The sequence below is a fragment of the Leptospira selangorensis genome (assembly GCF_004769405.1).
Classification (GTDB): Bacteria; Spirochaetota; Leptospiria; order Leptospirales; family Leptospiraceae; genus Leptospira_B; species Leptospira_B selangorensis.
Map to the genome: position 1 here is coordinate 229,801 of NZ_RQES01000010.1, position 57,671 is coordinate 287,471.

Annotated in this window: 52 protein-coding genes (2 of these 52 only partly in view); 31 read left to right on the plus strand and 21 right to left on the minus strand. The window is 39.1% G+C overall.

Annotated features, from left to right (window positions below):
* Together polA and EHO58_RS06720 are read right to left on the minus strand one after the other, a co-directional pair.
* A protein-coding gene (gene polA / locus EHO58_RS06715; RefSeq protein WP_135679426.1) for a DNA polymerase I crosses the window boundary here: on the minus strand, positions 1 to 1,723 show its 5' portion. Its footprint begins 1,040 nt before the window's first position; only the first 1,723 of its 2,763 coding nucleotides appear in the window; the start codon lies at positions 1,721 to 1,723; the stop codon falls past the left edge of the window.
* Positions 1,720 to 2,847, minus strand: coding sequence for a glycosyltransferase (locus tag EHO58_RS06720; RefSeq protein ID WP_135628490.1), 1,128 nt, complete (start codon positions 2,845 to 2,847; stop codon positions 1,720 to 1,722). The genes polA and EHO58_RS06720 overlap by 4 nt, the downstream gene beginning before the upstream one ends.
* 126 nt (positions 2,848 to 2,973) lie before the next feature.
* Here EHO58_RS06720 and EHO58_RS06725 point away from each other — a divergent pair, with 126 nt between their 5' ends.
* Both EHO58_RS06725 and EHO58_RS06730 read left to right on the plus strand, forming a co-directional pair.
* Positions 2,974 to 3,762, plus strand: coding sequence for a class II glutamine amidotransferase (locus EHO58_RS06725; RefSeq protein WP_135628256.1), 789 nt, complete (start codon positions 2,974 to 2,976; stop codon positions 3,760 to 3,762).
* Positions 3,763 to 3,767: 5 nt separating this feature from the next.
* Positions 3,768 to 4,139 carry a cereblon family protein gene (locus EHO58_RS06730; protein ID WP_135628255.1) on the plus strand — a complete coding sequence of 124 codons (372 nt, stop codon included), beginning with the start codon at positions 3,768 to 3,770 and terminating at the stop codon, positions 4,137 to 4,139.
* Between the two features lie 54 nt (positions 4,140 to 4,193).
* Here the strand turns inward: EHO58_RS06730 and EHO58_RS06735 are convergent, their stop codons facing one another.
* The gene (locus EHO58_RS06735) at positions 4,194 to 4,772 is read right to left on the minus strand and encodes a hypothetical protein (RefSeq protein WP_135679427.1); all 579 of its coding nucleotides are present in this window, start codon (positions 4,770 to 4,772) and stop codon (positions 4,194 to 4,196) included.
* A gap of 64 nt (positions 4,773 to 4,836) precedes the next feature.
* Between EHO58_RS06735 and EHO58_RS06740 the strand changes: the two genes are divergently transcribed.
* The 3 genes from EHO58_RS06740 (at position 4,837) to EHO58_RS06750 (ending at position 7,681) form a co-directional block, all read left to right on the plus strand.
* Entirely contained in the window at positions 4,837 to 5,223 is a 387-nt protein-coding gene (locus tag EHO58_RS06740; protein WP_135679428.1) for a YfeK family protein, read from the plus strand.
* A 75-nt stretch (positions 5,224 to 5,298) separates the two neighbouring features.
* Positions 5,299 to 6,360 carry a hypothetical protein gene (locus EHO58_RS06745; RefSeq protein WP_135679429.1) on the plus strand — a complete coding sequence of 354 codons (1,062 nt, stop codon included), beginning with the start codon at positions 5,299 to 5,301 and terminating at the stop codon, positions 6,358 to 6,360.
* Positions 6,361 to 6,445: 85 nt separating this feature from the next.
* Positions 6,446 to 7,681 (plus strand): glycosyltransferase family 4 protein, encoded by a 1,236-nt coding sequence (locus EHO58_RS06750; protein WP_135679430.1) that lies wholly within the window; start codon positions 6,446 to 6,448, stop codon positions 7,679 to 7,681.
* 59 nt (positions 7,682 to 7,740) lie between these two features.
* On the opposite strand, the gene EHO58_RS06755 is transcribed toward EHO58_RS06750, so the two are convergent.
* Positions 7,741 to 8,148 carry a winged helix-turn-helix transcriptional regulator gene (locus tag EHO58_RS06755; protein WP_135628251.1) on the minus strand — a complete coding sequence of 136 codons (408 nt, stop codon included), beginning with the start codon at positions 8,146 to 8,148 and terminating at the stop codon, positions 7,741 to 7,743.
* A 134-nt stretch (positions 8,149 to 8,282) separates the two neighbouring features.
* Between EHO58_RS06755 and EHO58_RS06760 the strand changes: the two genes are divergently transcribed.
* The gene (locus EHO58_RS06760) at positions 8,283 to 9,083 is read left to right on the plus strand and encodes an SDR family NAD(P)-dependent oxidoreductase (protein ID WP_135679431.1); all 801 of its coding nucleotides are present in this window, start codon (positions 8,283 to 8,285) and stop codon (positions 9,081 to 9,083) included.
* Between the two features lie 10 nt (positions 9,084 to 9,093).
* Here EHO58_RS06760 and EHO58_RS06765 read toward each other — a convergent pair whose 3' ends face one another.
* Positions 9,094 to 11,415, minus strand: a complete 2,322-nt coding sequence (locus tag EHO58_RS06765) for an FAD-binding oxidoreductase (RefSeq protein ID WP_135679432.1) — start codon at positions 11,413 to 11,415, stop codon at positions 9,094 to 9,096.
* Positions 11,412 to 12,368 carry a methyltransferase domain-containing protein gene (locus tag EHO58_RS06770; RefSeq protein WP_135679433.1) on the minus strand — a complete coding sequence of 319 codons (957 nt, stop codon included), beginning with the start codon at positions 12,366 to 12,368 and terminating at the stop codon, positions 11,412 to 11,414. The genes EHO58_RS06765 and EHO58_RS06770 overlap by 4 nt, the downstream gene beginning before the upstream one ends.
* A 414-nt stretch (positions 12,369 to 12,782) precedes the next feature.
* On the opposite strand from EHO58_RS06770, the gene EHO58_RS06775 reads away from it, so the two are divergent.
* The 5 genes from EHO58_RS06775 to EHO58_RS06795 all read left to right on the plus strand — a co-directional run bounded on the left by EHO58_RS06775 (position 12,783) and on the right by EHO58_RS06795 (position 17,353).
* Complete coding sequence (locus EHO58_RS06775) at positions 12,783 to 13,148, plus strand: DoxX family protein (RefSeq protein WP_135628247.1); 366 nt, start codon at positions 12,783 to 12,785, stop codon at positions 13,146 to 13,148.
* Positions 13,149 to 13,244: 96 nt separating this feature from the next.
* Complete coding sequence (locus EHO58_RS06780) at positions 13,245 to 13,754, plus strand: TIGR04452 family lipoprotein (RefSeq protein ID WP_135679434.1); 510 nt, start codon at positions 13,245 to 13,247, stop codon at positions 13,752 to 13,754.
* A gap of 23 nt (positions 13,755 to 13,777) precedes the next feature.
* Positions 13,778 to 14,095, plus strand: a complete 318-nt coding sequence (locus EHO58_RS06785) for a hypothetical protein (RefSeq protein WP_135628245.1) — start codon at positions 13,778 to 13,780, stop codon at positions 14,093 to 14,095.
* Positions 14,096 to 14,164: 69 nt separating this feature from the next.
* Positions 14,165 to 16,009 carry an OmpA family protein gene (locus tag EHO58_RS06790; protein WP_135628244.1) on the plus strand — a complete coding sequence of 615 codons (1,845 nt, stop codon included), beginning with the start codon at positions 14,165 to 14,167 and terminating at the stop codon, positions 16,007 to 16,009.
* Positions 16,010 to 16,096: 87 nt separating this feature from the next.
* Positions 16,097 to 17,353 carry an NAD(P)-binding protein gene (locus EHO58_RS06795; RefSeq protein WP_135679435.1) on the plus strand — a complete coding sequence of 419 codons (1,257 nt, stop codon included), beginning with the start codon at positions 16,097 to 16,099 and terminating at the stop codon, positions 17,351 to 17,353.
* 3 nt (positions 17,354 to 17,356) lie between these two features.
* Here EHO58_RS06795 and EHO58_RS06800 read toward each other — a convergent pair whose 3' ends face one another.
* Positions 17,357 to 18,304, minus strand: coding sequence for a class I SAM-dependent methyltransferase (locus EHO58_RS06800; RefSeq protein ID WP_244241089.1), 948 nt, complete (start codon positions 18,302 to 18,304; stop codon positions 17,357 to 17,359).
* Positions 18,305 to 18,466: 162 nt separating this feature from the next.
* Here EHO58_RS06800 and EHO58_RS06805 point away from each other — a divergent pair, with 162 nt between their 5' ends.
* Positions 18,467 to 20,860 carry a transglycosylase domain-containing protein gene (locus EHO58_RS06805; protein ID WP_135679436.1) on the plus strand — a complete coding sequence of 798 codons (2,394 nt, stop codon included), beginning with the start codon at positions 18,467 to 18,469 and terminating at the stop codon, positions 20,858 to 20,860.
* On the opposite strand, the gene EHO58_RS06810 is transcribed toward EHO58_RS06805, so the two are convergent.
* Positions 20,835 to 22,331 carry an ABC transporter substrate-binding protein gene (locus EHO58_RS06810; RefSeq protein ID WP_135679437.1) on the minus strand — a complete coding sequence of 499 codons (1,497 nt, stop codon included), beginning with the start codon at positions 22,329 to 22,331 and terminating at the stop codon, positions 20,835 to 20,837. The genes EHO58_RS06805 and EHO58_RS06810 overlap by 26 nt on opposite strands.
* A 9-nt stretch (positions 22,332 to 22,340) precedes the next feature.
* Between EHO58_RS06810 and EHO58_RS06815 the strand changes: the two genes are divergently transcribed.
* From EHO58_RS06815 to EHO58_RS06835, 5 genes are all read left to right on the plus strand, one after another.
* Positions 22,341 to 24,224, plus strand: coding sequence for an ABC transporter ATP-binding protein (locus EHO58_RS06815; RefSeq protein ID WP_167483197.1), 1,884 nt, complete (start codon positions 22,341 to 22,343; stop codon positions 24,222 to 24,224).
* A gap of 9 nt (positions 24,225 to 24,233) precedes the next feature.
* Positions 24,234 to 25,277, plus strand: coding sequence for a tetraacyldisaccharide 4'-kinase (gene lpxK, locus EHO58_RS06820; RefSeq protein WP_135679438.1), 1,044 nt, complete (start codon positions 24,234 to 24,236; stop codon positions 25,275 to 25,277).
* Between the two features lie 131 nt (positions 25,278 to 25,408).
* Positions 25,409 to 26,683: an LA_0442/LA_0875 N-terminal domain-containing protein gene (locus EHO58_RS06825; RefSeq protein WP_135679439.1), complete on the plus strand. Its 1,275-nt coding sequence runs from the start codon at positions 25,409 to 25,411 to the stop codon at positions 26,681 to 26,683.
* A 143-nt stretch (positions 26,684 to 26,826) separates the two neighbouring features.
* Positions 26,827 to 28,158, plus strand: a complete 1,332-nt coding sequence (locus EHO58_RS06830) for an LA_0442/LA_0875 N-terminal domain-containing protein (protein ID WP_135679440.1) — start codon at positions 26,827 to 26,829, stop codon at positions 28,156 to 28,158.
* A gap of 20 nt (positions 28,159 to 28,178) precedes the next feature.
* Positions 28,179 to 29,501 (plus strand): LA_0442/LA_0875 N-terminal domain-containing protein, encoded by a 1,323-nt coding sequence (locus tag EHO58_RS06835; protein ID WP_425269433.1) that lies wholly within the window; start codon positions 28,179 to 28,181, stop codon positions 29,499 to 29,501.
* On the opposite strand, the gene EHO58_RS06840 is transcribed toward EHO58_RS06835, so the two are convergent.
* Both EHO58_RS06840 and EHO58_RS06845 read right to left on the minus strand, forming a co-directional pair.
* Positions 29,495 to 30,256 carry a HesA/MoeB/ThiF family protein gene (locus EHO58_RS06840; protein ID WP_135679442.1) on the minus strand — a complete coding sequence of 254 codons (762 nt, stop codon included), beginning with the start codon at positions 30,254 to 30,256 and terminating at the stop codon, positions 29,495 to 29,497. The genes EHO58_RS06835 and EHO58_RS06840 overlap by 7 nt on opposite strands.
* A 9-nt stretch (positions 30,257 to 30,265) precedes the next feature.
* Entirely contained in the window at positions 30,266 to 30,739 is a 474-nt protein-coding gene (locus EHO58_RS06845) for a HEAT repeat domain-containing protein (protein WP_135628235.1), read from the minus strand.
* A gap of 102 nt (positions 30,740 to 30,841) precedes the next feature.
* On the opposite strand from EHO58_RS06845, the gene EHO58_RS06850 reads away from it, so the two are divergent.
* Positions 30,842 to 32,002 carry an LptF/LptG family permease gene (locus EHO58_RS06850; RefSeq protein WP_135628234.1) on the plus strand — a complete coding sequence of 387 codons (1,161 nt, stop codon included), beginning with the start codon at positions 30,842 to 30,844 and terminating at the stop codon, positions 32,000 to 32,002.
* Between the two features lie 77 nt (positions 32,003 to 32,079).
* Here the strand turns inward: EHO58_RS06850 and EHO58_RS06855 are convergent, their stop codons facing one another.
* Entirely contained in the window at positions 32,080 to 32,604 is a 525-nt protein-coding gene (locus EHO58_RS06855) for a hypothetical protein (protein ID WP_135614949.1), read from the minus strand.
* Positions 32,605 to 32,969: 365 nt separating this feature from the next.
* Here EHO58_RS06855 and EHO58_RS06860 point away from each other — a divergent pair, with 365 nt between their 5' ends.
* The gene (locus tag EHO58_RS06860) at positions 32,970 to 33,497 is read left to right on the plus strand and encodes an LIC10415 family protein (RefSeq protein ID WP_100722034.1); all 528 of its coding nucleotides are present in this window, start codon (positions 32,970 to 32,972) and stop codon (positions 33,495 to 33,497) included.
* Between the two features lie 35 nt (positions 33,498 to 33,532).
* Entirely contained in the window at positions 33,533 to 34,618 is a 1,086-nt protein-coding gene (locus EHO58_RS06865) for an SH3 domain-containing protein (protein WP_135679443.1), read from the plus strand.
* Positions 34,619 to 34,667: 49 nt separating this feature from the next.
* On the opposite strand, the gene EHO58_RS06870 is transcribed toward EHO58_RS06865, so the two are convergent.
* The 4 genes from EHO58_RS06870 to EHO58_RS06885 form a co-directional block, all read right to left on the minus strand.
* Entirely contained in the window at positions 34,668 to 35,771 is a 1,104-nt protein-coding gene (locus EHO58_RS06870) for an alkene reductase (protein ID WP_135679444.1), read from the minus strand.
* A gap of 132 nt (positions 35,772 to 35,903) precedes the next feature.
* Positions 35,904 to 37,010, minus strand: coding sequence for a CapA family protein (locus EHO58_RS06875; protein ID WP_135679445.1), 1,107 nt, complete (start codon positions 37,008 to 37,010; stop codon positions 35,904 to 35,906).
* The gene (locus EHO58_RS06880; RefSeq protein ID WP_135628230.1) at positions 37,007 to 38,092 is read right to left on the minus strand and encodes an LIC_10091 family lipoprotein; all 1,086 of its coding nucleotides are present in this window, start codon (positions 38,090 to 38,092) and stop codon (positions 37,007 to 37,009) included. The genes EHO58_RS06875 and EHO58_RS06880 overlap by 4 nt, the downstream gene beginning before the upstream one ends.
* Before the next feature lie 143 nt (positions 38,093 to 38,235).
* On the minus strand, positions 38,236 to 39,423 hold the full coding sequence (locus tag EHO58_RS06885; RefSeq protein ID WP_135628229.1) for an acyl-CoA dehydrogenase family protein: 1,188 nt from the start codon (positions 39,421 to 39,423) through the stop codon (positions 38,236 to 38,238).
* Positions 39,424 to 39,577: 154 nt separating this feature from the next.
* Here EHO58_RS06885 and EHO58_RS06890 point away from each other — a divergent pair, with 154 nt between their 5' ends.
* From EHO58_RS06890 to rsmA, 9 genes are all read left to right on the plus strand, one after another.
* Positions 39,578 to 42,016, plus strand: coding sequence for a glycosyltransferase family 39 protein (locus EHO58_RS06890; protein WP_135679446.1), 2,439 nt, complete (start codon positions 39,578 to 39,580; stop codon positions 42,014 to 42,016).
* A gap of 12 nt (positions 42,017 to 42,028) precedes the next feature.
* Complete coding sequence (locus EHO58_RS06895) at positions 42,029 to 42,325, plus strand: LIC10362 family protein (RefSeq protein WP_135628227.1); 297 nt, start codon at positions 42,029 to 42,031, stop codon at positions 42,323 to 42,325.
* Between the two features lie 96 nt (positions 42,326 to 42,421).
* Positions 42,422 to 43,183 carry an electron transfer flavoprotein subunit beta/FixA family protein gene (locus tag EHO58_RS06900; protein ID WP_020769329.1) on the plus strand — a complete coding sequence of 254 codons (762 nt, stop codon included), beginning with the start codon at positions 42,422 to 42,424 and terminating at the stop codon, positions 43,181 to 43,183.
* Positions 43,184 to 43,194: 11 nt separating this feature from the next.
* Entirely contained in the window at positions 43,195 to 44,154 is a 960-nt protein-coding gene (locus EHO58_RS06905) for an electron transfer flavoprotein subunit alpha/FixB family protein (RefSeq protein WP_135628226.1), read from the plus strand.
* A 32-nt stretch (positions 44,155 to 44,186) separates the two neighbouring features.
* Positions 44,187 to 44,777, plus strand: a complete 591-nt coding sequence (locus EHO58_RS06910) for a LolA family protein (RefSeq protein ID WP_100722044.1) — start codon at positions 44,187 to 44,189, stop codon at positions 44,775 to 44,777.
* Positions 44,778 to 44,779: 2 nt separating this feature from the next.
* Positions 44,780 to 46,612, plus strand: a complete 1,833-nt coding sequence (locus EHO58_RS06915) for a hypothetical protein (RefSeq protein ID WP_135679447.1) — start codon at positions 44,780 to 44,782, stop codon at positions 46,610 to 46,612.
* The gene (gene trpS, locus EHO58_RS06920) at positions 46,609 to 47,589 is read left to right on the plus strand and encodes a tryptophan--tRNA ligase (RefSeq protein ID WP_135679448.1); all 981 of its coding nucleotides are present in this window, start codon (positions 46,609 to 46,611) and stop codon (positions 47,587 to 47,589) included. The genes EHO58_RS06915 and trpS overlap by 4 nt, the downstream gene beginning before the upstream one ends.
* Positions 47,590 to 47,654: 65 nt before the next feature.
* A complete protein-coding gene (locus tag EHO58_RS06925) occupies positions 47,655 to 49,544 on the plus strand; it encodes a ComEC/Rec2 family competence protein (protein WP_135679449.1) in 1,890 nt (629 codons plus the stop codon).
* Positions 49,516 to 50,394, plus strand: coding sequence for a 16S rRNA (adenine(1518)-N(6)/adenine(1519)-N(6))-dimethyltransferase RsmA (rsmA, locus tag EHO58_RS06930; RefSeq protein WP_167483198.1), 879 nt, complete (start codon positions 49,516 to 49,518; stop codon positions 50,392 to 50,394). Before EHO58_RS06925 ends, rsmA begins: the two co-directional genes overlap by 29 nt.
* Before the next feature lie 38 nt (positions 50,395 to 50,432).
* Here the strand turns inward: rsmA and rsgA are convergent, their stop codons facing one another.
* The 4 genes from rsgA to EHO58_RS06950 form a co-directional block, all read right to left on the minus strand.
* A complete protein-coding gene (gene rsgA, locus EHO58_RS06935; protein ID WP_135679450.1) occupies positions 50,433 to 51,560 on the minus strand; it encodes a ribosome small subunit-dependent GTPase A in 1,128 nt (375 codons plus the stop codon).
* Between the two features lie 178 nt (positions 51,561 to 51,738).
* The gene (locus tag EHO58_RS06940) at positions 51,739 to 53,262 is read right to left on the minus strand and encodes an HDOD domain-containing protein (RefSeq protein ID WP_135628221.1); all 1,524 of its coding nucleotides are present in this window, start codon (positions 53,260 to 53,262) and stop codon (positions 51,739 to 51,741) included.
* Between the two features lie 85 nt (positions 53,263 to 53,347).
* A complete protein-coding gene (locus EHO58_RS06945; protein WP_135679451.1) occupies positions 53,348 to 54,163 on the minus strand; it encodes an ABC transporter permease in 816 nt (271 codons plus the stop codon).
* A complete protein-coding gene (locus tag EHO58_RS06950) occupies positions 54,160 to 55,077 on the minus strand; it encodes an ABC transporter ATP-binding protein (RefSeq protein WP_135628219.1) in 918 nt (305 codons plus the stop codon). The genes EHO58_RS06945 and EHO58_RS06950 overlap by 4 nt, the downstream gene beginning before the upstream one ends.
* Before the next feature lie 99 nt (positions 55,078 to 55,176).
* Here EHO58_RS06950 and sixA point away from each other — a divergent pair, with 99 nt between their 5' ends.
* Positions 55,177 to 55,659 (plus strand): phosphohistidine phosphatase SixA, encoded by a 483-nt coding sequence (sixA, locus tag EHO58_RS06955; protein ID WP_100708948.1) that lies wholly within the window; start codon positions 55,177 to 55,179, stop codon positions 55,657 to 55,659.
* A gap of 21 nt (positions 55,660 to 55,680) precedes the next feature.
* Here sixA and EHO58_RS06960 read toward each other — a convergent pair whose 3' ends face one another.
* Together EHO58_RS06960 and EHO58_RS06965 are read right to left on the minus strand one after the other, a co-directional pair.
* Positions 55,681 to 56,511, minus strand: coding sequence for a penicillin-binding transpeptidase domain-containing protein (locus EHO58_RS06960; protein WP_135679452.1), 831 nt, complete (start codon positions 56,509 to 56,511; stop codon positions 55,681 to 55,683).
* Positions 56,512 to 56,545: 34 nt separating this feature from the next.
* Entirely contained in the window at positions 56,546 to 56,803 is a 258-nt protein-coding gene (locus tag EHO58_RS06965) for an LIMLP_16025 family protein (RefSeq protein ID WP_135628217.1), read from the minus strand.
* Positions 56,804 to 56,924: 121 nt separating this feature from the next.
* Between EHO58_RS06965 and EHO58_RS06970 the strand changes: the two genes are divergently transcribed.
* On the plus strand, positions 56,925 to 57,671 hold the 5' portion of the coding sequence (locus EHO58_RS06970) for an SMP-30/gluconolactonase/LRE family protein (protein WP_135679453.1). 294 nt of this gene lie beyond the right edge of the window; only the first 747 of its 1,041 coding nucleotides appear in the window; the start codon lies at positions 56,925 to 56,927; its stop codon lies beyond the right edge, outside the window.

A 57,671-nucleotide genomic window follows, 5' to 3' on the forward strand; every position in this document is an offset into this window, starting at 1 on the left:
TAGAAGCGATATTGAATTCTTTTCCGGCAGCTTTATAAATCCCTCTTTCCAGATCTTTTACTTCTCTTTGGAAATCTTTGGAAAGTTCTGCAAAATATTTCGAATCTACTGCAATCCCTGCTTTCTCCATTTGGGTTAAAACAGGAATTAGAGGTAAATCGATATCCTTAAATACACTTTCCAAACCGGACTGTTTCAAGGATTTACGAAGAACATTATACAATCTTAAAGTAATATCGGCATCTTCGGCAGCATATTCACTGACCTTATCCAGATCCACTTCCCAAAGATTTTTTTTGTTCTTTCCTGTGCCGACAAGCTCAGCATAAGTGATCGTTTTATAATTCAGAAGATCTTCCGCAAGATCATCCATATTAAATCTGCGGCTTTCTGGTGCCAAAATATAGGCCACGATCATCGTATCAAAAACGATATTTGCGATTTCAAATCCGTGATTTTGCAGAACGATCAGGTCATATTTAATATTCTGACCTACTTTAGGAATATTCTGATCTGCTAATATAGGTCCCAATATTTCACGGACTTGATCTAAAGGAAGAAGTTGCTCCTTATTTGCAAATAAGCCCTCTTGTGTATGAGAGACAGGAATATAAAAACCTGTGCCTTCCTGATTACATAAGGAGATCCCTAAAAGTTCCGCATCAAAAGCGTATTGGGAAGTAGTTTCCGTATCTACCGAAAGGATAGGGGATTTTTTCCAAGCTCTTGCGAGTTTGGTTAATTCTTCTATACTTTCTACTCGTTTATAAATTCCTTTCTTGGCAGTCGGGCCTTTTCCGGAACCTGCAGTTGTTTCTTCCGGTTCGTCTTTAGGAGGTTCTTTTCCTACAGACTTCGCCAAGTCACGTGATAGAACATTATACCCTTGGTTCTTTAGATATTTGATCCCTTCATCGGAAGCATAGTCAGGAAGTTTAAGATCATCGTCCTTGATACCAAGATCCAAATCTCTTTTGATCGTGGCCAATTGTCTGGACATGAACGCATTGTCTTTATGTTCTATAAGTTTGTTCTTTAGGCCTGGATTTTTGATCTTCTCTATATTTTTATAGATCCCTTCCAAGTTTTTATATTCTTGGATCAGCTTAGTGGCACCCTTCTCGCCGATTCCTTTTACCCCGGGAATATTATCGGAAGTATCTCCAACAATTCCCATATAATCAGGGATCTGTTTTACATCCACACCTAGCTCTTCTTTTACCCAGGCAGAGTCGATTTCCACAAATTCAGTGACTCCCTTTTTACCACGGAGCATTTTAATATTCTTTTTTTCTAATAATTGGTATAAGTCCTTATCTCCGGAGAAGATCAGGATCTCTTTTGCGGAAGATTTATAATTTTCCGCAAGAGTTCCGATTATATCGTCAGCCTCGTGTTTTTCTATTTTGAGTATCCTAAAACCTAGAACCTTTAAGGTTTCCATAATCTCGTTCAATTGAGGACGAAGATCTTCCGGCATAGGTTTACGATTCGCTTTATATTCTGCGAATGTAGCTCCTCTTTCCAATGGCCCGCCCGGATCGAATGTCATTGCAACGTGAGTAGGAGCATAATCTTCGAAAAGTTTGAATAACATTCTGAAAAACCCGAAGACCGCACCGCTTGGTTGTCCTGTTTTTGAATTTTTTAAATTAGAAGCTGCAAAAGCATAATACGCCCTGAATGCGAATGCGTGACCGTCCACTATGAGTAATTTTTTCATGCCGCTTCCCCGGATTTTCCTTTCGAGTTAGAATAGATCTCTTCACCCAATAAACTATAATATGCCAACTCGGTTTTCTTGATGGTATTTTTAACTGAGAACCTTTTTACGGATTCTTTATTAAAAGTTCCCATAGATTTTCGGATTTTAGGATCTTCTAATAGAGTTTTATAAGAAGTAGCAAGAGATATAGCGTCGCCTACTTCGGAAACGAATGCACCCTTACCTTCCGTAAGCATTTCCGCGATACCTCCTCCGTTTGTAGCGACGATCGGTAATCCGGATGCCATCGCGTCTAAAACGGAGGTTCCGAGTCCTTCTTCTTTTGAAGTTAATGTGAAAATATCGAATAAGGAAAGAAGTTCGGGAATATCAGTTCTAAATCCCGTGAAGATCACTTTATCCAAAAGTTTTTTTTCGGAAGCGATACGTTCTAGTTCTTTTCTAAGTTCACCTTCTCCTACGATTAGGACCTTATACTTTTTGTCCGTTTCTACCTTAGATAAAGCATCTAATAACGTTTTTTGGTCCTTATGATCGACTAACGCGGCAATATTTCCTATGATCAGTTCATCTTTAGAAAGATTGAATTCTTTTCTGAGATAAGAAGTATCATTTGTCTTTTTGGAAACACCTAGATCGATCCCGCTATACACTGTCACAACTTTGGCAGGATCTATCCCATCCATGATCAGAATTTCGCGTATACGATTCGAAACACTTAAGTAAAGATCAACTCTGTCGGAAACATACTTACGTTTACTGAACCAATTCTTTCTAAGCCTGAAATCCACCCTTCGAGAAACTACAAGTTTCACTTTAGGATGTTTTGCCTTTGCCAGCCAAGCGATAGAATGTGCTTTTGCAGTATGAGCGTGAATGAGTTTGATCCCTTTGGAAACGATGAGTTCTTGGAGTGCCTTTACGGAACCAAAGTCCCATTCTCCTTTTAAAGGAAGAGTAACTGTTGGAAGTCCAACATCGTTAGCACGGGTCTCTAATGCAGAGCCTGGTTTACAAAGAATGAGCTGAGGGATTTTGTGTTTTTTTAAACCTTCTGCGAGAAGAAAAAGTTGCCTTTCTCCTCCTCTCCAGCCGGTTTCCGTGTCGATATGAAGAATCACCCGATCAAATTGGGGTTCTGGCTTGAATTCTGCAAGAGTTCCGCCATTTCTTTTTAGGAAAAAAGTCCTGGACAAACAGGATTCGCATTAGCGACAATTATTCTAATATAACGGAGGAGATCCAGAATGTGCGAACTTTTGGGAATGAGTGCCAATGTTCCTACAGATATATGCTTTAGTTTCACTGGTCTTGTCCAAAGAGGCGGAAAAACCGGACCCCACAAAGATGGATGGGGGATCGCATTTTATGAGGGCAAAGGTTGCAGGGTCTTCCAAGATCCTCAGGCAAGCGCTGATTCACAATTGGCGGAACTGGTTCGCACATTTCCTATCAAAAGTAATCTAGTCATTTCACATATCCGAAAAGCAAATCGCGGTAAGGTGGATCTGAAAAATACACATCCATTCGTTCGGGAACTTTGGGGTTATTATTGGACATTCGCTCATAATGGACAATTAAAAGGAGTGAAGAAGGAACCATTAAAAGATTTTACACCTGTTGGGACGACTGACAGCGAGTATGCTTTTTGTTGGCTGCTTTCTGAATTAAAGAAGAAGTTTAAGACAAGACCAAAAAACGAAACACAGCTCTCCCAAGAGATCCGCAAACTATTGTCCAAACTCGGAAAAAAGGGAGTTTCGAATATTCTAATTTCGGATTCCAAATATTTATACGCATATTGTTCTACAAAACTCGTATATATCACAAGACATGCCCCCTTCGGAGAAGCAAAACTAATAGATGCAGATTTGAGCATAGACTTTAGTAAACATACAAATCCGAAAGATATAGTTACAGTTTTAGCCACAAGTCCTTTGACCCAAGATGAAATTTGGACCAGCTTTTTGCCTGGAGAATTTCAGGTCTGGAAAGAAGGAAAACAATGGCAAAGATTTTCTCCCGATATTAAATAGAAGGTATGCCGGATCTTCCTAGCAGCGTTCCCGAAAGAGAATCGATACAAGAAAAAGAGATCATTCCAGAAAATTGGAAGTTATGTACTTCTTGTGGGGAAAAGATCACAAAAGAAGAATGGAAAACTTCTGTGGATGGAGCCTATATTCACAATTTTATAAATCCTCTTGGGATCGAATTCAGAATTCTTACATTTTCAGAAGCGATCGGAATTACTTGGCAAAAAGATTCATACACAGAACATACTTGGTTTCCAGGTTTTTCATGGAGAGTAGGATCCTGCTCCGTTTGTGGTTCTCATCTAGGTTGGAATTTTGAATCTATTTCAGGTTCGAATTCTTTCTTAGGGCTAATCTTAGGAAGAATTACTTCTTAATTTTATAATATTCTTCCTTATAAAAATATTCGAAAAGAAAATAAGAAGAAGGTCCTAAAAAAGAAACCTATATTTTAAATCCATTCCGAATGGTTCCCTAACTTGATCTCTCACATCTGACTGAGAATAAGTTCGAATATTAAGATCGAATCCAGCAGAATTTTCACCCTCCCACTGGACCCCTCTCCAATACGTATAAGCCAATTGAAGAATATATTTTGCACCTAAAAGAGCCAATCTAAGATCGTTTCGGCTGCGAACTCCTTCCAGATCATCTTGTTTGCTATGTTGGTAATTTGCTAAAAAGATAATCATTCCAGGATCAGGCTGGGGATAAAAATTGGAATATGCAATAAATAGATTTCGGGAGTTTTCGAATTCTTCCTTTCTTTCCACTTCCTCTTTATGCCCTTTCAATTCAGAAAGAACTAAGATAGAAGTGATCACCATAGTAAATCTAGCTTTTCTGTATTCTTTTGCATGAAGAAGTCCCCAACCTGGAAGAACAGCACTTCTCCATACCAGATCCCAACGAGATCTATCTCTCATTTCGGGAACAACGGTTGTCTGCTCTTGAGAATAAATGGATGTAAGACCAAACAAGAATATACAAAATAAAACGAATTTTTTCACCCGAACTTCCTCATTAATTATAGTTGCAGAAGAATAAAGATCCGATTTAGTTCTCCGGACAACTATGAAAAAATTCCTATTTTATTTTATTATTACACTTTCGGTTTTTAGTTTTGCTCCAAATTTCGCAGCAGAGCCTGAAGACGAGATCAAATCATTGGTCTCTTCCTTAGATTCTTGTAAGGGTTGTGTTTTTATACGAAACGGTTCGGAACATAAGCTGGATGAGGCAAAGGCTCACTTACTTAGAAAGTATGATGCAGCCAAAAATAAAATAAGCAGCACCGAAGATTTTATCAAAGGATTAGCAAGCAAATCTTCGATCACAGGGACTCCGTACAAGATCAAATTCCCTGACGGAAAGGAAGTAGAATCTGAAAAATGGCTGACTAATAAACTGAATGAATTGCGTAATCCTCCGCCTGTGGCCAAACCGAAAAAGAAAAAATAAACGATCTAAGCGAAAAATCATCTCAGCTCGGCAGTTATTCTAGATTGGCAGCGTCGAATTGAGTTAGAGAGTTTTATGCGAAAGTATTTATATCTTATTCCTGTTTCCCTTTTATTCGCTTGCCCTCCTCCACCTAGCGAAGACCCGCTTTCCTCTTTAATGTCTACATTAGCATTATCGAATATGCCGGTTCCTTCAGAATTCACAATTGTAGATTCAACAAAACAAACCAAATTAGACGCCGTAGAAGCTACTGCAACTAAGAACTCCACTTGCACCAAACTAGGCGCTTTCTATTGGGAGATTGGAGATGTAAATGGTGCGTATGGTTATTCTTCCGTAAACGGTTCCGTGAATGGATCAACGGTCCTTTTGATTGCTTCCGCATCTAAATGGATCTGGGGAGCTTATGTTTTAGAGAAGGTTGGAACTCCAACAACAATAGAGCAATCTTATCTTAGAATGAGATCCGGTTACGATAATCTGGATGATAATAAATGTAACCTAGCTCTTACAGTAAATGCGTGTTTCACAAACGGCCCGGGAAGAGATGGGACAAACAATAATAATTATTATAATTCAGGTGATCTAAATTATTTTTATTATAACGGGGCACATTTCCAAGCTTACGCTGCTTTGAATCCGAGCGGTTTAACTCCTGCTCTTACAAATTACACTCGCTCACAACTTGCAACGGAGATCGGAAATACTTTATTCGGAGGATCCAATCCCGGAATAGATTATGCCGTTCCTCAACCTGCAGGAGGAGTTAGGACTTCCGCTTCTGTTTATGCCCAGTTCTTAAGAAGAATATTAAATTCGAATTTAACCATCCGAACTTATTTGGGGGCAGATCTTGTACCTACATTACCTTCTGCGCATCCGAGCCAAGCAAAGTATTCGCCCTTTGTTTTAGAAGATGTACATTATTCTTATGGACATTGGGTGGAAGATTCTTCCGGAAATGATTCTGCATACAGTAGCCCTGGAAAATTCGGATTTTATCCTTGGATAGATCCGACTGTCACTACTTACGGAATAATCTCCAGATATTCCACATCCGGCTTAGCTTATGCGGAATCGGTCTATTGTGGAAGGCTTTTAAGAAAGGCATTTGCTACCGGAATAGAACAATAGCCTGGACTTTAGTCCAGTCTCTGTAACGAAAAAGTAATGCTCTCTTCATGGAGTAGATACAAAAATTTAAGATGATCAAAAGTCGATGCTTCCATCGACATATATCAGTTCTTATCCTAAAGCAGGTCCCTTTCGAATTTTAGTGGTGACCGAAACATTTCCTCCTGAGATCAACGGGGTCGCCAAAACACTTCATAGAATGTTGGGCGATCTTTTACAAAGAGGTCACGAAATCATTCTGGTCCGTCCAAAACAAGGCCATAATGACTATGCAACGGCAAGCAATAACTATAGAGAAGTGCTCGTAAGAGGAGCAAAAATCCCTTTATACGAAGATCTAAGATTCGGATTTCCTGAAAAATACCTTCTACGCAGATTAATCGAATTAGAAAAACCTGATATAGTACATGTGGTCACAGAAGGACCTCTCGGCTGGTCAGCAGTTAGAGCGGCCAGACACGTTGGAATTCCAATTATCAGCGATTTCAGAACGAACTTCCATGCATACGCAAAATATTATAAGTTCGGATTTGCAGGAAAACTGGTCCATAATTACCTAAAAGGTCTTCATAACAGAACACAGATGACATTGGTCCCTACTGCTCAGATCAGAGAACAGTTAACGGAGCAAGGATACACCAATGTTCAAGTGGTCTCTAGAGGGATCGACTCCGATCTATTCCATCCTGCTCGTAGGAATTCCAAATTAAAAACGGAATGGGGATTAAAACCGTCTGAACTCGGAGTTCTATATGTAGGAAGATTGGCTCCGGAAAAAAATCTGGATTTATTAGTAAGAGCATTCCGTAGACTCCAATCCAGAGTTCCAAATGCAAAATTGATCTTAGTGGGAGACGGACCTTCCAAAGAAAAACTACGAAAAGAGAATCCTGATTTTATATTCAGAGGAATGAGAAAAGGAAAAGAACTGGCAGAACATTATGCTACGGGAGATCTATTTCTATTCCCAAGTCTCACAGAAACTTTCGGAAACGTAATCGTAGAAGCAATGGCATCCGGTCTTCCAATCGTAGCTTATAACTACGCGGCTGCAAACCAACATCTCAAACACGGCAAGTCTGCCCTGCTTTGCGGTTTTGATAAAGAAGAAGAATTTATAGAACAATCCTGCCTCTTAGCGGAGAATAAAAAGCTGGCTTCCAAACTTGGTCTCGCCGCAAGAAAGATCGCAGCTTCCTGCACCTGGGAAGACGTTACTGATTCTTTGGAAATGACTTACTCTAAACTTTCTCTTTCTAAGAAAAAATCCGTGAGATCTAAAAAGGCGATTAAGCTGAAAGTACAGATGGTGAGGGGTTAGGAAAGAATCTGCAGTAATCTTTTGAATTCATTTCTAAAACTCTCTGCAATAGGGAAAAGCTACTTTCTCAATTCTTTCGTCATCGATCTAATAAAGGACTCCTTGTCCTTCTTAACATCTTTTAATGCAACTTTGATTTCTTTTGGAATATCAAAATACTTTTCCGCCCATACATAGATCTCAATAAAAACGGGCAAAAGATCGATGCCCTTTTGTGTAAGCTTGTAAAGAACTTTTGCCTTACTATCCGGATGCTCCGATTTTTCTATCAAACCGTTTTCTTCCAAGGACTGAAGTCTTGACGCGAGGATATTTGTAGCAATACCCTCGTCGGACTTCAGGAAATCTCCGTAAGTCCTTTTTTTATTGAACATAAGATCCCTGATTATGAGAAGCGACCATTTATCGCCCCAGATATCTAGGGAGCAACTAATCGGACAATCCGATCTTTTTTTTCCCTCTGACATAAAATTTATCTTAAAAAATACTTGCAAAAAGCAAGTATTTTTTCGTCGATTATATTTACTTGCAAATTGCAAGTAAATTGACCGGTCATAGGAAGGCTACATAGCCGTAAAACTTACAATATAGGGTAAATAAGATGAAACAGACAATTTTAGTAACAGGAGCTTCGTCAGGTATCGGGCTCCTTCTTGCCAATAAACTCCATAAGAGCGGTCATACCGTTATCGGAACAAGCCGCAATCCCGAAGAACATAGTTCTGTTCCTTTTAAACTTTTAGAATTAGATATCTCTTCCGACAGCTCAATTGAGTCCTTCCCGAAAAGGCTATTTAGCCAGATACAAAATCTAGATGTTCTGATAAATAATGCAGGTTACTTGGTATCGGGCATTGCCGAGGAAACTCCTATTGATCTTGGAAGGCAACAATTCGAGACCAATTTTTGGGGAACAGTAAAACTCACCAATCAGTTGCTTCCTTATTTTAGAAAACAAAGACAAGGAAAAATTATTACAGTCGGATCTATCCTAGGTCTAATCGGTCTTCCGAATGTTTCTTACTATTCGGCTTCAAAACATTCTTTGGAAGGTTACTTTAAAGTACTTCGCTTCGAATTAAAGGATTTTAATATAAAAGTCAGCATGGTTGAGCCGATGGGTTTCAAAACCAATATCGGCACTAGCGCAGTTAGATCAAAAGTGCAAATTGATGACTACGATCTGCTTCGAAAACAAACCGCTGCATTCTCGAAAGAAACATTCGATAAAGCGCCCACTCCGGAACCGGTCGTAAACACTGTAATAGAAATTATAAATCAAAAAGATCCGAGATTCAATTTCCCCGTTGGTCAAGGCGCTTCGTTTATTCTTACCATGCAACATTATGCATATAAAGCTTTTGAAAGCTCGATCTTAAAAAGGCTGCATAAAGTAAAATAGATTTTATATTTTAATAATCGAATATATGATCTATTAGAATTCCATTCTGCTTACAGTATAGGATCATAAGGTGAAGCTGATCCACCGGCAAAATTAGTGCCGTTCTTTTTTTGCCGGGTTCTGTAAGTATAGGCCAAGATGAGAGAATCTTCTGATCCTCCCAGTTTTGGTTCTCCGAGGAAATAGTTGTCAGAACAATCTTTTTATTACCTGCGATTTCCTTAAATGAAATTCCCTTCTCTACTAAAACAGGAACTTCTTTTGTAAAAGGTTCATATCTTGGAATTGAGATGATTTTTCCGGTGCCGTTTTCATTCGCCCATGCAAGAATATGAAAATTTTCCGGCTCATAAACCGCTCCCGTTCCCAAACCGATCAGCCATCCGTATCCAGCTTTGGCAAGAAGTTCCATTGAGAAAAAAATCCTTCTTTCCCAACTTCTAATCCTTCCTACGTTATTTCCGTCTTCTACCTTGACGAATTCTAAAAATTTAGAATAAAAAGGATATTCGTACCAAGGCTTCAATCTCACAAAATCGGTATAATCTTGAGCGACCCATTGGATATACGCCTCTACTTTTCTATCCTGGTCGATTTCTTTGCGGGAATCTATCCATTCAGTGAGAGCCCCGATCGTATTCTCATAAACACTCTTCAAAGCCAATTCTCCGGAATAACTGACTCCGATAACACAGATCATGAGATGATATCCCCAGTTCGTTTCGTACTCCCAGGTTTTTTGTATTATGTTTCCATAAATCTTCCAGAACTGACCTATACTTGCCCAATAAGGAAAGTCACTAGGAGGTGAATGTTTTTGGAATTTGGCATATTCATCCGAACTGAATACTATGAACCATTCCGGAACAGTTAAAAATGTTTGATCCTCGTTTCGTCGATATGTTTTATTAGAATCTAATTCCAAACGGATCTTTTGATCTTTGATATCAGAAAAATAATATTTATCCCAAAGTTTATTTCTGAATTTATAATTCGGATCCAGTTTTCTTTTTAATTCGAAAAACTTACCTGAATCAGGATATGCAGCTTCGAATTGGACCTGGTTCGCATGAGGCTGATAAGGCAGATAGTAAGCGCCTCCCACGGAAACGACCGCATCTATCAACTCTCTAGTCCAAACACCGACTTCGTTCCTAGCGGAAGGATAGGTTCTTTGTTTATAATAGATTACGAAGGAAAAAACCTCGGACCTAGCCCACGCCAGAAGAGAACCTGGATCTTTATAAGAATGACGAATTGATATATTCATTACATTTACGTCATGTTTTTGCAGGACTTCCCGCATTTTAGGGTAAAACTCGTCGAACTTTTCAACCGGAACGAAATATTCCTGCAATACGTATGTGCTGATCTTTCTGGTTGGAGGTTCTAATTCTTTTACATCATAACTTGCTTCGAAATTTCTCCAAACCACTCGTTTACCCGTGGTAAAATTAGGATCGTATATGTGTTCTCTGAACTCCTTTCCATATGGAAGTTCAGTCAGCCAGAAATACATTATGTTTTCCATCCAATATTCTTCTTTTACGGGGACCAATCTATCTTGCACCGTTACAGCCTCGTCTGTCTCGGCCCAAGTGATCGCGTTTACATTTTCGTAAGAAGGTGGATATATATCTCCATTATGAAATACTGCTTTAGAATTCGTGCGAACGTTTTCAAAAAAGAATTTTTTATATTCCGAAATCGGAAGCTTCTTCACAGAACGGGAAACTTTGGAATTATCAGTTAATTGTAAAACAGCTTCGACTATGACTCCGATTCCTCCGTAACCTCCGATTGAGGCGTAAAAGATTTCCGGATTTTCCTTCGGACTAGCAGATACTAATCTACCGTCACTTAACACAATCTTAATGGAGTCCACGGATAAAATCAAAGGACCTTGGCCCATATATCTTCCATGCCCATTTACACTTAAAGAACCGCCCACCGTAAAATTAGAATAAGTCTGTTTGATCTTTATGGAAAGATTATATGGATCTATGAATTCTTGTATTTTTCTCCAAGTAATTCCGGACTGCACTCTGATCTTTTTTTGTTTTTCATCAAAATCCAAAACCTGATCGAACTCACGGGTATCTATAAATAATGCATTTTCGGTGGCGATCTGACCTCCCATGGAAAATCTTCCTCCGCCGACGGAGATCATCCCGGAATGTTCTTTTACTAAATTCTGAATTTCTTCGATCGATTTAGGAGTTTCGACTCTAGACACTGAAATCGGATTGATCTGGGTGACATCATTTACAACAACAGGACTAGAATATAGATGAGCAGTGAGTAATAGGAAAAGTAGTATGGATTTTTTCATTTAGTTTTTACGAAAGCCATAAGAGTATTTTTTGTAGGATCCCCGTTCTGCAAATAGTGATTCCCTACTAATTGAAATCCGAATCCGTGCAGTTTTTCCTGGATCTCCTCGATAGATGTAAAATTACGGATTTGGGTAGAAGTTTCTCTCCAAGGAATTTCCAAACCCGCGTTGTAAACGTCGTGAGCCAGGGCGACTATGTATCTTTGCTCTTCAGAATATACATTATGATCTCTTAATACAAGTCTTCCACCTGGTTTTAAGACCCTGGAAATGGATGAAATAAATCCGTTTAATTTTTCCGTTGGAGAATGATGAAATCCTATATAATTCGTGACTAACTCCAAACTTTCGGAAGGGATTTTATCCGTAGAAATTGAATCATAATTTCCCATCTGTATAAAAGTCCCTGCCTTGAAGAACTGCCCTCTTTCGGCCAAATCTTCGGCGCTGTATTTAGGTTCCAGATCGTTCAATATATAAACTTTGCCCTGTATCCCTAATTTCTTTCTTAGATCCTTCACATATCTTCCGGTGGTCCCGATTTCCATATAACCATTATAAGAATTTTGTTTTCCCAAAAGTTTTACGGTCTGACTAGATATTTCCTCTTTTTGTTTTTTAAGAGAAGGAAGTGCATACGTAATCACTCCTGCGAAAGGTTTAATTCCAGGAAGTTTGGATAGGATCGTTTCGTAAATATCCTTATCCGTTTTGCTAGTCTTAGTTATATCCAAGATCAATTTATGAAATTGGTCCTCCGGATAAAGGTGATACACATTCTTTAGAAAAAGATAAAATTCTTCCCGTAATTTCGGATCTAAATAAACGGATTGAAAATTCGATTTAGGATCTATCTCCGACTGAGACTCCCCTAATATTCTAGGAACAAGTCCTGCTATGAATAACGCAATAATAGATTTTATAAACTGTTTCCGATTAATTTCTTTCATCCGATTCGAATACCTTTCCCGTCCGGTCTAAATATATGAGATAGAGTTGTAAAATAAGACATGAAAGTCCGAAAATACTATTAAAATAAACAAAGGATCGCGAGCCGTGAGCCCGAATTTTTATAATAAATTGTTTCGGAATTTTTTTGAAGATTCTTTTTTTCGCTTGTACTTTCTTCGCCTTTACTATAATGACTGGCAAATTTAACGGCAAGGAGCAAAGCCTATGCTGAAATTTCCCGGCCCTCGTACGGATCATCGAGAAAGAAATCGTCCCTTCGTCACCAGAGAAAAATATCTCACCTTCCTAAAGATCACCAATAAGTCTTCTCATTCCAGACAGAGAAGGTTTCGTAATAAAAACAGAGAAAAAAGGCAGACCTTGTCACCGTAGTTGTCTTATCATGGTTTTCCATGGAAAACCTAGACGCTAAATCTATCAGTCTCTGGATCATGGCGACCATTTATACGATCGCCGGTATTCTTCATTTTGTGATCCCTAAATTTTATATGAGGATCATGCCACCTTGGATCCCTTATCATAAACTTATGGTCCAACTTAGCGGTATCGCTGAGATCGCTTTGGGGCTCGGTCTTTTCTTTCCTCAAACTAAAGTATTGGCGGCTTGGGGTGTGGTCCTTCTTTTGATTGCTGTGTTTCCGGCTAACGTATATCACTTTCAGTCAAGAACCAGAAAGGATCCTCCTACTTGGGCGCTAATTTTAAGACTCCCTTTACAATTGCTTCTGATTTACTGGGCTTATACTTTTACATATTAATAAAATTGCCAAAAATACATGTCCGATTCTTCGGAATGAGAGATAACTTCATAAAAAATATGACATTTCAGCGTTAGTTGAAATCATGGAATTTATATGCAGAATTTATTAAGTTGTCTCTCTTTTGTTTTATTATTCCTCTCCCTAATAATTAACTGTACTTATTCCGGAGGACCTGCGACAATTTCCGGAGGAGACGCTCAAAAAAAGATCAAGGATGCATTGCAGAATCTTGCATTTTCAACGAATATTCCTAACGAACCTGTAGACTGCTCATCTTACGGTTATTCAGATCGCACAAGCGGAGGAACTATCGGTAATGTTTCCGGACTTGATCTAACTCTAATGAACGTCCTTTTCATCAATCCGTATCTAAAATCAACTCTTAGCCAAGGGAAATATTATACCGAAACTTCCATCAATCAATGTGTAAACTTTGTATATGGTGCTTACGGCGTTTCTCTTATTCCTTATTCCAAAGAATGGAGTGTGTATGCAAAGTGTCAAGTTCCGACACCACCCGTTTTTTTAGGCCTTCCTTTATTCTTTACAGAGTGTAAACCGGAAGAGGCTAAATTTGCAGAGACGATAACCGAAAAATTATAATTCAAAATTAAAACTACCGGCTTATGAATAAAAATCTGACTTCTTTTTACGTTTTAGGGTTCATCAGAAGTTTTGTATTTTTGATCGTTCTTTGTGTTATGTTGGTAGTTTCTGAAAGTTTGAACTCCTACCTTTATGATAAGAAAGATCTTCCTGAGATTTCCTTTATATCCGGCTTAGTTTTGAGTCTTGGGGCGGCTTTTACTGCAAGTCGTCGTAAGTCTCAGGGCAAAGAACCTTCTAAGCTTGTCTTTATTCTTGTTTCTTCTCTTTTGAACTTTGGTATTCTATTGGTCGGTCTTTTTCTGATCCGAAAGTTTTTCCCCGGCTGGATCGCCTGATCTCTTCCTTATTTTAATTTTTTCTTTTCCTCTCTTCCGGTTCGGATATTATTCTCCGAAACATATAATATGAACCGTCTTCTTTCCGCTTTGCTTTTCTCTATGTTTCTCCTTTTCTCTTCAAATCTTCTCGCTGAGGAAAGGATTGTAGAAGGTAAACTTCTTCAATTCGGTAGAATGTTAGGCACAGGAAACGATTTCATCCAGGTGCTTTCCAACGATCTAAGTCCTGAACTTTCCAGACTTCATAACCAAACCGTTCGTGTTCTTTGCCAGATGAGGGGAGAAAATTGCGACCCGATACGTTATGAGACCTATCCTTTTTCGGAATCCAAGGGCCTTTCGGATTGGACTTTAAAAAGAATTCCGAATTACGTGAACAGAGGTTACTTCGCTTTTAATCCGACAGTAACTCCTGATGGGCAATCCATCTTTTGGACCGTGTATTCTAGCAAAGGTAAATCAGGCACTCAAAGGATTTGGTTTGCGGAGAAGGACGATAAAGGTTTTTGGAGAGATGGCAAGGAGATGCCGGCTCCTTTAAATAATGATCTGAACTCCGCAGTGATTGCAGTACTTCCTAGTAATAATGAATTATTCGTTTTCGGTTCTTTTGGTGATGACGAAGCTTCGCATAAGATACAAGTCGAGTTCCAAGAAAAAAGAGAAGAGCTGAGAAAAAACACTCGAGACGAGATGGAATTCCGTTTAAAGGAAGAACAACTCGCTTACGAATATCTCCGTAAGCTCACTCAACTTCAGAACAAAGCAACTGTTCCATTATATAAAAGTTATAAAGAAAAAGGGAACTGGTCTTATCCAAAAGCGATTAAGTTTCCCGATTTTTCGAATATATATCTAAAAAATAACACTTCAGTTTTCGGCGGTTCCACTCTTTCTTCTTCCGGAAGGATATTGATCTATTCCGTCCAGCAACCTGATTCTTATGGAAAATTGGATCTATATGTAAGCATTCAAAAAGCGGATGGTTCTTTCTCTCTCGGTAAAAATTTGGGAGAGGTCGTGAATACCCCTTCTGAAGAGACCGCTCCGTTTTTAGCAGGAGATGATAGAACTCTATATTTCTGCAGTGATGGTCATAAGGGTCTTTCGGTTTATGTGACCAAAAGAATCGGAGAAGGTTGGGACAATTGGACTAAACCAGTCGAGGTCTCAGCAAATTTGAAAGGTGTGAACTTCTTCTCTATCCCTGTAAATAGCGACTGGGCTTATGTAAGCAAAGAAGGTCAGTTATACATGGCTTATCTTCCCCATGATTTCCGCCCGAACCCTGTCGTGGTAATCAACGGTAAGGTTTTGGATGAAGAAGGAAATCCTTTAGGTGCGGAAATACATTACGAATCCTTAACACGATTGGAAAAAAGAGGAAGTGCAAAGAGTGATTCTAAAACCGGTTCCTTTAGTTTAGTCCTCCCTTACGGTGAAAAATACGGTTTTTATGCGGAGAAGCCCGGTCATCTTTCCGTTTCTAGAAATATAGATCTTACGGAATCCAAACAAGAAGATGCAAAGTTAGATGTAGAATTTCGTCTTCCGACTCTGGCAGTGGGCCGGCAAATTCTTCTAAACAATTTATTTTTTGAGACAAACAAATTTGATATCTCGAAGGATTCCGAACCTGAATTAGATCGTTTGGCGAACTTTTTAAAATCGAATCCTAAACTCAAAATCTCTGTCGAAGGCCATACGGACAACGTGGGCAAAAAAGAGCGTAACCTAGAACTTTCGGAAAACAGGGCAAAAGCAGTGGCAGATTATTTGATTTCCAAGCACGGGATCGACAACGAACGAGTTAGGACCCAAGGTTTTGGGGACAGCCAACCAATTTCTTCCAATGATAACGCTTCGGACCGTCAAAGGAATAGAAGAGTTGTGTTACAGATCGTCGACTGAATATTCGGTTTCCTTTTTTGTAGCATTCCTTCCTTAAATTCAGGTTTTACCTTGTATTTTTGTTTTAAAAAAGGATTCTAATCCGGAATGAAAATAGCGGTCATCGGTAGTGGAATCGCCGGCTTAAGCGCATCTTGGTATTTGGGCAAAGAACACGAAGTCTCTCTTATAGAAAAACATCCTTTGGTCGGTATGGATGCTCATGGTACTGATCTTTTCTCCAACGGACATTCGATCCGAGTGGATGTTCCTTTCAGAGCATTCAAACGTAATTATTATCCTTGTCTTTTGGATCTTTACAAAGAGGCAGGGATCGAAGTAAGACCTGTGGATTATTCGTTTTCCTTAAACTACGGAGACGGCACCACTTATTTCGGTTTTTCTACTTTGGGTATCGGAGGCAATTTTGTTCCGATCCCTTATTGGGTTTGTTTTTCTAATAAAACTTCTAGGCGAATTTTTTCGGATGCGATCCGTTTTTATGAAGAATCCGATAGGGAATTACAATCATTAGAAGGGGAACAAATCACTATTTCCGAATTCTTAAGTAGGTTCGGTTATTCAGTAGAATTCGAGGATCTGTATCTGATCCCTATGTTCTCTACGATCAATACATGCACTTCTGAAAGTGCTAAAAATTATCCTGCAGAAGTGGTAATCGGCTATCATTCCAGCGGTTTAAAATTTTTGAGATTTTTAACTCCTGAAAAAGGGACCAGAGATGTTACGGAAAAACTTTCTAAAAGAGCTTCTTCTGTTCGTTTAAGCACTGATCCTAAAAAAATCGTTTTAGAAAAAGATAAAGTGAAATTGATTTTCGAGAATGGAGAAGAACTTTTCGACAGAGTAGTAGTCGCTGCTCCGGCAAACCAGGCTATTTCCATCCTTCCTGATGAATATTCAAAGGAGAAGGCACTACTTTCCAAACTAAAATACGAAGGTTCCGAAGTAGTAGTTCACTCGGACGAAAAATTTATGCCCAAACAGAAAAGACATTGGGCACCTATGTGTTTTTCTCTTTCACAAGATAGTTCCACCGCAACTGCCACTATTCTCCTGAATAAAGTCCTTCCTTCTATGAAAGGTAAGTCCGTATTCCAAACTTGGAATCCGCTTGTGGAACCGAATGAAAAAGATTTTATCAGCAGATCCAAATTCGAAAGACCGGTAATAGATATCGCTTCCAGAAAGATCTTAGAAGAGCTGAAAGAATTACAGGAACTTCCTGGTAAAAAAGTATGGCTCTGCGGTTCTTATGCCAAGTATGGAATGCCACTTTTAGAAGCAGGAGTTTCCACTTCTTTGGATGTCAAAAGATGGGTAGAAGGTTCTCTCAGATCTTAAAATCTACTCGGGTTTTCTGACCTTATAGATCCAATATTCGAAATGTTTTTTGATCGTTTCGGAGCCGAAGTATTCTCCTAACATCTCGTATCTTCCCGCGAGTCTTTTAGGGATCTTTTTTTCCGATTTAATTTTTTCTAATATAAATTGGGAAAATCCAGGAAATACGAAAGGATCTATTCTTTCTAAAACTTCGAAGTTGAATCCTAGGGCGGAATATTCGGATACGATACCTTCTACCTTTTTGAGGTCGGAAGACATTTTGGCCATCTTAGAGATCAAATTTCTTTTGAAAGTTTCCCAATAAGAAATTTTTCGATCCGAGAATAATATCTCTGCGGATACGAATACTCCTCCCGGTTTTAGAATTCGAAAAACTTCTCCAACCAATCTGTTTCGATTCGGTATAAAATATAAACTGTCTAAGGCAAGCACCACATCAAAGGTTTTGTCCTCGAATTCCGCTAAACCTTCTACACTTCCTAAAATTAAATTAGGAGAGCTGCCTCTACCCTCATAACGTCTTTTTGCGAATTCAATTTGGATCTTGGAAATATTGATCCCGTAAATATTCGAAACATTTACTCCAAACGTATTTTCCCAAATCTTAAATTGGTCTCCGCATCCGAACCCAAGATCTAAAAGTTTAGAACCCGGCTCTAGTCCCGCTATAGTTCCCAAATGTTCCGCTAAATTCGAGCAGGCTGTGCCGTATTCTTTTGTATTCTCCCAATAACCTAGATTGGCCCAAGATTCTCCATCTTCATTCAAATAGAGGTGGGAAAGGTCTGTAGGAATTCCTTCTCTTCCGAATAATAGCCTGACCTTGGGCCAGATTTCAGCCTTTGTAGGAAAAGAAGAATGCTGGCGAAGAGAAATTTCTTTTTTGTAAGGCAGGTCTTCCATGATTCCTAGGTCTTCGGTTCCCCAAAGCAAAACTTTATTGGACATAGAATTTACGAACTGTCTACCAGAATCACCTTTATTTGTCCGTTCCCTAATCCTTTCGGATATGTTTTATGCCGACATAAGAGTGCAAGATCCGGACAAAAATTCTCAAAAAAAGTCCTTTTCTTTCCTTAACTTACGACGGAAAACCTACCGACGGACCTTATGAACATCAAAGATCGTATCCTTGGAATTTTAGCTGCACTCCTCCAATATTCTAGAACAAACTGGAGATCCATCCTTAAATACTCGGTCATTTCCGGGATCGTAATACTTTCATTTCTGATCGGCGGATCTTATGTTGTATGGCTCACCAAACAAGAAGAAGTCGTCCGAAATCTAGAAACTTTCCAAAGAGAAGTTTCGGATGCGTACGATCCGAACGAGATCAAACCGATACGCATCTTGGACAAAAACGGAAAATTGATCGGAGAATTCTCTCGTAGAAAATTCAGACCGATCCGTACTGATAATTTAGCAAATCACGGAAATATAATATGGGCTCTTCTTAGTTCGGAAGACAGAGATTTTTACGAGCATAATGGCGTAAATTTTACCGCCTTACTTAGAGCGATCATAGTTAACTTAACCACTTTCCAAAAACAAGGCGGTTCTACTCTTACCCAGCAGTTAGCAAAACTTACTTTGGATTTAGGAGCTCGAAACGTATTCAATAAACTCACCGAGTTTTACTGTACATTCTACTTGGAAAGCAAGTTCGACAAAAATACGATCTTAGCAATGTATCTAAATCGTATCTTCTTGGGAGAAGGAAATACAGGAGTGGAAGAAGCTTCCCGTTATTATTTTAATAAACCTGCATATGAATTAACTCCTGCAGAAGCGGCTTTGCTTGTGGGAACAATTCCGGCTCCTTCTAACTATAATGCTGTTAGGAATCCTAAAATAGCTCTCAAAAGGCAGAAGATGGTGATGACCGTAATGGGCAAAAACCAAAACCTTCATCCGAATCCTAAATCTATTGAGAGAGATTTTGAGAAGAAGGTAGATGCAAATATCCGCAAGTTCAGATCCTTTTATGTGGTCGAGGAAACAAAAGAAGAAGAGGATAAAGTAGTCATCACTTCCGAGATAGGAAAGTACGGCTTTGATAAAGATTTTACGATCAATCTTGCTTCCGATTTTAATTTCGGGATCCGCCAATTCGTGATCGAGAACTTCTCGGAGATTGATCTGGAAAGCCGTGGTATGAACGTATATACCACATTAGATTATGATAAACAAGAAGCTGCAGAACGTTCTCTCAGAGAAGGAATAGAGGCAGTTCGCAAAAAACTTTCTGAAGATAAAGCAAATTACGTAAAAGCCGGTAAAACGGAAGAAGCAGTTAAACAAAATAAGATCATAGAGAATATGAACGGAAGTTTGATTTCCATCAATCCTACAAACGGATATGTGGAAGCAATGGTCGGTAGTTACAAAATTTCTAATATATTCAGGCTAAACCGAGCAGTTTCCGCTGTAAGACAACCAGGCTCCGTGATCAAGGGACTCGTCTATCTGATGGCATTCGAAAAAAGGATAGCAACTCCTACTTCTATCGTTGTGGATGAGCCAATCAAGATCAGAGGATATGCCCCTAAAAACTGGTATAAAGGCCATAGAGGTGCAATGCAAACTAGAACTGCATTCGCTCAGTCTGTGAATACTATCGCAGTCAAGTTCATGGATGAGATTGGCGTTGGTGATTTTATCCATACTCTGGGAAAAATTTTGGACCTTGACAGCTCGGAATTGAGCAGAAGGTTCCAACATAATCTTACATTGGCACTCGGCTCCGGAGAATTATCTCCTAAAGAGCTGGCAACAGTATACGCAACAATCGCAAATAACGGTAAAAAAGTAAAACCTGTGGAAATACTTAGGATCACAGACTTCGAAGGATCAGAACTTTATGTAAACCTTCTACCTGATCCAAAAGAAGCGGAACAAATTTTAGATCCTGTCGCTTGCGCAATGACCTTAAACTTATTAGAAGCTGTGGTTTCCGAAGAAGGTACACTCAAGATCGCATTAAAAGATGGAGAAAAATTTCCACTAGGCGGAAAGACAGGGACGGTTCAATCTCCTAAAGAAGCACAAAAACGTTGGGGCTCCAGAAAAGGAGTACGAGATGTTTGGTTTGCAGGTGTGAATCCTAATTTAGTCACCGCAGTTTGGGTTGGTAATGATCTAGGAGCTCCATTCCCCGGTTCAGGCTCAGGAACAAGCGGCTCTATTTGGTTTAGATATGTTTCGCACGTAGCCAGAACATTAGGTTTTGGTGATAGTCTCATCACTCCATTTAACGGAGATTATGTGAAAGTGGACATTTGCGCGGAAACAGGCGGACTTTTATCCAACGAAGCAGAATGTAAACATCCACTCTATGGACAGTACTATTATGTGGGAGACCAACCTGGCGGAGGTGCGCCTAGTCCTACAGTTACCCAAACAGAAGGAGGCACATCCACAAACAGTTCCGAGGAAGCTCTTTCCGGAGAAGATGCAGTGGAATTAGAACTTCCTGAAATTAAGGAAGATCCGAACGACGATTAGGATTTTTTGGCAAGCGGTCCCCTACTAGATATAATTCATATGGGGACCATAAAAAAATCCAAGGAGCATCGTCGGATAAAAGTGAAAATGCTTCTTTGATCTGAGGGCTTATATCCGTTTTATCAGTAGATCTAATCTCTTGGAAAATTTTTTCCATTTTTGGGTTAGAGTAGAAGGCTCGATTTCCTCCATTCCCGAATCTATCTCCGGCAAATAATGGATCTAAAAATGCAAATGGTCCAGGTAGATCCGCATACCAAAATAGTAATGTTAGATCTCCCTTTCCTTCTCCATTCTCTTTATATAATGCAGCCTTTTCCATCGGAAGGATTTTGATCTTTAATCCCAGCTCTTTCAAGTTTTGGACAATTGCAGCTCCATTTGCCTGGTTCTCCTCGTCTCCTCTCATCCTAAATTCTAATTCTCTTTCTAAAATTTTAGGATAACAAACTGACTTAGAAAGAAGTTCTTTGGCTTTTGCGAGATCATAAGGATACATTTCTTCGGAAGAAGCCCAGGTATCAGAAAGAGATTTTGGAAATGGGCCTACGGAAACTTCTCCTTTTCCTTCCAATAAAACCCGGATGATTGTACGTTTATCTACGGAATAATTTAATGCTTTTCTAAAGTTCTTATCGAAGCAGGATTCTTTTGCGTTGATCGCTATGTATTGAACACCGCCTCCTTTTCGAATAGAAATATGATCATCTTTTACTAATGAGTTTTTAAGAAGAAAGACAGGTAATTTCATCAGATCCAATTCGTCTTTAAAATATAAATACAATCCTGTGCTTGCTTGAGGAAGAACTCTAAACAGAATTTCAGAACCCAAATCGTTCGGGTGATTAGCAACCAATCTAAGATGATTGTTTCTTTTCCATTCTGCTAATTTAAAATCACCACAAACTGATTCAGGTGGGCCGCAATAGATCCAAGCTTGTGGCAAAGAAAGTTTTTCTAAAGTTTCCCTAAGACCCCCTTCGAAATAAATTTCCAAACTGGAATCGGAGAGAACTTTCCCACCTTTTAAAAAAGAATATGTACTTCTTCTTGGGCCTGGAGTATTTCTTAATCTTTCTAAAGACCCTAAAACGATTTGAGCACTTACATTTAATTTTCGATCTTTGCGGATCTCTAAGATCAATCTTCTGATCTTAGATGACGGACCTTCCGTTAACTTATATGATCTCACTAAAGAAGGAAGGATTGTACCTTCTCCATTTATTTCAAAAAGCCTTGGGTAGATATATTTTAGAACAATTCTGGAAGATAAATCAGTAGATCGGATCGGATCTAAAGAGATCGGATCAGAAGGTAGTGAAAATACCAGTTTTTCAGGACTTCTTTCCGCTTTTCCACAACCATAAAAAAGAAGGGACAAAAGAAGGAAAGCCAGGGAAAAGGTAAGAGTCGGTTTCGGTCCGACCTGAAACCGGGAAGAGACCGAGTCTAGAAATCTAGGATAAAACATTCCGGACCTATGAACGTCTATAGACGCCTCTTGGGGTATTCCTTCAAGTATAAATACAGATTAATCACCGGGATCGTACTATCCTTTTTTGTATCTATACTCAATGGTGCCTCTCTCACTAGCGTTATTCCAATTTTCAACGCAATCGGAAAAGGCGGAAAAGCTGACTTTCAAATTACACTCACCAAAAAAGAAAGTATCGCATTAAAAGTTAGGGAAGAAGGAAAAGAATTAGAAGCAATCCAAAAAATAGAAGCCCTAGTCGCAGATATAAAGATCAAGACTAACTTTTATTTAACCACTCTTCCCAAAGATCAGCTCGTTTTAATTTTTTGTTTATTCATATTTCCAATTTATCTAGCTAAACTTTTGTTCTTAACGGGCGCTGTGTACTGCATCAACTCAGGCGGTTATTTAGCTGTCCGAGATTTGCGTTTAGAACTTTATTCTAAGGCGCAGGAACTTCCTCTCAATCATTTTGTTCAAGAGAAGACAGGGATCTTTATGAGCCGCATCGTTAACGATGTAGAAGTTTTGGCAAAAATAATCAGTTCAGATCTGAAAGATGCTATCGTAGATTTTTTCTATATCATCACACATTTGCTCATTCTTCTCTTTTTAAGTTGGGAAATGTTCATCGCGGTTTTAGTCGTGGTCCCGTTGATCATGGGACCGGTAACTTCTTTTGCTGACAGGATCAGAAAAGCGACTCGCAATCAACAAGAAAGATTGTCATCATTAAACGGGCATTTGCAAGAAGTGATTTCAGGGATCCGAGTCATCCGTGCATTCTCCATGGAAAAAACGGAAGCCGGAAGATTTTGGGAGATCAATAACGATCTTTCCGACAAAACATTCAAAGGACATTTCTATCACCAGATAGGTCCTTCTTTAGTGGAACTTTCCAGCTCCATAGTTGCCGTAATATTTTTGGCTTTCGGTGCTTATTTGATCGAACTCCAAAAATTGACCTTAGGTCATTTTATGATCTTCTTCTTAACTTTGGTATTTTTGACCAGACCATTCAAGCAGATGGGAATGTTATCCAACTCCATCCAAAGTGCAGTGGCTGCCGGAACCAGAGTTTTTGAAATGCTAGATAGTGAAACGGATGTAAAAAATCCTCCAAATCCTATTTATCCAAAAAGACTTTCTAAAGAATTAAAATTCGATTCGGTAGGATACACTTACCCTGGAGCAAAAAGCCCCGCTCTATCCGACTTAAATCTTTCCATTCAAAAAGGATCCACAATCGCGTTAGTCGGTTCTTCCGGCGCAGGAAAATCCACATTGGTGGATCTTGTACCAAGATTGATCGACCCAAGCGAAGGTTCCATCACTTGGGATGGAACTGATCTCAGAAATTTAGATTTGGCATCCTTACGCAAAAAAATTTCCATCGTGAACCAACAAGTATTCTTGTTCAACGGAAGTATCCGAGAGAATATCTGCTACGGAACGGAAAAGGTTACGGAAGAAAGAATGAGAGAAGTTTCAGAACTTGCATTTGCAACTGACTTTATCTTATCTTTCGAAGACGGTTTCGATACAGTAGTGGGAGAAAGAGGAGTGATGTTGTCCGGAGGCCAAAGGCAAAGGATCTCCATCGCAAGAGCGTTATTGAATAATCCTGAAATTCTTATTTTGGACGAGGCAACTTCTGCTTTAGATACAGAATCGGAAAGAGTCGTTCAACAAGCTCTTGAATCTTTATACAAAAATAGAACTGTCATTATCATCGCCCACAGACTTTCTACAGTTCAAATCGCAGATACTATTTTTACTATGGAAGGTGGAAAGGTAGTAGAATCAGGATCTCACTCCGAGTTGATCCGCCTCGATGGAAAGTATAAGAAATTATACGAGATGCAATTCGCAGAATCTCCGGTTTAAGAAAAGAAGATGATCTCTTTTGGAAAGATCCTATTTTTTCCGATCCTATTTTTACTCAGCCTCATCTATAGGATTTTATTTTTTTTAGATAGAAGTTTTAAGAAAAAAAGAACTCTTCCTTCTTCCATAACAATCAGCGTAGGAAATTTCAGTGTGGGTGGAACAGGCAAAACTCCTTTCACTTTACATCTAGCAAAATTACTTCATTCTAATTTTCCAAATATCCCGATCGTAATCTTAAGCAGAGGATATGGCTCCTCAGGAAAAGGAACCAGAAGAGTTACTGAAAATTCTTCCGCCACTGAAATTGGAGATGAACCTCTTCTTTTAAAAAAGAATCTTCCTTTTGCTGAAGTGTATGTAGGAAGTAATAGATACGACTCTTATCTGCAATTCAGATCCGAAAACAAAATACCAACTGATCAAAAGGTATTTACATTATTAGATGATGGATTCCAACATCACGCTTTAAACAGAGATTTAGATTTAGTTTTATTAGATTGTACAAAACTTTCTAAAATGGAATTTGTTCTCCCTTTAGGTTTATTAAGAGAATCTTATAGTTCAGTATCCAGGGCGAATTTTTTAATCGCTTCTAAATTTTCGGAAGAATGGGAAGATCTACTTTCTAAATGGATCCAAAAATACAGACCTTCTCAAACCTTAAAATTTAAGTTTTCTCCCCAGAAACTAGTTCCACTTTCTTCTGAGGCTTCAGAAGTTTCCGTTAAAGATCTATTAGGAAAATCAGTATTCAGCTTTGCAGGTTTGGGAAATCCGGATTCGTTTTATTCTTCTTTAAAAGATCAAAATCCATCCGAACTAAAAACCAAATCTTATCCAGATCATTATTCTTATACGAAAGAAGATCTAGTTCATATTTCTGAAAAATCTTCCGATCAAGATTACATTATCTGTACGGAAAAAGACGGAGTAAAGATCGCTTCGCTTATTGAAATGGATAAAAATTTTTCCAAATGGTTTTATCTCAGATTAGAAACCGTTCTGGAAAATGAATCAGAGTTGGTAAATTCGGTCCGTAGTTTCATCTAACCAAACAAAAAGACTTTCTCTTTCTTTAAAAAATAGTATGATTCTTTTCTCTCTCCTATATTTGTGTAGGAATATAGTGAATGGAAATAAATTTTTAACTAATATTTTATACAATGAATGAAGAAGGTTGAATGAAATCCAAAATTCTATTTCTATTCTTATTATTCCTACCGGCGATTGTATTTGCAGAACCCCAGACTGTATACTTACGTAACGGCCAAATATTACATGGGGATGTCATCAACCAAACCGCGGCCTATATCGATATAAAATTACAAAACGGGGAGACAAGACGTATCCAAAAGGAAACTATCCTGAGGATCGCCTATAGGGAACCTCAAAAAGAAGAGCCTAAAAAAGTCGAACCTCTAATACCTGTCGAAAAGCAAGAGCCCAAAAAACAAGAACCCGAAATTGTTTCACCTCCCCCGGTCGTCAAAGAAGCTAAAAGAGTTGTCAGAAGTCCATTAGAAAGACATTATATAGATTTTTATTTGGGAGCGGGAAATGGAACCTTCTCCCCCCAAACCATAGACTTTTATTATAAATACCAAAACATTAGGAGTATATTCGTTGATGCGACTCCTTTCTTCCTAGCAGGAGGTCCAAAACGTACTGCAGGCACTTCCGTCTCAGCAGGGATCAATTATAAGTTCAAAAAATTCTCCATAGAAGCCGGAGGAATGGAAACCAATACTTCCACAAGCTCTCGGAATATAGGTCCCGAGGCGGAACCGATAGTGATTTACGGATCTTATCCGGAACAAATGAAGGCGGCTTTTTTCAAAACATCGTATTCTGCACTATCCAAATCTAATTTCGAGTTATATCCGAGTGTAGGCTATATCCGAACTTGGAATAGAACGAAGGACTCTCAGTCACAGGTATTTCAACAAGATAATGTGGCTGGGAAATCAAACTTTCAAGCTTCCGAAAGTTTAAGTGGCACATCCATCGGATTAGGCTTCGCTTATTTGTTCGGATCTAAAGTCGAGATAAGGTCTGAATTCGAATCCTTAAGCATGAAAGGCTCCCAATCCATCCACCAAGATTATACGGCTATATTTTTAGCCCCTCCTTACACTTTATTTGTATTACCTGGCGATTATAGTTTTGATTGGAAGGCAAAAGGAACTCACGCTTCCTTAAAGTTGAGTTATTTTTGGAAAATGGGGATCGGATTTTTTATCAAATATGATTCTTATCAATGGAAATATTCCCTACAAGATGGAAGTTTTCCGATCACACTTTCTCTAGATGACGATCCCCCTACTTTGTCCGAACTTGTAAGTTGGAATTTCAGTCAAAAGCTCGTGGCTCAAACTATAAATGCCACAAGTAGAGCGACTTCCATACAATTTGGAATTTCTAAAACCTTAAACTTCGGACCGGAGGAAAATTATTAACCGAAGTATATTTTTAAGAATGTAGTATTTGTTATACGATAACCGTTCTTAGTTTTCTGGCATGTCAATTTATTGCTTGAATCTTACTTTCATTCCAGGGATTCTTTCCCAGAATTCCAAATTGAATGGGATCAAGATAGGAAATGCGAAGGCTAAAAAATAAAATATACGCGGCAATTTTCTTCGGATGTCTGATCTGTTCCTTAACTTCTGTCTATCCAAACGATCAAGTCATCTATATGAAGGACGGAAGAGTGATCACAGCGGAGATTATTTCCCAAACCGCATTCAAAATGGTGATCAAACTACCTGATGGTTCCACAAAGGAAATTTCAAAACAAGAAATCAAAAGAGTAGCATTTAAAGAAGCCAAAACTCCGGAACCTAAAGATAAAACTCCTGTTGGACCTCCTACACCTACTCCGGAAGAAATTGCAAAACAACAAGAAGAAGATTCTAAAAAACAAGCTATCATAGACGAGAAGGCAGAAAAAAGAAAAAAACAGATCGAAGAAGCAAAACGAAATCGTTTAGATATATTTTTAGGCACTGGATCCGGAATAGTAAACTTCCAAGGAGCAAATTATTACGACAGTGTAATTGCAGTCGGAAGTAGCTTGGGGCAAGACAGTGGTAAATTCGAATATCCGATAGAACCAAAACCTAAAAGTGGAAAGGCTCACTCTTTAGAGATTAGATACTCTTGGAACAGATTTGTAGGAGAAGCAGGCGCAAGTTCCGTCACATCTACCGCAACCCAAACTATTATCGGAATAGATGGTCCGAGCAGCGGGACTTTTCCAAAATTTATCCATGGAAATTATGACGTTTCTATGAAACATGCTTATGGAAATTTTTCTTACTCAGTATACCCAAATCCAAAATACGATATTCGTCCGGTGATCGGATACCACCAGTTCTGGACAAAAACTGACAATTCAAATTCGTTAACTTTAGGAACAGGAGTGGCCCCACTGTTTAGTGACCAATATTTTGGAACCGCACCTACTTCAGTTGCAGAAGGTTTAAAAGGTTTCTCCTACGGGGTTCAATACGATGTAAAATTCGAAAAGTTCGAGATCCGCGCTGGACTTCATATTTTACAAATGAAAGGTTTCGGAACTTACGATCGACACCTAAATGCTTATGCACCTATTAGCGCTCAAGCCCAATCAGAGAATATCGATGTGTACAATAAATGGGTCGCAAAAGGAGCCATCATTGATCTGAAATTTTTATATCCTTGGAAATACGGAGTTGGCTTTTGGATGGGACTAAATAGTACGAGTTGGACTTACACTATGTCAGAGACCGCCTTGAGCGTCGGGAATGGAGATTCTTCAGGAGTGGATCCGGAAAGTTACCCATTAGGAAAATTATTGTTCGAATCTCTTATCGGCCCTGGAGCACTCAAAGAAACAAAATCCACTACAATACAAATTGGAGCGACTTACTCGTACGACTTTAATAAATAAAATCGTCTAATCTTTTTGAAATGTTTTATCTGAAACGAATTTTCGTTTTAAGCCTAGTTGTTCTCATTCCGATTAATATTTTTCCCGAAACACAATATGTTTATATGAAAGATGGTAGAATTCTCAAGGGAGAAGTTCTTCATCAAAGTGCATTCAAGATCAGGTTCAAAAGTGCAGAAGGAAAGGAAGAAGAAATACTAAAATCTTCCATTCGCAGAATTACATTCAAAAATCCTGATATAAAAGAACCTATCAAACAGGAAAAGATCGAAAAAGCTGATCCTGTAATCGAGGCAAAACCAAAAGAAGAAGAAAGTCAAAAGAAACCAGAGGAAGAAATCCTCAAAAAAGCAAACGCCTCTTTCATTCCTTCATATCGCCATAGTTTCGAAATTTTAGGCGGAATAGGAAGAAGCAGCTATGAAAGCCAAGTGCCAAATTTCCATAGAAATGTGGAACAGTACGGTTCGATCTTAGGTGGTAATGGCGGCTTCTTTTATAATTCTCCGGATCGAAAAAATTCAGACGCAAAAACGATAAACCTAAGATACACATGGAAACGTTTTGTAGGAGAATTAGGAGGATCTCATTTAAACTCCCTAGAATCAGTGAATAATTTCGGGAGTATAGTTTATCCTGATCTTTCCGGAACGACAATTTCCCAAGGAGCATTTACACCGGGAGTCCCCTACCATACAATTAGTTATAAACAGATAAATGCTCAAATCTCCTATGCAGTATTTTCCAAGTCAGGGCTCGAAGTCAGGCCTATATTAGGTTATCATAAAATATGGCAGAAGGGAAAGGACGATTCTACTTACGAAATTTCTCCTAAGGATCCAACAAATACTAATGCAATAGACTGGACCATAAAATACGGAGTCAGTTTCAGCGATTATCTAAGTGGTCCTTCTGTAGGAGCTGCACTAGAATACAAATGGAGGGAAAAATGGGAAACTCGGTGGGAATTCCAAAAACAATTCTTACATGGAAATTCAATTTATACTAGAGACCAGATCGCTTATCTTTTGGGAAGTTTTTTCGAAGAAAGAGCAGCCTTAAATAATCAATGGAAAGTAAACTCTCAAACTATTTCCGGAAAATTGATCTATCATTGGAGAGATTCGGTATTCTTTTGGACAGGATTCCAATATTCTAAACTCACTTACAAGATGGAACATTTTGGAGGGGACTTGGATTTAAATGGAAGCCCTTTAAATGCTTATATAAACACTGTATTAATCCAATCTTTAACCCAAGGACTTGCAGGAAATTCCACTGCAAAAGCGATCTTTGTAGGAGCCGGATATTCTTTAGACTTTTCTAAAAAAGAAGTTCAGTGAATATTCCCACAGACTGTACAGTCCTTTCGTCTGACTGTAGAGATAGTCCTGAATTCCATAGATTTAGAATCTACTTGTAAAATTCTACCGAATAAACCCGATTCTCTCTCGGAATCATTTAATAAAAATTGAATACTTTCGGTAGCTTGGATTGTACCTATCATTCCGGCCATACTACCGATCACTCCTGCATCCGCACAAGAAGGCACATGCTCCGGAGCGGGAGGATTTTCATAAACACATCTAAAACATGCGTCCTTTCCAGGACGAACTCCCATCACCATTCCTTCAAAACGAAGAACACCTGCCGTTATAAAAGGGATCTTCTCCCTTATACATATATCGTTCGTTAAAAACTTAGTATCGAAATTATCGGAACCTTCTAAAACCAGATCGGACCCACTCAATAGATCTTTGGCATTCTCTCCGTTAAGTCTAGCGCATATACCTTCCACATTTATATAAGGATTTAAAGAACTAAGGTTTTCGGAAGAAGCTTCTGATTTAGACCTTCCTATATCAGAATGTTTGAATATGATTTGCCTTTGTAGATTTGTGGTTTCGACAATATCGGAGTCGATGATCCGAATATTTCCTAGTCCGGCGGCCCCTAAATACAACAAAGCCGGAGATCCAAGACCCCCGGCTCCTATTACCGTTACTACGGATTTTTTGAGTTTTTCCTGACCGCTACGTTTAACTTCGTTTAGAAGAATATTCCTGGAATAGCGACTCAGTTCCTCCGGACTCAACACCGAAAAGGATTAACCCTTCAGTTTTTTAGTGAGAACGTTTAAGAAATCGGAAACAAACTCATCAGATCTACGATTTTTATCCGCAAATTCGAGAGCTTCTTTCGCAGCGTCTTCCGCCTTCTCATTTTTAATCACGATGTTTAGTATAGAAACGAGAGCAGTATAAACGATATCTCCGTTATCAGAGCTGATCACTTTATTTTTCAAAGCGATTGTAGTATCACCTGCTTCTCCGATTTGACCCAAAGCAATCCCTGCAGGAACTGCAACTTTAGGATCGTTGGAACGGTTCAGAAGATTGATCAATTCCGGAACTGCGGATTTTTCTTTTTTATCTCCCAAATAACGGGAAGCTTCGATTTTTTCCTGATCGGATCCGCTGGAAAGTGCCTTGATATGATCTTCCGTACTTTTTTCGGCAGAAACCGAAACGGTAAAAATAAGAGTGGCGAGTATTGCGAACGTAATGGCGCTTTTTTTCATGATCTCCTCCTGTGACCGAGAAATCTTCCCTTAAGAGCCAGGATCGTCAACCCAAATAAATGGTTCGTAGGAATCGCTCGGCCTTTTGATGATGGATTCGGAATGCAATTCAGTCTTCCCGAAATCCGTCCCAAAGAATGGATCCACAGAATTAAGGAGGAATTTTTCCCTCCTAGGATCTTGGATAAATATGTATTCTCGGAGTTTGTAAAAATATTTATCGGGGCCTTGATCACTTTAGGATTTTTGGCCTTTATGTCTTCCTATAGCGATATTAAGGGAGATATGGCTTCCTCCAAAGGTGGGAAGATCCACGGCTGGCTTTTCATACTATTCCGGCTCCCTCAGATGCTCATCCAGTACATCATGAACATCGCCATACTATTCTCCGTTTCTTTTTCCGTAGGTCAATTCTCGGCAAACAAAGAATTAGTGGCCATGATGGCCGCAGGTATCTCTTTTCGAAGGATTGTAACTCCTATCGTAGCATTCAGTTGTGTACTTTGGTTTGCTGCATTCTTCTTAAAACAAACAGTTGTGGCTCCTTTAAACGCAAGGGCAAACGAAGAACATAAGATGTTAAAAGAAGGAGACCAAAACACATTAGTAGGAGTGGTCTACCAAAAACATTTCAAAGGCCAAGAAGGTTTTTATTATATTTATTATTACGATACGAAAGAAGAAGAGATCAAAGGTGGATTCAACTATATCCGCCTGACTCAAGAACAAACTCCTGATTATCTTTTAGTAGCTCAAAGAGCAAAGTTTGATTATCAAAAAGAAGTTTGGGTCTTAAAAAGTGTAGAAGAGACCAAATTTGATGATGAACTACAAGTAGTCTCCGTACAAAAATTTACGGAGAAGGAATACTTACTTCCGGAAAAGCCTGACTATTTCAAAAAGTTAAAAGGTTCCGTAGAAGAAATGAATTTTTTCGAACTTTTAGAAGAGAAAGAAAATCGTATTCGTAAAGGTTTATCTTACGGAGATGTGGATATTGCAAAACATACATTATTCGCAGAACCTTTACTGATCGTTGTTTTAACTTTAGTAGGATGTGCCAGTGGGTTTTTTACCAAAAGAATGGCGATTGTTTCCTCTCTCGGCGTTAGTATCGGGGTAGCACTTCTTTATATGGTCATGGACCCTTCTTTTAAATCTTTAGGAGAGAACGAAGTCATTCCTATATGGCTTGCAAGTTGGATCACTCCGATGTTATTCCTATCAGGACTCTATGTAGTTTATAAAAGACTCAAAGTCTGATCGAAAATAAAAAAGCCTCCTAAAAAAAGGAGGCTTTCAAAACTCTCTCGTAAAAAGAGAATTCTATTTTTTTAATATTATTTTCCACCCTTAGGCGTAACGGTCGCTTTTGGAACAATCACTCTTATATTATTCTTTTGGATCTTATATCCTCCGGAAACAGTAATAATCCCTTTGAATAGATCGGAAGTATCGGTAATTTTTGCCATAAACCAGCTTCCGGTCCTAGCTTCTTCCTTGGATTCAGGAGCTCTGTATCCGTCTTCTGTTCCCATATCGAACATGATCACTTTTACTCCTAACTTCAGATCCTTGTCTGTAGCAAGTCGGGTCATGTAAAAGTTTTTGGTCCAATACTTCTTACCGTCAGTCACTTGTAGGAATTCCCCCTCTCCCTTTGTTTTAGTGGCAGAAGCGGGAGTCATTTCCTTAGCGATATATACGTTGATATAAGTTTGGTCGTTATATTCCTCTCTGGAAACAAAATAGTCGTCTGGCTGGATGTAATGATCATCCTCTTCTGCAAACGCCCCAGTAGAAAATAAACTTAAATACAAGGCAAAGATGGATACTACCTTGAAGATATCGGTTCTTTTTTTCATCGTTCAACTCCGTGTAAACCTATTCAATTTTTATCCCGAAAAACCTTTTACGAGACAAATTGTGAATAATTTATTTCATATGGGAGATGTCAACGTTTCCAAACTAGCCAGGATATAAGCGGAGAAGGCGAAGATGCCGCTTAAACCATAAAAAGCTCAGCTATTCCTATTCGGATTTTTTTCCGAAAAAACTGAATTTTTTGAAAAAAATTCATTGGTTCTCTAAAGTTTGACCGATACTTAGTACAGATATGCCTAGGGAGTAACCGCTTAGATGCGACATAAACTCTTTGGAAAATGAAGAATCGGATTTATCTACCGATTTTCCAAAGGTTCGCCGGTACACCGAAAGGAGGGTAAAGAACATGGACGTTCAACTTACGAATCTAGTCTCATCAGCAGAGAAACTTCTCCGCGACAAGAGATCTTCCGTTCCGGGAAGAACGGGAGTGCCCTCGGAAGCCCAGAACGCAGCCGACAAAACCGAGTTTTCTAGTAGCTTAACTTCTAGATACTTGAAAGTCCAAGAAACCTTGGGGAATCTCCAAGAACAACTTTCTAAAGAACAAATGAAACTCGGAGTATTGAGCGAAGCTAAGAGCACACCTAAAGAGGAACTGATCAATGTCCTTTTTGGAGAAACTCCTTTGTTCAGAGAATTGGTAGAAAATCCGAATCAGGATCTAAACCAATTGAGAGAGCAGGTCCAAGTGAAAAAGGACCAACTGATGGATTCTATCCGCAAATACGAAGTGGAATCCGAGAATGTGCTCTCCGTCGGAATGCTTAAGAACCCTGAAAATTTCCGGAAATCGATCGAGAACCTTTCCGGCAAAGACATTCAGATGAAACAGCTTTCCGAGAAAACGATAGAAAGACTGATCCAAGATTAAAAAGCTCTTGCGGGCCCGGATCTTAAAAGGATGCTGTGGCTGCAATGGCGCTTAAATTCCGGATCTTATTATTATTACTTCTTCCTCCATTGTATCTTTCTTTGGTCGCTCAGACCTCAGATCCATATCATTATGTTCTGATCACCTCAGGAGTGTTAAACGTTAGAGAAACTCCTGAAACCGGAAAGATCATCTTTACGTTAAACAGAGGAAACAAGGTCAAAATCCTCCCAGACGAAACGAAAGGCCCGATCGATTGGGCTAAGATCAAAGCTGAAGATGGTAGAACAGGTTTTGTTTCCAGAAAATATTTAGGACTTACACCTCCCGATACTTTGGACGAGTACAAATTGATCGGATTCGTTTGGTCCGGATATGATCCTAAAGATCTTCCTACTTTTGTTCCACTTGCATTCTTCAGCCAAAAAGGTTGGCAAGAGGCAAAAGACGAATACGAATTCGATTATAAATTTAGAAGTGGTGTGAATACTTCTCTTCCTTCTTTTTCATTATTAGAAGGAGACAAAGGTCCTTCCTTTTCCGCTGCCTCACCTACCACGTATGGATGCCAAGAATTTCCCGCTTTAAAAGTGAAACCTACTGGAGATGTGAAAGCCAAAAAAGATTGGTTGGTATATTCTCCGGATCTAGGACTACAATCTATTCCACTCCAGGAACTATCCAAAACGGATCCTGATTATACTCTTTTCAAGAACTTAGCGGAAACAACTTGGAAAGCAAGAGGATATCCAGAAACGGAATGGCTTCATTCCACAATGGAAGAAGTATATTCCTTTAAAAATAATAAAAAAGAGACCTTTCTTTCCGGAAGGATCGCTTATCATAAAAAGGGCGCAGAAAGAAGGTATCTCTACTTACTGGGACGAAAGTTCGGAACAGATAGGGTTTTGATCTCTTACGAAAAGTCCGAAAAACTTTCGGAAGATTTAGGATTTTACGGAGGTTCCTATCATTTAATCGGAGTCATCTATAGAGAAGAAGATCCTGTTCCTATATTATTATTCACTGATATAGGATACGACTCTTCTATTAAATCTTTGTACGAATTAAAGAATGGGACCTTGCAATTATTATTGAGAGGTGCAGGAGACGCCTGCTAATCTTCTTCTTTTCCCGCCGCTATAATAAACGGCGGGAGTTCGATTTCTTTTAAACCTTAGAAAGCGCAGCCACCGGATAATCAGTGTATCCTTTTTCTCCAGGGGTATAAAAGAGAGAAGCATCCGGATCTGCAAGAGGAATCCCCTTCTCCAATCTTTCCACTAAATCAGGATTTGAAATAAAGTTACGACCGAAAGCGATTAAATCCGCATTCTTATTTTTCAGGTCGGAATCCGCACGATCAGGATCATATCCACCCGAAAGTATATAAGCCCCGTTCGGATTTTCCGATTTATAAGATTCCCTGATCAAAGCGACTGTGGAATCCTTAGGTGCGGGAGCTCCCATAGAAGAATGGTTCACGATATGGATATAAACGAGTCCAAGTTTTCCTAAGGATACAGCGAGATCCTTATATTGTTCTTCTATTTCATCATGAATTTCTAAATCGTTAAATACGCCGTAAGGAGAAAGTCTGATCGCTACTTTATCCGCTCCAATCGCTTCTATAACTGCAGTTGCAACTTCTACAGCGAATTTATTTCTCTTCTTCCAATCTCCGCCGTATTCATCGGTTCTATGATTTGCACTCGGATGTAAAAATTGTTCTATCAGATATCCGTTAGCGCCATGAAGTTCCACTCCATCAAATCCCGCTTTGATCGCGTTCTCTGCCGCGTTTACATATTCTCTGATCGCAACTTGGATATCTTTTGAATTCATTTCTTTTGGAGAAGAATAAGGTTGGTTTCCTTCTGCATCCGTCCAAGTAGTTCCTTTTAATCCGATCGCAGAAGGTCCTACTAATTCCGCGCCCTTAGGAAGATTGAGATGATTTCCTACTCTTCCGGAATGCATAAGTTGTATGAATATTTTACCTTGTTTTGCGTGCACTGCGTCCGTTACCTTCTTCCAACCCTGAACTTGCTCTTCCGAAAAAATTCCAGGGATCCTTGCGTATCCTAAACCGTTGGGAGAAGGAGAAACACCTTCCGTAATCAGTAAACCTGCACCTGCTCTTTGGGAATAATATTCCGCCATCAAATCGTTCGGAATATTTCCGATCGCTCTTGATCTGGTCATGGGAGCCATAACTGCTCTGTTTTTTAGCTTATTCTTTCCTAATGTATATTCGGTAAATAATAGGTTCATTTCTTGCCTCGGATCTTAGACAGGTAAATACTTCATGAGTGAACCTTTTTTATATAAAGCAATAAAGAAAAGATAAGAAGAAGTTACCGAATTTCCGCCGACCTGAGTTTAGTCAACGGCTCACAGCAACAATTAAGGACCTAGTAGATCTACTGTGTCTTTATAGAATTGTTTCATTCTTTGGTAAGAAGTTTCAGGAAGTTTTCTATCTTGGTCATTGTTTAAATATTTTTTAACAGGCAATAATCTGAACTGAGTTCTGGATCCAGTTCTGTCTATATATACCCAAACTGGTTCATAACCTATATCAAAAATATTTAATTTATCATTTTCTTTGGATAAGGAGAATTTAAGGATAAGCCCACCGTCTACGTAACGTCTGTCTTGTCCGGAGATAAAATTGCCCAAAGAATAAATATAAAATCTTTCTTTTGAGATTCCGAATTTATCCTTAATCGTTTTTTTACCGAACTTCTGGAGAGTGTGAGGATGGCCTCCCAAGACTATATCCGCTCCGGAAGAAAATGCATGATCCACCATTTCGACCTGAAAAGGGTCCGGTTGGTGCAAATATTCCGTTCCATAATGATACATTACTATAATTGCATCCGGTTTGGATTTTTTCGCCAAAACAATATCCGAAGCGATCTGATCCTTATCGATCAGATTAACTACTGTTCCAGCCGGAATTTCCAGGCCATTGGTCCCGTAAGTATAATCTAAAAATGCAAGATTCAGGTTTCCGACAGGGACGAATAATATTCTATTTTTCTCATATTCTTCCTTGTCCTTATAAGTTCCCAAATGTTTTAGACCTAGTTGATCCAATACGGAAAGAGTTCTTACAACTCCCAACTTTCCCTTATCACAGGAATGGTTATTTGCAGTGGATAACACATCGAAACCGATATCCTTAATCGCTTTTGCAAGAGAATCCGGAGCACCGAATTGGGGATAACCTGTATATTGTTTCTGATCTCCCGGAAGAGTGGTTTCTAAATTTCCAACTGCAAGATCCGCTTCTGTGATCATAGAAGATACTTCTTGGAATACTTCGTCAAATTTCCAGCAGTCACATTCTTTATCGTAAGCCGTATCTATTTGAGTTTGGTGAGACATGATATCTCCAACTGCTACAATTCTAACTGCGTCGGTTGGAGAACCAGTTTTAACGTTCTGAGAAGAACAAGGGATCGCAAAAAATGCAATCCCCAAACAAAAGATACAGCTTCGGATCATTTTTTAGGTTCCGGCGGGAGGGCTTCTATCAAAGAGAATCCTTTTTCGATCGGTTTACGATTACGAAGAAGTATTGTTGTATATAGAACATTTTCTTTGTTCAGCCAAGTTTTTAGGTTATCCAAAGATTGGATATTATAATGGAAAGGAAACTCTCTCGGAAACATTTCTCCATCCGGAAATCCGTATACCTTAGCACCTTTTGTAACAGTGCGGATCACTATAGTTTTAGAATCTCCGTACAAATTTAGGAAGTTCTTTCTCATTCCTTCCGGATATCTAAAATATTCTTCTGCATTAGAAGTGTATAAAATACGGATCGGGATCTCTAATTCTTTTGCTTTTTCGGAAATTGAATTTATGGTCTTGTCTCCCAATAAATTCCCATCAATCGCGATTATTTTTCCATCTAAAACCAGATTTCTTAAATGATCATAATCCTTTGTGTCATTATGAAAAGAAGTAAATTGAGGATATACTTTAGAGATCTTATGCAAATCGCCTAAACGTTGAGGGACAGCTCCTTTCCTAAGAGCGATTTGATAAGACTTTAGAATTACTTGATATTCCGGATCATTCGAAAATCTTTTTTCAATGATAGGAAGAACAGTATCCTTATTTTTAGGGTCCCAAAGTTTTTCATACTCCGGATAAGTAGGGGAAATTTCTAAAAAATGTAGATGAAGTCGATTAATAGAAACCGTTACCGGATCAAAATCGAAAAGATAAGCGAATTCACTTCTTGCCCAAGCGATCAAAGTTAAATTCTGATCCGTCCCGACTCCCATATAACCACCGCCTAAACCCACTACTCTGGATTTAAACAGGTCCAATCTTCTTTCATTGGAAGAAGGATAATGTTCCGCATGAAGATGACGATCTGCAGGAGGAGTATCGATTGCTGCAAGTTGTAGGCCTTCTCTAGTTAATGAAGCCTTTCTCCCAAATACTGAATGATCTCCCTGGCCTTGACCGGCAGAACAATCGATAAGATAGAAGACCGAACAAATGAATAAAACCGTTAAGAATAGATTTCTTTTATTTTTGTGTAAAACGACCGTCTGAGGTCCTTTTTTTCTCATGAAATTTCTGCATCCCCTGGGTGCTAATACCCTTCAGACAGAACTTATTAAACGGGTCTTATACGGGAAGAACTTTACGAGGCGAGCATACAAGACCGCCGTCTTTCCAAAAGAACGACCGGATTAACTTTAAGATTTTTCGATCACATTCCTGAGCTTGCATATAACTTCTTTAAATCAGCAGCTATATTCTTTTGCATCGCTTCGTTTGTTCCACCGCCGATAGAAAGTAGGATAGCATCTCTATGTAATCTTTCTACAGGGTATTCTCTACAATAACCGTAACCACCCAATACTTGGATTGCGTTTCTGGAAACTCTTTCCGCCATTTGGGTAGATACAAGTTTCGCAGAAGCAGCTCCAAGTGAGTTCCGGTTTTCAGGATGGATCTTAGAAGCAACATCATATACCAATGCCCTTGCTGCTTGGTAATCTGCATAAGACTCTGCGAGCAACCTTTGGATCTGTCCAAATTCTATCAGTTTTTTATCGAAAGCTTCTCTATGAAGAATAGTATATTCGCACATCACATCAATACAACGTTTTGCAATTCCTAAAGATTGAGCTGCAAGAGTTACTCTTTCAATCTCCAGGTTTCTCATCATATGAGTTAAGGCCCCATCTTCCGCACCTATCAGATTTTCCGCAGGCACTTCTAAGTTTTCGAAAATCAATTGGGTAGTAGGAGAAGACCTCATTCCCATCTTTTCTTCTTTTTTGCCGAAACTGAATCCAGGAAAAGAGCTCTCTACTATAAAGGATGTAGTTCTGCGAGAGTCTTTGCTGGTTTTTGCATATACTAAGAATACCTGACCTACGATACCGTTCGTGATAAACTGCTTTCTACCGTTTAACACGAATTTGTCTCCCTTGCGAGTTGCAACAGTTGTCATTCCGAGAACGTCTGTCCCTGCTCCAGGCTCTGTCATTCCCATTCCGCCAACCCATTCTCCCGAGAGAACCTTGGGCATATATTTAGCTTTTTGGGAAGTATTACCGCTATGATAGAAATTGTTTACGAAAAGTACTTCATGAGCTAAATATGATAGAGTAAATCCAGGATCATAAGCGGAAAATTCCTCATGTATGATCACACTTGCAACAGGGTCTAGCCCCATTCCTCCGTCTTCCTGAGGAACAGTGACTCCAAAAATTCCTAATTCAGCCCCTAATCTACGAAACAGATCCTTATTAAAGGATTCTTCGTCGTCATGATCCTTTGCTTGTAGATCCAAATTTTCTTTCGCAAAAGCGCTTACATTTTCTCTTAAGGAAAGATGATCATCAGTTGGATTATATAGATCTATTTTTTTCTCTTGGATTCCCTTCATTCTAATTCCCTATTCAGTTTCAACTTAAGTATTGAAAACCCGCTGTAAATTGCAACCGAGTTACTGAACTTAACAATATTAAAGAAGACCAAAATCTTGATCCGCAAATACAAGCTTTACAAATCGAGTATAAGATATTATTTCGTATTAGGCAGTGATTTCCTTGGTAAATTTCTTATTTTTTTTAGGCATCATCCTAAATGTTTATTTTATATCGGTCATTCTTCATAAAAAAGGACTCCCACAACCCTTATCCAGAAATTTAGTCTCCTTTAGCCTCTCCATTTTATTAGCGGGATCTATTGCTCTTCTTTTAGTTTCATTCGAGTCTTACAAAATCCTATCAGTGGCATTGATCCAACTTTTAGTTTCCGGATCATTCGTCGGATATATATTCTTTCACAAGATTGATCTTAGATTAAACCCGATCTCAGGTTGGGACAAATCAGGAAATTTATTTACCAATGTCATCCTTGCATTGTTACTCCTAAGTGCTGGAGCAATGTATTCTCTTTTTCCTATCGAGTATATTAAGGGAGATAGGGATCACGGGGTTTATATAGTTTTTGGAAGTAATATCCAGAAAACGGGAGGTCTAAATTTTAATGATTTCCGTTACCAAGACCTAACCCAGATTTTGGGGGATAATATCATCCAAGGTTATCCTTCCATCCATTCAGATCATTCTCCCCTGGATCCGTCGGCCCCAATCGGCTCTCTCTCTCCCCGTTTCTATCCTCTCTTCCCAACGTATTTAGCCTTATCTGCTGATTTATTCGGGTTGGATGCGATGTTCCGAGTGAATTCAATATTCGGAGTATTATCCTTAGTATTTATATTTTTGATCGCGAAAAAATGGATTGGACCTTGGGGAGCATTGGTTGCGGTTTTTTTCTGCGCATTCAATCCAGCTCAGCTCTGGAACGTAAGAACAACTTTATCAGAGCCATTAGGGCAATTACTGATTTTATTCTCTTCCTATTTAGCTCTTTATTTTTTTCGTAAAGATAAAGGATGGATGGTTTTTGCAGGAGGCATACTAGGGCTAAGCAGCTTCAATAGGGTCGATAGTTTAATTTATTTTCCTGCGATTGTAATCTTTGTAGGTTATTTATTATTTTTAAGAAGAAAATCTCTTCGAAAAGGTTTAAATTTTCTCTTAGGATATTCCGCTATTTCAATTCTGGGAGTCCTTTACGGTTATATCAATTCCAAACCCTACATGATTGATTTATGGGAAGGCAACCAGTTATTAAAACTGACATTATTCTGTGTTTTTTCTTCTATCTTGTTATTCGTTATTTTGTCTTTTTCCAATTTAGAGATTGGAAAAAAAACCATCGAATCGATCAAAAATACAATTCTTAGAAAAAGAACAATATTTAGAATTCTTTCTTTTACTTTATTTTTTGTATTAATTGCTTTTGGACATTCTATCCAGCCTGTAATTAGCAATGCAGAAGGTATAAATGATATTTTATATTTCAAAAAGAACGGCTTCTTATTCTTCTTACTATATGTTCCTCTTGGTTTAGTCTTATTCGGGATCGGAGGTTATGATCTACTACTCTTCAAAAAGAAATCCTCCGGTTCTTTGGTATTTTTATTTTTAGGCTCCCTTCTCTCATTTGTTTATTTTTATGATCCTAGCATTAATGCGGATCATTTCTGGGCATCTAGACGCTGGGTTTTATTTCCCGTTCCTTTTGCATGTATCATGGGAGTAATAGGACTTTATTCTCTACCTATCAAAAAACAAACAATCAAGTCAGCACTAATCGTAGTAATCATTGCGGGTTATATATATCATCTTTATAATAGAGACAGATTGATATTTTTCGAAAGAATGTTATCCGGTTATTCCGAAGAATTCGAAAGATTATCAATATCTCTTCCAAGTGAAAAAGCGATTTATTTTACTAAAAAAGAAGACCTTGCCAGCCCTCTTCGTTATTTAAGCGGAAGAGATACTTATCTTATACACAAAACACGTCCTTTTTTAGAAAAGGCAAACCAACTGATCCAATCAGGCTGGAATGTATATTTAATTGACGAAGACTTTAATCTAGAAGATGGACCTGTTACTTTAGAAAAAGTAGATAAGATCAGTTTGGAAGGAAATTTTCCTGTAGATACTATCAATCGTTATCCGGATACTCTTATATATAGAGGAATCTTCTTACAGGTTTATAAATTAGGCGTAAGTTCTGCGTCGATCCAGAATAAGAAATCAATCTTTATAGACCCTTCTCAATTCACGTATAAGTTAAAGACGGTAAGATCGGAACGTAAGAGCCAACCGATTGTTTATGAAGAATTAAAAGGTTATGATCATTATATTCCCAAAGATCCTATAGGGAGATTTAGAGCTGAATTCGAAGGAGAAATCCTAGACCAAGCAACCTTCAGTGTAACTGCTAACCAATCTACTTCCCTAATCTTTCCTGAATCCCCCGGAATTGGAGATTCTAAGAAGATGAGTATAGAATTCTCAGTGGAAAATTCGGAAACAGATGATGTACAGATCAGATTCCATACCAAAAAGGACAGACAAGCTGTTCTAAAGTCCCTGCAATTATCTAGAATTCCCTGAACGAGGATAAACATGCTGTATTCTGTCGTATTAACTTTGATTTGCCTTCTCGCTTTGGTTCTCGCGGTCCGCAATCTAGGAAAATTTCCTAAAAGTTTAGAAGAGATTCGCTCAGAGATCGAAGCTTCATTCGCTACTCCTTTTAGCGGAAAGTCTTGGATCTGGTTCTTATTTCTGATCAGCTTTTTCCTTTTACCATTTTTCTGGGGCCTAACCTTCTTCCTTCAATCGGATGCGAATGTGTTGGTTATCATTTTGGGATTATTTTGGATCTATTTTTGGAGCAGAACACTCATTCTGTTTCGATAGGCTAGATTTCCCGAATACGTGCAAAAAAGTAGTTTGCATTCAAGCTTTTCAGAAATTTCGTGTTTATAGCCCTATTTATTTGGAGAACGAAAGTTCATGAAGATCATCGTTTTAGTGAAACAGGTGCCTGACACCGAAACGAATATCAAAGTCGGGGACAAGTCCATCAATGAAGCCGGAATTAAATGGATTATCTCTCCGTACGACGAATTCGCAATTGAAGAAGGACTTAGATTACGCGAGAAAAATGGTGGAGAGGTTATTGCAGTCTCTCTAGGACCAGATCGCGTTCAAGAGTCTTTACGCCAAGCATACGCAATGGGAGCGGACCGTGCCGTTCAGATCAAAGTGGACAACTACGTTCCTTTCGACACCGTCTTAACCGCAGAATTGATCGCAAACTTCGCGAAAGCTGAAAATGCAGACATCATCATCGGCGGACGCCAATCTATCGATAGCGATAGTTCCCAAGTAGTGATCCAAGTCGCAGAAGGACTCGGAATCGCTCATATTTCTTTCGCAGTTAGTTTAGAGATCAGCGGAACTTCCGTAAAAGCTACTAAAGAAGTAGAAGGTGGAACCCAAGTTGTGGAAACCAGCCTACCAGTAGCAATCACTGCTCAAAAAGGATTAAACGAACCTCGTTATCCTAACTTGAAAGGTTTGATGGCAGCTAAGAAGAAGCCTATCGAAACCAAAACACCTGCAGATTTAGGAAATCCTGCAAGCAAGATTGAAGTAGTGGGACTGGAGCCGCCTCCACCTCGTATTCCTGGTCGCAAGTTAGAAGCGGCTGATGCGAAAGGTTACGCTGAACAATTAGTAAAAGCTCTTCGCGAAGAAGCTAAGGTTATCTAAGGAGAACACCCGTGAGCAACGTTTTAATCGTAGGCGAACTCAAAAACGGAGAACTCAAAAAGATCTCCAAAGAAATCACTTCCGCTGGCCGCAAAATTGCGGACGCACTCGGAGGAAAAGTTACCGCTCTTCTCATCGGATCCGGAGTTGAAAAATTCGCAGGAGATCTGGGAGCAGTCGGAGCAGACAGCGTAGTTACTGTAAATGCAGGAGACTTCAACGCGGAAACTTGGGCGAATTTAGTAGCCGGAGTTATTAAGGAAAAAAATCCTTCCGTAGTTTTAGTTCCTCACACTTCTCAAGGAAAAGATTATTCTCCAAGAGTAGCTGTAAAAGTAGGAGCAGGGATCATTGCTGACGCAGTTGGTCTTTCTGTAGACGGCGGAAAAGTAGTGGCTAAAAAGCCAATCTACTCCGGAAAAGCATACGGTAATTTCAAAGTTACCAGCCCAATCGCTATTTTCACTGTTCGTCCAAACTCTCAAGAAGTAGTACAAAAAGCTGGAGCAGGCGCTGCTGAAGCTGCAAGTCCATCCGCAGGAGACGCGAAAGTTAAAATCGTATCTTCCGATCTAAGCGGCGGGAACAAAGTTCAATTGGCAGAAGCTTCTATCATCGTATCCGGCGGACGCGGAATTAAAGGACCTGAAAACTGGCCTATTCTCCAAGGTTTGGCGGACATTTTAGGTGCAGCTTTAGGAGCTTCCCGTGCTGCGGTCGATGCAGGCTGGATTTCCCATAGCCATCAAGTGGGTCAAACTGGTAAAACCGTTTCCCCGAACTGCTATATCGCATGCGGAATTTCCGGAGCGATCCAGCACTTGGCCGGAATGGGCTCTTCCAAGTATATCGTGGCTATTAACAAGGATGGAGACGCTCCAATCTTCAAAGTAGCTACCTACGGAGTCGTAGGGGACCTTTTTGAAGTCGTACCGGCTCTGACCGACGAGTTTAAAAAAGTACTTGGATAATTTCGTCTAATGAAGCCATAGTAGGAACGATTATGGCTTCATCCAAGGGTATCTTATCCTTTTTGGGTGCCGCAGCTCTACTGGTCTGCGGCACTTCTATTTTATCCGATCCTGGCAAGGAAAGGTTAAGCAGTGTCATCGGAAAGATGGCAGAAATTTCCAGTTTTCGGGCGAGTATTACGATCAATAACGAACTCACCGGAACTCTTTCTTATCAAAAACCAAATCATATACATGTGAAATTTTCCGACGGAAGAGTTATCGCCTCCAACGGACGTTATCTTTGGTTTTATTCCCCTTCCAGAGGAATTGTAGGAAAACAAGACGTAAAAGGTATGACCGGTGGAATGGCTGGCCTACTTTCCGGATACGAAGAAGTGACTCCGGTGGGAGGTTCACTTCGACTAAAATCCGCGACAAGGACTTACGAAGAGATTGTTGTCACTTTAGGTCCGGATAATACTCCTCGTTCTCTTAGAATGAAGAGTAGATCCACCGGAGAATATACCTCCGTAAGTTTTTCCGGAGTCCAAACCGGTATAGGTTTACCAGCGTCTCTCTTCAATTTCGGAGCACCTGCAAACGCGCAAATTGTGGAGAATCCGCTTAACGAGAGGGAATAAGTTTGTCTACTTCTCGCACAGACGCCCATAAGGTCTTCGCAGACCTCTATCGAAAGACACGTTCTCCGGAACACCAACAGAAGATAGACGAAGTCATACAAAAATCGAACGATATATTCATACGTATCGACTTGATGAAAAAAGTCGACGAAGAGTTCGAACAGAAGAAAAAAGAAGAATCAGGTAAAAGACCGGAAGAAGAGGATAAGTCTTCTAAATCATCTCAAGGCTCGGCTACTTCTTCCAAAACAGCGCCTAAACCTGTAAAAAAACAACCGGATTCTGGACCAGGTTTAGGATTCCTAGCTAACCTTTTTGGTGGAAATGCGAATATTACAAAATTTGCAAAAGATACCGGAACTGTTGAAGTAGGTTTCCTCGGAAGAAATTCTAAGATCGCTCCCTCTGTAGAAAGATTATTTAAAGCATTAAAAGAAGATCAGATCATTTCTACATTACAAGCGCTCAGACTTGCGGAAAGCCAAGGCTGGAGACATTGGAGACCTTTAGTTTATAATGTTGTTTTGAATTTTAATAAATTCTTTAATAATTTCATCTCCTTAGATTCGTTATTTATCGACGAAATTTCTCCGGAGATCTTTTTAAACAGATCTTTGAAAATGCAGATGTACTACGCTCGTCATCTTTCCAGAAACGACGCCAGAGATATTATCTTAGGTCATGTTCCGGAGTTAGTGAAGAAGGACGAAAAATTATCCGTAAAACTTCCTTCTATCATCTCCGGACTGAATTACGGATTAAATTTAGAAAACGGAAGACCTAAACTTACGGATGCAATCCGAGCATTCTATGTTGTATCCAACAAAAAGGTGATCGGCTGGGAAGAAATATTAGATTCTTTGAATGTTCCTCCGATTAACGAGACCAAATTCCAAGGATCTCCCGATATCACCAAAGAAGTAGAAACAACATTGATCAAATTGTCAGATGATATTTTGACTAGGATGAACAAAAAAGAAGAGTTACACGGCTTAAGACAACGTTATTTCAAAATCGACGATAACGGAAAGATCTCTTTCGATTTCTTGAACGGGGTCGTAGACGATTATTTCGCCCACCATATGCCTGAAAATATGAACTCTGCGGCATTCAAGTCTTCCTACAAAGGAATGCCTCATAAACTGATCCATATACTTCTCCGAGACTTTCAATCCTGTTACACTCCTATTTTAGAAGGAACAGTCAAGATAGGGACAAAAAACCATAACAGGGACGTATTGGTAACCCAACCGGGTTTATTCAAAGCCGAAATAGAAGAGATCAATAATCTTCTGAGACAATTGGATGCATTCAATAAGAAGTATCCTAGCTTTCAGTATACCTTCTCCAATTTTAACCAAAACACTTCCGGCGGATCAGTCGAAGATCAGATCACGGTAAACTTATTAAGATTACTTTCAGAAGCTTCCGCATTCATGGGGAAATTCGCAGAGAAGATCAACGTATTAGTTGAAAACCATCTATTAGCGAAAGATTACGAAGCTAAAGGGCAATTGAACGAAAGAGTTTTAGCTTCTAAAGAAAAAGTCTTAGAAGAAGTGAAAGTCCTTCATAGATTTTTACCATATTACGATTCTACGATGGTATCCGGAAATCGTTTAAACAGTAAAACGTTAGAATATGTTTTTGTGGATATGGCCCAATTACTATTTAATTACGCCGTCATTTATAAAGATAAGTTTACCGTAAACAAACTGACTGCTCATAGAAAATTGGATGCGGAGCTAAGCGCATTAAAAGCAGAGTATGAGCGCCTTTCCGGAAAAACTTTCGACGATCCACAAAACCGATTCGCTTCCTCGGAGGAACAATGAGGATATTGACCGGGGTACAACCTTCTGGTAAATTACATTTAGGAAATTACTTCTCAGTTATACGCAAGTTAGTCGATTACCAAAACAAGTCCGATCTATTCTGTTTTGTAGCTGACCTGCACGCATTGACCACTTTTAGTTCCGCCAAAAACCAAACAGAAAATACTTATGATGCTGTTTGCGATTTTTTAGCGTTAGGCATCGATCCTGATAAATGTGCATTCTGGATCCAATCAGAAGTCCCCGAAGTTACTGAACTCACCTGGTATCTGAGCATGTCCATCACTGTTCCTAAATTGGAATTGGCCCACTCTTATAAAGATAAGGTCGCAAAAGGAATCGTTCCGAGCGGAGGACTTTTCTTTTATCCTGTGCTAATGGCAGCGGATATCCTTGCATTTAACAGCGATAAGGTGCCTGTAGGAAAAGACCAAAAACAACATTTAGAATATGCAAGAGATATTGCGGAGAAGTTTAACTCACAATATGGAGAAACTTTTAAACTTCCCGAACCTGAAATAGATGAGGAAACCGCGATCGTGCCGGGAGTAGACGGAGCGAAAATGTCCAAATCTTACGGAAATACGATCAACTTTTTTGATGATGAGAAGAAGTTAAAAAAATCCGTAATGGGAATACTAACCGATTCCGCCGGAGTGGACGAAGCAAAAGATTATGAAAAAAGTATAATATACTCTATTCATTCCCTTTTCTTAGATGAATCCGGCAAAAAAAATCTTCAATCCAGATTTACAAATCCTGGAACCGGTTATGGAGATCTCAAAAAAGCATTATTAGAGACCGTCTTAGATTATTTCGGCCCTTATCGAAAGGAAAGAGAGAAGATTGCAGCTGACCCTGCTTATGTAAGATCCGTAATGAAAAAAGGATCAGACAAAGCGAGAGCGGCTTCTTCTCAAATTTTAGATAATGTAAGAGGAAAGCTGGGAATCGGGATCTCAAAAGTTTCAGTTTAATATCAGATTTTGTGGTGGAATGAGAATTCCGCACACGATTCAAATTTTCAAAAACAGGTATTCGTATGGGCGAATACTTGGAACAAAACTACCAGGACTGGGTCCCTTCTTCTTCATTTTCCTATTTAGTTCTCGGACTTTTATCGACTTTATTTTTAGATGTTTTCTTTCCTGACCAGGTACTGATTTGGACTGCAATACATTCAATTAGTATAATATTCTTTTCCTTTTTATTCTTCGGCAAAAAGGCCCCATACTTTTCCTGGGGAGTGATCCTATTCTTTGTTTTAGCAATTTGCGGTTATACCAAAAGATCCGCTCCTTTTTTAGAAAAATCCGCTTCTTGGAAAAAAGAATTTTCTCAAAAAATCAACCAAACCCTAGATAGAGCAGAAATACAAGGCAGAGTCAGAGAAATTTCATTGGGTTTAGTTTTAGGAGATTCAAAAGGTTTAGATAAAGAATTTAAGAAAAATGCTAGAGAGGGAGGGATTTTACATTTATTCGCCGCATCCGGCTTACATTTAGGAATTTTAATTGGATGTATGTTCGCGGTGCTGAAACGAATTCCATTCTTAGGATATTATATTCCAAGAATACTTCCTGTATTATTCGGATTATTATATTTGGCCTGTTTGGGTTTTCCAATCTCACTCGCAAGAGCTTGGATATTTTCTGCCTGGATACTTTTACAATCTTTGTTTTTTAGAAAGTCCAAACCCGCAGATCTATTAATTTCTTCGGCAGGACTAGTTTATATTTGGGATCCTGTTCGCTCATTTGGAGTTTCTTTTTTACTTTCTTTCGGCGCAGTTTCAGGCATTCTACTTCTGCTTCCAATTTTCCAAAAATGCTTTCCTCCAATATCGGAAGATAAAACGATCTTAACTAGATTTATCGGATTTTGGAGGGAAAATCTTTTAGTTTCCTTATCTGCGGGGATTGGAACATTACCTTCTTTAATTTATTATTTCGGGAGTTACAGTTTCGGGTCACTCGGTTTAAATCTGATCTTAGTTCCAATATGCGGGATTCTACTCCCTCTATTATATTTTTCTTTAATATTGGAATCGATATACCTCTCCTTATTTGCACAACCCGTATGGAAAATCGTTTTATTTCTTTTAGAAATTTTGGAAAAAACAACTCTCTATTGGGGAGAATCTAATTGGAATTGGATCCATTATTATAGAGGGAACACAAAGTTTTTTGGATTAGGGATCTGGTTTTTATTCTTACTCTTCTTATTCCTCTGGAAATTACTTCCTTCTAAAAAAATAGAAAATTCCAAATTAGATCTTTCTAATTCCGCAAATAACAAATCACTTACCAATCCCATTCTCAAAAATATCTGGATCGCAGGATTTTGTATCTGCTGTGGTTTTCAATTCTTGTTGGCAAATTCCTCCAAATGGATCAGGCTTCCGGATGTATTCTTCGGAGATAGATTCACCTTTTTCCTTCAAGAAAAGAATAGATTAGTACTCGCAGGAAAATGTAAGTATAGTTCCAAAATTCTTTACAAGTCATTAGGAAAAGACCCGGAAAGATTCTGTACAAGTTCAAAAAATCTAAACGAGATCTATATAGAACATGAATCCTGTTTAGATTGGGTTTCGGAATGTTTGAAAAGAAATCAAAATCTATCTTTGAAATACGGGGGAAAAGAAAAGCCAAAGATAGCAGGTTTCGAAAATTGGATCTTAATTCCTAAATTAGTAGAATTTCATCTGCCGGACTCTGAACAAAGGCTGATTCGATTCGAAATCGGAAAAGATTCATTAATCACCTTGGCAAACCGGACAAAAAAAGGAGAAGGGATCATACTCATCCTTCCAAGATTTGGGATCAAAGAAGATCCGAGAGAATGGAATCGATTTAGAAAACAGCTTGGAATCGCTCCCGGTTGGAAGTTTATTGGAAGTGATGAGCTCCCCGGAATACCCGTTTTATAAACCGAATATGATCCGGGAATTCTTATCGGAAAGGTCTTCCGCTCCTCTTAAAAAATGGGGACAAAACTTCCTCATAGATCCAAACGCTGTAAAAACTTTATTCTCTAGCGCAGAACCCGAACTCTTACAAAAATCCGAACTGATCTTAGAAATCGGCCCGGGCCTGGGGGCACTTTCCCATATACTTTACGGACTCGGAAAAAAACTGAGATTATACGAAATTGATCCAGTATATTATAAATGGCTAAATGAGTTTCTTCCAGGAACTGAGATCATTTTAGGAGATGCAAGAGATACCTTATCGGACCAAGAGAATAGCTCCTGTTTTTTATTCGGTAATCTTCCCTATTATATTACCTCGGAACTCATCCTTCTTTCTTTGGAAAAACTTCCTAATTTACAAGGGGCGGTCTTTTTGGTCCAAAAAGAATTCGCTCAAAGGATTACTAAGGAGATTTCCTCTCTTTCCATTTATGCGGGAGCTTACGGAAAATTCCAAAGTAAAAAGACAATCAAAGCAGGATGTTTTTACCCTTCTCCCAATGTGGATTCAAGTGTTCTTACGTTTGTTTCAGACAAAAGATTTTCTAAAAAACAGTCCTACCAAGTTTTAGAAATTTTATGTAGAACCTTATTCTGGGGAAAAAGAAAAAAGATAGGTTCTTCTATCAAAGAAGCTCCATTAGATTCTTTTTATCCGAACGGCCTTCCTCTTCCAATCTCCGAAGAAAATTTAAGATCTAAACTGAAAGAATGTATAGAGACCGCAGGAATTTCTTCGGATAAAAGGCCGGAAGAATTAAAAGCAGAAGACTTTTATAAGATTGTAGACCTTTTTCAGATCGATTAAATAGAGCAGAGGAGAATCTCCCCTGCTCTTCTCAAAAACTAACGATACCTTTCTCGATCTCGTTGTTGTTGCATTCTTTTTTGTTCTTTGTGGATGGACTTCCACTTCGCTTTTTGTTCTCTGAATTCAAGAGAGTTTGGAGCACTCAAGTTCGCGGTCCTTTCCAATTCTCTTTTAAGTTTCAGATAACTTTTAAATCTTTCTTCCGAAATTTTTCCCAAGTCGATCGCAAGTTTTACTCCACAATCAGGTTCACTGATATGAGAACAATCTTGGAATCTACAATTAGAAGCTGCCTCGAAAATTTCAGGAAAGGTTTCTTCCAACCCGGAACCGTCGGACCAAAGTTGGATCTCTCTCATACCCGGAGTATCCAAGATCCAAGCGCCTGAATCCAAACGAAACATCCATCTATTCGTGGTGGTATGTCTTCCTTTCGAATCCGATTCTCTGACTTCGTTTACCGATCTGATTCTTTCTCCGATCAATAAATTTAGAAGAGAAGATTTACCTACTCCGGAAGATCCGATAAAAGCAGAAGTGGATCCGTCTTTCCAAAACATTTCCAATTCTTCCAAACCTTCTTGTTTATGATTGGAAATCGAGAATACTTCTACTCCAGGACAAGATTTTCGAACTATGTCTATCTTCTCCTTTAGTTCTTCCTCTCTGTCTGAATACAAATCTTTCTTTGTTAGTACAACTACAGGTGTAGCTTTACTCTCCCAGATCTGTATCAAAGTTCTTTCCAATCTTCTTGGTTGAAAGTCACCATCTAAACCGTGCAAAAGAAAAATTCGATCCATGTTTGCACAGATAGGATCCGGTTTTAAGGTTTCTCCTTTGGTTTTTCTTACGAGTAAACTTCTTCTCGGAAGAACCTTATGGATTAGATATTCTTCTCCGCTTAATTTTGTGGTTAGGACCCAATCTCCCGCAACAGGTAAGTCCAAACTAGAATCCGCATTAAAACGAAGTGCACCGGTTAACATTCCGGTACCTTCTTCTTTTATACTTTCTAGTTCGAGACGAAACTCTTGTCCCTGTTCTCCGATAATTCTCGCAGGAACCGGGTCGGAGATACCTAGATCCTCTGAAATTTTCATAAATTCTTTTTCTCTATCCGCATCCCATACGGATAAATTCAAAGATGGTTTTTGATCCATTTATTTTGCCCAAACCTATATGCATAGGTAGTCATAAGACTTATTTTATGTAACTCCCCCGTGATACGAGGGTCCTTTGAGGAAAAGGTTGTAAACAATCAGGCAATCATATGCAAACTTAACTTTTAGACTTTCGGGCTTATATAGAGTTGTAAAGTTTTTTTTGAGAAGAAAAGGATCAGCTAGAGTGTTTCTGGAAGGCTTTATATTCTTCTATAACCTTCTTACCGAACTCCAACCATTCCTCGTCTTTTTTAAAACCGAAATGTTGGAGCACTTCCCAGTGAATTGCAGCGGGATCCGCCTTTCCATCCAGACATTCTATGATCCAATCGGATAAATAGACCGCAAATACAACATCTCTGGATTCTTTTTTGGCCATCAATGGTCTATGATGGTATTCGGCAGCCACCTTGATCGTGTCCGAGAAATTCCATTTTTCACAGATCATACCTCCTAAAGAAGTATGTGTGATACCGAGTGCAGCTTCTTCCAAACCTAGAGTAGAAGGTAAAAGTTTTTTGCCGGAAATATCGGTTAACTTTTCGATCGTATCACCTTCTAAAGAAAGTAAGAGTACAAGTCCTATATTATGAAGAAGTGCGGCACAAACCAGATTGGTCAGGAATGTTTTCTTCCAGCCCATTCTTTCTCCGAGTCTTCTGCAAATATAAGCCGAAAGACTGGACATTTCCCAGATATGTTCGAACTCTTTGTATCTTTCTTCCAGGATCTTTTTAGTTCCAAGGCTCAGAAGAATATTATTTAATTCTGATAGACCTATCAGCTTGATCGCATCTTCCAATGTTTCCACTTTTCTTCCTTGTGCAAAGGAAGCGGAGTTCGCAAGTTTCAAAATATTGGTAGATAAGGAAACGTCTCTTCCGACTTGTTCGGTGATCTGCTGGATGGAAGAATCGGGCTTATTGATCAGACTCATGATCTGATTTAAGTTTTCCGGGAAGGTAGGAAGTTTATCTATCTCTGCGATAATTTCCACAGTACGTTGGTACGAAACATTTCGATGTTTGTAATCCAAAGGAATTTTGATATAAGCGGAAGTGATCCCGCCTTCTGCCTTTAATTTATATGAATCAGCGGCAATCCCTTCGTTCTTTAACATCAGAAGAGACATTGCAAGTCCAAGACCGGCACCTTCGGAATCGTCGGCATGGTCTGCAAAAACCTCTCCCAAATCGTTATACTCTTTACTCTTACCGATCCTGTTCTCTACACGTTTTAATTCTTCCGCAATAATAGGGGCGTTATTAGAGACCCTCATAAGGAAGCTAGTTCGATTGAAAGCAAGAGTGATCAAACAATGGAATTTAACTTTTTCCAACAAGGCAGCATATCTTTCCTTGTCCTTGATCATTTCCTTTTTGAAATTCGCCATCCCTCTCACGTAATCGTCGGGATTAGAAATGTTCAGATTGTTTTCGGCAAAAAAGATACGTTTGGAATTTGCCTTAACGGCGTTCATCGCACTTTCTCTTAAGATAGAAAAAACGGATTCTTTGAGGGAGATCGCATCCAAGTAGACCAGGTACCTGTCCAAAAGAACGCTGATTAGTTTATCCACACTTTTGTTCAAAGTGGTAAACCGAATATAGAGAGGATTTAGCTTTTCAATGCGTTCGTTTACGTTACGAACGCTCAGATAGTATCCTTCCTTTTCGAAATGGTACCAGTTTATATTCATTTTCGCTCGGCGGAAGGGCCTGCTATATCCTACTGCTGAGCAGGTTTTGTCAACCCTAGATTAAATTCCCCGAATCCCTTAGAGCCTAAATCTCTTTGTGCCGAGTGCTCAACCACAGAGTAGATTTTAAAATTACGATCCATGCTCCTACTTGGACGAATGAATAAGGTCCGTAGAAATTTTTAGGATCAGCCTTACCCAGAAAAAGCGCAAAAGAATGATAAAAAACAGTCCCGACCTGGGGCAGAACCCAGTAGATCGTTTTTAGAACGAATTTTTTGATATCGCTCGCTTCCGCAGACATATCGATATTTTGGTTATAGGCCACAAAATCCAAAATGCAGCTAAAAAGTATAAGTCCGAGAGAACTCACGATCGCGAGAGACTGATTCGAGAACAGAGTCACCAACAGAACCAATAGAACAAAAAACGAATACACCAACATCATGGTTCCCTGATACCAAAGGAACTCCCAAGGAATTTCCAAAGAGAACCAAGAGCTGATCCCGAAAGCAAGAAACACAAATAACACCACGCATACAAGCAGCGTGAGTCCCTTACTTCCCACATAAGCGAACGGATCCACCGGGCGACTCAACCAAAGAGTATGGACCTGAGAATCCATGTCTTGGCGGAGAAGGTCCGAAGTTAAGATCACCAGAAATACCAAACTCCAAAAAGAAGTCAGGATAAAATACATATAAGAAGAAACACCGTGACTGGTCTCTCCTCCTACGGAAGTAGTACAGGTCCATTCCCCCAAAAGGAAAAATCCAAGCAGGGAAAAATAAAAGAAGATCGCCTTACGTCTGAGAACCTGGACGAACGTTAACCGAAGCAGAGTTCCAATCTGTCGAAACGCAGAGGAGATAAAAAATTTGAAATCGGTTTGAGAGCTCAATTTGATCCTCCATTTTCGGTCCCTTGGGTAAGTCTGAAGAATACATCTTCTAAAGATTCGGTCTTTCTTTCGTAGAGGAAAATTTCCGCACCCTTCTCCACTAAAATTGCGGGAAGTTTTTTCAGGTCCACTTCCGGTTTAGGACGTATGTCCCAAATCTTTCCATCCTTTTTATGTTCCAAAGAGATCTCTTCCAAATAAGATTCAGGCGCTGATTCTAGACGAATACGTATCCTATCCTTTCCTTGTTTTAATTCGTCCAGCTTGCCCTGAGCCATTAAGTTTCCTTTGTGAAGGATACCAATCTCGGTACAGATCTGTTCCACTTCTAACAAACGATGGGAGTTGATGAGGATGGTAACCCCTCTCTTCTTATTCTCTTCTAAAATTAATTCTCTGAATTCTTTATAACCAGCAGGATCTAAACCTGTGCCGGGTTCATCTAAAAGTAAAAGTTCAGGCTCTCCACCGAGCGCATTCGCAAGTCCCAATCTTTGGAGCATTCCCTTGGAGTAAGTGGAAATTTTTCGATCAGCAGCTTCTGCTAATCCTAACTTTTCTAAAAACTCCGTACTTTTCTTTTTTGCAATGGAAGAAGGTAGCAATGCAAGTTTGAAACTCGCTTCTAAAAATTCTCTCCCACTCAAATAAGTAGGGACCGCCATCCTTTCCGGAAGATAACCTATCTTAGTTCTAGCAAGAGGAGAAGGTTCCAAACCTAAAACTTTGCAGTAACCTTCGGTCTGTTTGGAGAAACCAAGTAGGATACGGACCAAGGTAGTTTTACCGGCTCCGTTCTGACCGAGTAGACCGAAAATCCCGCCTTGCGGAATTTTCAGATCAATTCCTTGTAATGCTTTTACTTTCGGATAAAATTTGCGTAGGTGCTCTATTTCAATTGCAAATTGAGGCATTCAAAAATCCTTAGACCAGGTGCCGGAGACGATAGTTCCATTGCTTCTCGAAGCAATCCTTTTTATTAGAACACGTATCCACAATTTTACATTTATTCTATGAAGATCATCATAGCCAGACATGGGGAAGCCGATCCCAATTCGGAAGACGGCAAAGATTCATCTAGGGTGCTTACTCCCAAAGGAATCACAGATATAGAAAAGATGGCTCGGTTCTTTCAAACCGGTTTTAAGATCAAAAAGATCTATCATAGTCCTTACGTTCGCACGAAAGCCACTGCGGAAATTTATTCCAAAATTTTAAAACCTGAATTAGAAACTGAATCGGCGGAATACCTTCTTCCTGGCGAAGATTATTTTAGGATCTGTCCTCTTCTTAAAGATAATTCAAACTCGGATGCAATCCTTTTAGTGGGCCATAGCCCCGACGTAAGTGTGTTTGCAGAAACTCTTTTGGGAATTTCAGGAGTAGGAAAATCTTTCCTATTTACTCCAGGCTCTGCACTCGCAGTGAATATTCCTCGCGAGAAATTCCAGGGAGGACAGATCATTTGGTTTGTATCTCCAGACTTTCTCTGCTGAATTCCTATTTTTAAACTCCCTTCATTCCAAACTCGGAACCTTACACCCTGTTAATTCATAAAATCTATTGATCGTTCCGGTTCTGGATCCCGATTTGTTTCTATTTAAGATGGTATAAATTATATAATCATTTTCAGATTTGACCAAGGCTCCTTGGAACCAAAAACTTCCTTCCCAAGAACCTGTTTTGCCATACACTCTAACAGATCTATCCGTACATTCGGACCAGAAAAGTGTATTTTCCCATTCTTCCATAATGCCCTTACTAAACCCGTAACCATTTTCAAAAATTTTGGACCAAGAAGAATGTACAGCCTTAGGAGTTAATTTGATCTTACCCCCATGTTTCAAACCCGCAAGATCGATCCACCAATCCTCCACTTTGGAATTCGATTTAGAATTTTCTAAATAACCGATCTTACGAAGAGTAAGATCCAGTTTTTCTTTTCCTAACTTAGGAAAAACTTTTTCAAAATAATCATTAGAAGAATAAAATAACGCATCTCTTAAATTCAAAAGTCTAGGAGAATTAGGAATATGTTTGTCTGCACATTCTATCTTTTCTTCCGGATCAACGATATGATTCTCGATTAAAGATAAAACCAGATACGTTTTAAAGGTAGAAGCAGGAGAATATTCCTTTTTCAGAAATTCGGATGCACCGTAAACTTTTTCAGTCCTCGATTTATCCGAACGTACCTCGGTCACAAGGATCAACTCTTCAGAGTTAGCTATTATGGTCTTTGGAGAAAAATTTTGAGAATTTAAAGGAGTTAGGAGAAAAAGAGAAGAGAGTTGAAAGAGTAAAAATCGGCCTAGAGCGGAATTCTTTTCCTCTGAAAATTGAAACATGATCGTTTCCTATTCGAGGGGAAAAATCCGCCCATCATTTCTTTAAAAATTGTTTTAAGATATTCTCACGAATCTCTTCTATTTTCACGATTCCCCAAGCCAGAGGAACTTTGAATTTCAACGCGTTATCGCTCAGGTCTTTTTCTCCCTGTGCTTTAAGCTCGTCGAATCTCTGCTCCACCTTCTCCTTTCCATCGTTTAAGTCCGCGAGAAGTTTATCGAAAATCTCTTTCGAAGTCTGGACGGCCCCAATCCCGGCATTGATTATATCGTTTAGTTTTTGGTTGTCCATGCCTTGCTATTCCTTTTTAACTCCATTTTTATGCACTGCACAAAAATTGCAAGAATAAAATTCCTGCTCAGGCCTTGAATCTGATTGCCAGTGCCGGATTTAAGGCAGATCTTGGGACCCCATGCGAGTTTCCATTCTACCCTTAGTATTCGTCGTTTTAGGCCTGTTATTCAGCAATTGTTCCGGGGACATCAAAGATATCCCCTTAAAAGGCTGCTCCAAGATTTCCGGAATGCCCGGCCCGGAAGATTTAGCAATCGATAGAGATGCAGGATTATTATATATATCTTCCCACGAAAGAAGGGTTAAAGATCAGGAAGGAAAACTTTACTTTTTGGATCTGAACTCTTCTACACTCGAACCAAAACTACTGGAAACTGAATATCCTAAAAACTTCAGACCTCATGGGATGAGTCTCTTAAACCAAAACGGAAAGTACAGATTGTATGTGATCTCTCATATCACATTGTACAAAGAACATTCTATAGAAGTTTTTGAAAGAACGGAAAAACCTTCCGCAAAATCTAAGGCAGGAAAATGGAAACATATCCAAACTCTGCAAGATCCTTTGGTTACAAGCCCTAACGATCTGTCAGTTGCATCCGAAAATGAAATTTTTGTTTCTAATGATCATGGAGAAGGAGGATTTATGCTCTATCTATTCCATGATCTTTTTAGAATGAAACGTTCTGAGATCGCTTACTATGACGGAAAATCTTGGTCTTCTTTAGGAAATCCTGTCTCTTTAGGAAATGGGATCCTTTATGTAAAAAGGCCAGATGGAAAAGAAATTTTATACAGATCCGCTTTTAACGAAGGTACTGTTTTAAAATTCGATATCAAAAGAGAAAACGGAAAGATCGTATTA

Bases quoted from the DNA above. Each gene is read 5' to 3' on its own strand.
- EHO58_RS06965 (WP_135628217.1), bottom strand. From the start codon at position 56,803: ATGGACAACCAAAAACTAAACGATATAATCAATGCCGGGATTGGGGCC.
- EHO58_RS06925 (WP_135679449.1), top strand. From the start codon at position 47,655: ATGGGCGAATACTTGGAACAAAACTACCAGGACTGGGTCCCTTCTTCT.
- EHO58_RS06785 (WP_135628245.1), top strand. From the start codon at position 13,778: ATGAATAAAAATCTGACTTCTTTTTACGTTTTAGGGTTCATCAGAAGT.
- EHO58_RS06780 (WP_135679434.1), top strand. From the start codon at position 13,245: ATGCAGAATTTATTAAGTTGTCTCTCTTTTGTTTTATTATTCCTCTCC.
- EHO58_RS06885 (WP_135628229.1), bottom strand. From the start codon at position 39,423: ATGAAGGGAATCCAAGAGAAAAAAATAGATCTATATAATCCAACTGAT.
- EHO58_RS06805 (WP_135679436.1), top strand. From the start codon at position 18,467: ATGAACATCAAAGATCGTATCCTTGGAATTTTAGCTGCACTCCTCCAA.
- EHO58_RS06910 (WP_100722044.1), top strand. From the start codon at position 44,187: ATGGCTTCATCCAAGGGTATCTTATCCTTTTTGGGTGCCGCAGCTCTA.
- EHO58_RS06900 (WP_020769329.1), top strand. From the start codon at position 42,422: ATGAAGATCATCGTTTTAGTGAAACAGGTGCCTGACACCGAAACGAAT.
- EHO58_RS06875 (WP_135679445.1), bottom strand. From the start codon at position 37,010: ATGATCCGAAGCTGTATCTTTTGTTTGGGGATTGCATTTTTTGCGATC.
- EHO58_RS06760 (WP_135679431.1), top strand. From the start codon at position 8,283: ATGAAACAGACAATTTTAGTAACAGGAGCTTCGTCAGGTATCGGGCTC.
- EHO58_RS06845 (WP_135628235.1), bottom strand. From the start codon at position 30,739: ATGAAAAAAAGCGCCATTACGTTCGCAATACTCGCCACTCTTATTTTT.
- EHO58_RS06770 (WP_135679433.1), bottom strand. From the start codon at position 12,368: ATGAAAGAAATTAATCGGAAACAGTTTATAAAATCTATTATTGCGTTA.
- EHO58_RS06750 (WP_135679430.1), top strand. From the start codon at position 6,446: ATGCTTCCATCGACATATATCAGTTCTTATCCTAAAGCAGGTCCCTTT.
- EHO58_RS06730 (WP_135628255.1), top strand. From the start codon at position 3,768: ATGCCGGATCTTCCTAGCAGCGTTCCCGAAAGAGAATCGATACAAGAA.
- EHO58_RS06810 (WP_135679437.1), bottom strand. From the start codon at position 22,331: ATGTTTTATCCTAGATTTCTAGACTCGGTCTCTTCCCGGTTTCAGGTC.
- EHO58_RS06960 (WP_135679452.1), bottom strand. From the start codon at position 56,511: ATGTTTCAATTTTCAGAGGAAAAGAATTCCGCTCTAGGCCGATTTTTA.
- sixA (WP_100708948.1), top strand. From the start codon at position 55,177: ATGAAGATCATCATAGCCAGACATGGGGAAGCCGATCCCAATTCGGAA.
- EHO58_RS06870 (WP_135679444.1), bottom strand. From the start codon at position 35,771: ATGAACCTATTATTTACCGAATATACATTAGGAAAGAATAAGCTAAAA.
- EHO58_RS06740 (WP_135679428.1), top strand. From the start codon at position 4,837: ATGAAAAAATTCCTATTTTATTTTATTATTACACTTTCGGTTTTTAGT.
- EHO58_RS06800 (WP_244241089.1), bottom strand. From the start codon at position 18,304: ATGTCCAATAAAGTTTTGCTTTGGGGAACCGAAGACCTAGGAATCATG.
- EHO58_RS06775 (WP_135628247.1), top strand. From the start codon at position 12,783: ATGGAAAACCTAGACGCTAAATCTATCAGTCTCTGGATCATGGCGACC.
- EHO58_RS06880 (WP_135628230.1), bottom strand. From the start codon at position 38,092: ATGAGAAAAAAAGGACCTCAGACGGTCGTTTTACACAAAAATAAAAGA.
- EHO58_RS06830 (WP_135679440.1), top strand. From the start codon at position 26,827: ATGCGAAGGCTAAAAAATAAAATATACGCGGCAATTTTCTTCGGATGT.
- trpS (WP_135679448.1), top strand. From the start codon at position 46,609: ATGAGGATATTGACCGGGGTACAACCTTCTGGTAAATTACATTTAGGA.
- EHO58_RS06940 (WP_135628221.1), bottom strand. From the start codon at position 53,262: ATGAATATAAACTGGTACCATTTCGAAAAGGAAGGATACTATCTGAGC.
- lpxK (WP_135679438.1), top strand. From the start codon at position 24,234: ATGATCTCTTTTGGAAAGATCCTATTTTTTCCGATCCTATTTTTACTC.
- EHO58_RS06795 (WP_135679435.1), top strand. From the start codon at position 16,097: ATGAAAATAGCGGTCATCGGTAGTGGAATCGCCGGCTTAAGCGCATCT.
- EHO58_RS06895 (WP_135628227.1), top strand. From the start codon at position 42,029: ATGCTGTATTCTGTCGTATTAACTTTGATTTGCCTTCTCGCTTTGGTT.
- EHO58_RS06860 (WP_100722034.1), top strand. From the start codon at position 32,970: ATGGACGTTCAACTTACGAATCTAGTCTCATCAGCAGAGAAACTTCTC.
- EHO58_RS06950 (WP_135628219.1), bottom strand. From the start codon at position 55,077: ATGCCTCAATTTGCAATTGAAATAGAGCACCTACGCAAATTTTATCCG.
- EHO58_RS06725 (WP_135628256.1), top strand. From the start codon at position 2,974: ATGTGCGAACTTTTGGGAATGAGTGCCAATGTTCCTACAGATATATGC.
- EHO58_RS06850 (WP_135628234.1), top strand. From the start codon at position 30,842: ATGCAATTCAGTCTTCCCGAAATCCGTCCCAAAGAATGGATCCACAGA.
- EHO58_RS06745 (WP_135679429.1), top strand. From the start codon at position 5,299: ATGCGAAAGTATTTATATCTTATTCCTGTTTCCCTTTTATTCGCTTGC.
- EHO58_RS06815 (WP_167483197.1), top strand. From the start codon at position 22,341: ATGAACGTCTATAGACGCCTCTTGGGGTATTCCTTCAAGTATAAATAC.
- EHO58_RS06765 (WP_135679432.1), bottom strand. From the start codon at position 11,415: ATGAAAAAATCCATACTACTTTTCCTATTACTCACTGCTCATCTATAT.
- rsgA (WP_135679450.1), bottom strand. From the start codon at position 51,560: ATGGATCAAAAACCATCTTTGAATTTATCCGTATGGGATGCGGATAGA.
- EHO58_RS06825 (WP_135679439.1), top strand. From the start codon at position 25,409: ATGAAATCCAAAATTCTATTTCTATTCTTATTATTCCTACCGGCGATT.
- EHO58_RS06790 (WP_135628244.1), top strand. From the start codon at position 14,165: ATGAACCGTCTTCTTTCCGCTTTGCTTTTCTCTATGTTTCTCCTTTTC.
- EHO58_RS06755 (WP_135628251.1), bottom strand. From the start codon at position 8,148: ATGTCAGAGGGAAAAAAAAGATCGGATTGTCCGATTAGTTGCTCCCTA.
- EHO58_RS06855 (WP_135614949.1), bottom strand. From the start codon at position 32,604: ATGAAAAAAAGAACCGATATCTTCAAGGTAGTATCCATCTTTGCCTTG.
- EHO58_RS06835 (WP_425269433.1), top strand. From the start codon at position 28,179: ATGTTTTATCTGAAACGAATTTTCGTTTTAAGCCTAGTTGTTCTCATT.
- rsmA (WP_167483198.1), top strand. From the start codon at position 49,516: ATGAGCTCCCCGGAATACCCGTTTTATAAACCGAATATGATCCGGGAA.